The organism is Salinibacter sp., assembly GCF_036626415.1.
GTDB lineage: Bacteria > Bacteroidota > Rhodothermia > Rhodothermales > Salinibacteraceae > Salinibacter.
Genome location: NZ_JAZKRW010000011.1, coordinates 1 through 41,568, shown reverse-complemented (window position 1 = coordinate 41,568; position 41,568 = coordinate 1). Strand labels below are relative to the sequence as shown.

At 66.4% G+C, this 41,568-nt stretch carries 34 protein-coding genes, 1 tRNA gene and 2 pseudogenes; 10 read left to right on the top strand and 27 right to left on the bottom strand.

The genetic code is table 11. The annotated features are described in order from the left end of the window. From V5A20_RS02815 to V5A20_RS02800, 4 genes and pseudogenes are all read right to left on the bottom strand, one after another. A pseudogene (locus V5A20_RS02815) lies at positions 1-304 on the bottom strand (hypothetical protein); the annotation flags it as partial. Between the two features lie 259 nt (positions 305-563). After that, complete coding sequence (locus tag V5A20_RS02810) at positions 564-1,700, bottom strand: acetoin utilization protein AcuC (RefSeq protein ID WP_332314599.1); 1,137 nt, start codon at positions 1,698-1,700, stop codon at positions 564-566. A gap of 241 nt (positions 1,701-1,941) precedes the next feature. Continuing rightward, positions 1,942-2,355 carry an acyl-CoA thioesterase gene (locus V5A20_RS02805; protein WP_332314598.1) on the bottom strand — a complete coding sequence of 138 codons (414 nt, stop codon included), beginning with the start codon at positions 2,353-2,355 and terminating at the stop codon, positions 1,942-1,944. A 44-nt stretch (positions 2,356-2,399) separates the two neighbouring features. Continuing rightward, entirely contained in the window at positions 2,400-3,407 is a 1,008-nt protein-coding gene (locus V5A20_RS02800; RefSeq protein WP_332326666.1) for an acetyl-CoA carboxylase carboxyltransferase subunit alpha, read from the bottom strand. Positions 3,408-3,627: 220 nt separating this feature from the next. Between V5A20_RS02800 and V5A20_RS02795 the strand changes: the two genes are divergently transcribed. Next, complete coding sequence (locus tag V5A20_RS02795; RefSeq protein WP_332314596.1) at positions 3,628-4,470, top strand: TIGR02757 family protein; 843 nt, start codon at positions 3,628-3,630, stop codon at positions 4,468-4,470. Here the strand turns inward: V5A20_RS02795 and V5A20_RS02790 are convergent. The 4 genes from V5A20_RS02790 to hrcA form a co-directional block, all read right to left on the bottom strand. Then, positions 4,395-4,937 carry a flavin reductase family protein gene (locus V5A20_RS02790; RefSeq protein ID WP_332314595.1) on the bottom strand — a complete coding sequence of 181 codons (543 nt, stop codon included), beginning with the start codon at positions 4,935-4,937 and terminating at the stop codon, positions 4,395-4,397. The genes V5A20_RS02795 and V5A20_RS02790 overlap by 76 nt on opposite strands. Before the next feature lie 128 nt (positions 4,938-5,065). After that, positions 5,066-6,232, bottom strand: a complete 1,167-nt coding sequence (dnaJ, locus tag V5A20_RS02785; RefSeq protein WP_332314594.1) for a molecular chaperone DnaJ — start codon at positions 6,230-6,232, stop codon at positions 5,066-5,068. Positions 6,233-6,336: 104 nt separating this feature from the next. Next, on the bottom strand, positions 6,337-6,948 hold the full coding sequence (locus tag V5A20_RS02780) for a nucleotide exchange factor GrpE (protein WP_332326665.1): 612 nt from the start codon (positions 6,946-6,948) through the stop codon (positions 6,337-6,339). Positions 6,949-7,099: 151 nt separating this feature from the next. Continuing rightward, entirely contained in the window at positions 7,100-8,191 is a 1,092-nt protein-coding gene (gene hrcA / locus V5A20_RS02775; RefSeq protein WP_332326664.1) for a heat-inducible transcriptional repressor HrcA, read from the bottom strand. Between the two features lie 353 nt (positions 8,192-8,544). On the opposite strand from hrcA, the gene sppA reads away from it, so the two are divergent. Beyond that, the gene (gene sppA, locus V5A20_RS02770; protein WP_332326663.1) at positions 8,545-10,317 is read left to right on the top strand and encodes a signal peptide peptidase SppA; all 1,773 of its coding nucleotides are present in this window, start codon (positions 8,545-8,547) and stop codon (positions 10,315-10,317) included. Positions 10,318-10,363: 46 nt separating this feature from the next. On the opposite strand, the gene gpmI is transcribed toward sppA, so the two are convergent. Together gpmI and nth are read right to left on the bottom strand one after the other, a co-directional pair. Beyond that, a complete protein-coding gene (gpmI, locus tag V5A20_RS02765) occupies positions 10,364-11,935 on the bottom strand; it encodes a 2,3-bisphosphoglycerate-independent phosphoglycerate mutase (RefSeq protein ID WP_332326662.1) in 1,572 nt (523 codons plus the stop codon). Positions 11,936-12,044: 109 nt separating this feature from the next. Next, positions 12,045-12,893 carry an endonuclease III gene (gene nth, locus V5A20_RS02760; RefSeq protein ID WP_332326661.1) on the bottom strand — a complete coding sequence of 283 codons (849 nt, stop codon included), beginning with the start codon at positions 12,891-12,893 and terminating at the stop codon, positions 12,045-12,047. A gap of 105 nt (positions 12,894-12,998) precedes the next feature. On the opposite strand from nth, the gene V5A20_RS02755 reads away from it, so the two are divergent. Then, positions 12,999-14,222, top strand: coding sequence for an Lnb N-terminal periplasmic domain-containing protein (locus tag V5A20_RS02755; protein WP_332326660.1), 1,224 nt, complete (start codon positions 12,999-13,001; stop codon positions 14,220-14,222). A gap of 140 nt (positions 14,223-14,362) precedes the next feature. Here the strand turns inward: V5A20_RS02755 and V5A20_RS02750 are convergent, their stop codons facing one another. The 4 genes from V5A20_RS02750 to V5A20_RS02735 form a co-directional block, all read right to left on the bottom strand. Continuing rightward, positions 14,363-14,812 (bottom strand): hypothetical protein, encoded by a 450-nt coding sequence (locus V5A20_RS02750; RefSeq protein ID WP_332314587.1) that lies wholly within the window; start codon positions 14,810-14,812, stop codon positions 14,363-14,365. A gap of 238 nt (positions 14,813-15,050) precedes the next feature. Then, the gene (locus V5A20_RS02745) at positions 15,051-15,497 is read right to left on the bottom strand and encodes an Hsp20/alpha crystallin family protein (protein ID WP_332314586.1); all 447 of its coding nucleotides are present in this window, start codon (positions 15,495-15,497) and stop codon (positions 15,051-15,053) included. Between the two features lie 299 nt (positions 15,498-15,796). Next, positions 15,797-17,086, bottom strand: a complete 1,290-nt coding sequence (gene fahA, locus V5A20_RS02740) for a fumarylacetoacetase (RefSeq protein ID WP_332314585.1) — start codon at positions 17,084-17,086, stop codon at positions 15,797-15,799. Positions 17,087-17,161: 75 nt separating this feature from the next. Then, positions 17,162-18,166 carry a hypothetical protein gene (locus tag V5A20_RS02735; protein WP_332314584.1) on the bottom strand — a complete coding sequence of 335 codons (1,005 nt, stop codon included), beginning with the start codon at positions 18,164-18,166 and terminating at the stop codon, positions 17,162-17,164. Between the two features lie 361 nt (positions 18,167-18,527). Here V5A20_RS02735 and V5A20_RS02730 point away from each other — a divergent pair, with 361 nt between their 5' ends. Together V5A20_RS02730 and V5A20_RS02725 are read left to right on the top strand one after the other, a co-directional pair. After that, positions 18,528-20,084 (top strand): tetratricopeptide repeat protein, encoded by a 1,557-nt coding sequence (locus V5A20_RS02730; RefSeq protein ID WP_332326659.1) that lies wholly within the window; start codon positions 18,528-18,530, stop codon positions 20,082-20,084. Positions 20,085-20,247: 163 nt separating this feature from the next. Further along, entirely contained in the window at positions 20,248-21,435 is a 1,188-nt protein-coding gene (locus V5A20_RS02725; protein WP_332326658.1) for a cystathionine gamma-synthase, read from the top strand. A 13-nt stretch (positions 21,436-21,448) separates the two neighbouring features. On the opposite strand, the gene V5A20_RS02720 is transcribed toward V5A20_RS02725, so the two are convergent. From V5A20_RS02720 to glmM, 4 genes are all read right to left on the bottom strand, one after another. After that, positions 21,449-21,940, bottom strand: coding sequence for a DUF427 domain-containing protein (locus tag V5A20_RS02720; RefSeq protein ID WP_332314581.1), 492 nt, complete (start codon positions 21,938-21,940; stop codon positions 21,449-21,451). Between the two features lie 146 nt (positions 21,941-22,086). Then, positions 22,087-23,427: a class I adenylate-forming enzyme family protein gene (locus V5A20_RS02715; RefSeq protein ID WP_332326667.1), complete on the bottom strand. Its 1,341-nt coding sequence runs from the start codon at positions 23,425-23,427 to the stop codon at positions 22,087-22,089. 253 nt (positions 23,428-23,680) lie between these two features. After that, positions 23,681-23,974: a hypothetical protein gene (locus tag V5A20_RS02710; RefSeq protein WP_332314579.1), complete on the bottom strand. Its 294-nt coding sequence runs from the start codon at positions 23,972-23,974 to the stop codon at positions 23,681-23,683. Between the two features lie 177 nt (positions 23,975-24,151). After that, positions 24,152-25,561, bottom strand: coding sequence for a phosphoglucosamine mutase (glmM, locus tag V5A20_RS02705; protein ID WP_332314578.1), 1,410 nt, complete (start codon positions 25,559-25,561; stop codon positions 24,152-24,154). 228 nt (positions 25,562-25,789) lie between these two features. On the opposite strand from glmM, the gene V5A20_RS02700 reads away from it, so the two are divergent. The 4 genes from V5A20_RS02700 to V5A20_RS02685 all read left to right on the top strand — a co-directional run bounded on the left by V5A20_RS02700 (position 25,790) and on the right by V5A20_RS02685 (position 29,643). Continuing rightward, positions 25,790-26,782 (top strand): COX15/CtaA family protein, encoded by a 993-nt coding sequence (locus tag V5A20_RS02700; RefSeq protein ID WP_332314577.1) that lies wholly within the window; start codon positions 25,790-25,792, stop codon positions 26,780-26,782. A gap of 54 nt (positions 26,783-26,836) precedes the next feature. After that, a complete protein-coding gene (cyoE, locus tag V5A20_RS02695) occupies positions 26,837-27,787 on the top strand; it encodes a heme o synthase (RefSeq protein ID WP_332314576.1) in 951 nt (316 codons plus the stop codon). Between the two features lie 68 nt (positions 27,788-27,855). Continuing rightward, positions 27,856-28,821 (top strand): ABC transporter ATP-binding protein, encoded by a 966-nt coding sequence (locus tag V5A20_RS02690; protein WP_332314575.1) that lies wholly within the window; start codon positions 27,856-27,858, stop codon positions 28,819-28,821. Between the two features lie 39 nt (positions 28,822-28,860). Further along, positions 28,861-29,643, top strand: a complete 783-nt coding sequence (locus tag V5A20_RS02685) for an ABC transporter permease (protein WP_332314574.1) — start codon at positions 28,861-28,863, stop codon at positions 29,641-29,643. 37 nt (positions 29,644-29,680) lie between these two features. Here V5A20_RS02685 and V5A20_RS02680 read toward each other — a convergent pair whose 3' ends face one another. Then, positions 29,681-30,283: a ribonuclease HII gene (locus V5A20_RS02680; RefSeq protein WP_332314573.1), complete on the bottom strand. Its 603-nt coding sequence runs from the start codon at positions 30,281-30,283 to the stop codon at positions 29,681-29,683. 216 nt (positions 30,284-30,499) lie between these two features. Between V5A20_RS02680 and pckA the strand changes: the two genes are divergently transcribed. After that, on the top strand, positions 30,500-32,092 hold the full coding sequence (pckA, locus tag V5A20_RS02675) for a phosphoenolpyruvate carboxykinase (ATP) (protein ID WP_332326657.1): 1,593 nt from the start codon (positions 30,500-30,502) through the stop codon (positions 32,090-32,092). A gap of 469 nt (positions 32,093-32,561) precedes the next feature. On the opposite strand, the gene V5A20_RS02670 is transcribed toward pckA, so the two are convergent. The 8 genes and pseudogenes from V5A20_RS02670 to V5A20_RS02635 all read right to left on the bottom strand — a co-directional run. Then, positions 32,562-33,995, bottom strand: a complete 1,434-nt coding sequence (locus tag V5A20_RS02670; protein WP_332314571.1) for a phytoene desaturase family protein — start codon at positions 33,993-33,995, stop codon at positions 32,562-32,564. A 49-nt stretch (positions 33,996-34,044) separates the two neighbouring features. After that, positions 34,045-35,682 carry an adenine deaminase gene (ade, locus tag V5A20_RS02665; protein WP_332314570.1) on the bottom strand — a complete coding sequence of 546 codons (1,638 nt, stop codon included), beginning with the start codon at positions 35,680-35,682 and terminating at the stop codon, positions 34,045-34,047. 170 nt (positions 35,683-35,852) lie between these two features. Beyond that, entirely contained in the window at positions 35,853-36,566 is a 714-nt protein-coding gene (locus tag V5A20_RS02660; protein WP_332326656.1) for an MliC family protein, read from the bottom strand. A gap of 82 nt (positions 36,567-36,648) precedes the next feature. After that, on the bottom strand, positions 36,649-37,974 hold the full coding sequence (thrC, locus tag V5A20_RS02655) for a threonine synthase (RefSeq protein ID WP_332326655.1): 1,326 nt from the start codon (positions 37,972-37,974) through the stop codon (positions 36,649-36,651). Between the two features lie 350 nt (positions 37,975-38,324). Further along, on the bottom strand, positions 38,325-38,819 hold the full coding sequence (locus V5A20_RS02650) for a hypothetical protein (protein WP_332314567.1): 495 nt from the start codon (positions 38,817-38,819) through the stop codon (positions 38,325-38,327). 289 nt (positions 38,820-39,108) lie between these two features. After that, positions 39,109-39,182 (bottom strand) — tRNA-Pro (locus V5A20_RS02645). Positions 39,183-39,398: 216 nt separating this feature from the next. Beyond that, complete coding sequence (locus V5A20_RS02640; RefSeq protein ID WP_332326654.1) at positions 39,399-41,297, bottom strand: AMP-dependent synthetase/ligase; 1,899 nt, start codon at positions 41,295-41,297, stop codon at positions 39,399-39,401. Between the two features lie 86 nt (positions 41,298-41,383). Beyond that, a pseudogene (locus tag V5A20_RS02635) lies at positions 41,384-41,568 on the bottom strand (quinone-dependent dihydroorotate dehydrogenase); the annotation flags it as partial.

Here is a 41,568-nt window from a genome sequence, read left to right as displayed (position 1 = left end):
GCTCGTGGGGCAGCTTCGTCTCGGAGTAGATGGCCCGGGCCAGCCACAGGGTCGGTTCCTTGAGGTCGATGGGCGCAGCCACCCGGGCGGTGTCGGTCGACCCGACCTCTTGCGGCGCATACGCGGTGCTCAGGCGGTTGACGGAGGCCGCCGCACTGACAGGTCCTTGTTGCTCGACGCACGTGTTCACGTTGGACAGTTCTCTACTCGGCGATTCTGGTCCGGGGTCACGGTCTTCGACCGGAGCGGGCGCAAGCAGAAGAACACCGATGGAGGCGCCGAGAATGGACCTGCGGGCATTCATGCCGTGCGAGGTGCCTTGGCAACAAAACGGGCGGCCCCTGGGCGGGCACGGATGCCGTGTCTCTCCCAGTGCTTCATTTCTGTAGACACACAGAAAACGGGAGACGTAACGTCGCACCATGCTCTTTCACACCTCCTGGACGATATCTAGAGGCTCAGTCGCCGCAAGATTTTTCAGGCCTCCGGAGGGGTATGAGAGGTAATACCATCCATACTCCAGATTCTGCCCGCCGCATGCACAAACGCGATGCTCCAGCTCGCTACGCGCAGTGCCAGTGGGACGCCACCTGCTCCAGGGCCTGCTCGCTCGTGCGACGGTTTCGCGTTTCGATCGAGGACTGGCGGTCCACCTCGAAGTCCTGTTCGGGGTCGTGGAGCGTGGGCGTCAGCGGCTCGTCGAGGCGGTCCTGCCACCGGTCCCGATACGCTCCGGGCAGAGCATCCGGAATCTCGCAGTCCAGCATGACCAGCGCGAGGAGGGCCCAAACCCGCGACACCGCATCGAGCTGATACCCCCCGCCGAGGGTACAGAGCAACCGTCCCCCGGCGTGCTCATCGGCGAGGGCGAGGAGACGACGAAAGATCTTCTCGTAGGCCTGCGTCGTGAGGAGGAGGTCGGCCAGGGGATCGCTGAAGTGGGCATCGGCGCCACACTGCGCCACAATCACGTCCGGCTGAAAGTGCTGCAGGGCGTGGGGCACCACGTGCTCGAACGCATCGAGGTAACTGCCCGATTCGGTAAACGGGGCCAGTGGCACGTTTAGGGCAAAGCCCCTGCCGGGCCCTGCCCCAATGTCCTCGATGTGCCCGGTCCCCGGGAAGAGGGCCCGCCCCGTTTCGTGAAGACTGACCGTGAGCACCCCAGGATCCTCCTCGTGCAGGTGCTGCACGCCGTCCCCGTGGTGCACATCGACGTCCACGTAGGCGACGCGAAGGTCGTGCTCCCGCAGGGCATCGATGGCCACGGACAGGTCGTTGTAGACACAAAACCCAGAGGCCCGCTCTCGATGCGCGTGGTGGAGCCCGCCGCCAAACTGGAGCACGCGGGTCGCTTCCTCATCGGCGATCAAACGCGCCCCGTGAAGCGTGCCCCCCACGAGGCCACGGGTCGCCGCGTCCATGTCCTCAAAGACCGGCACGTCGCCGGTATTGAGCCCGAACGAGCGAGCCTCGGGCGGCGGGGTGCCATCCGACGCCGCCTCCACCGTCTCCACGAACGGCTCGCTGTGCACTCGGCGCACGTCGTTCCGGGTCGCTACCGGGGGCGCCTCAGGGTCGAGCGGGACGCCCAGGGCGTTGAGCAGATCCATCGCCATCTCCTGCCGGACGGGGCTGAAGGGGTGCTCCGGGCCGAAGTCGTACTCGAGGTAGCGGTCGTGGAAAAGAGTCGTAGCCATGCTCGCGAGGCGGACAGCAACAGGATGGTGGGACCGGGCCCGAAATCGGCCGTGGGACCTCAAAGGTAGTCACCACCGGGCCTGTTCGTCAATGAACCCCTCCCGAGCCTGGTCACCGTTCAGGGCTCACGGGTAGGACGAGTCCCATGTCCCTCCAGACATTGTTGGTTGCCGGCCTCCTGCCGCCGGAGCTCGGCTGCGGTTCGGCCGACCCGCCCGACTCGAAAGAGGCGCCAGACGGTCAGTCGAGAAGCGGGGCGAAGGCCTCGTGGACCGCCTGGGGCGGCGAGGTGGGACGCCGCGCCTCGGCGTCCGTGAAGCAGAGCGTGGTGTGCCCGGTGACGAGCGCCTCGTCCTCCCCCTCCCGACGCACCGTGTAGTCGATGGGAACCCGCACCGTGGGCATCTGCTCAAAGTGGGCATCCACGACGAGCTGGTCGTCGTAGCGGGCCGGGCCGTGGTAGTCCACCTCCACGTGCACGACCGGCATGATGATGCCGTCGGCCTCAAGGTCGCGGTACCGCACCCCGGCGTGGCGCAGCGCCTCGGTCCGGGCCACCTCGAAGTAGTCGAGGTAGTGCGTGTGATACACCACACCCATCGGGTCGCACTCCCGATACCGGACGCGATGGGGATGCGAGTATGTGTAGGCCATGGGTGGGCACGGATGCGCGAGGGGACACGAGACCGCGGGAGACGCTAGACCGACGCCGCCATCGGCTCGGCCGACTCGTAGGCCCCCAGGGCATCAAACTTGTCGAGCCGCCGGTCGAGAAGGGTCTGCGGGTCGAGGTCCTCGAGTTCGTTGAGCGCATCGGCCACGGACGCCCCCACGGCCCGGTAGGTCGCCTTCGGGTCGCGGTGAGCCCCCCCGACGGGCTCGGGAATGATTTCGTCGACAATGTCGACCTCCGTGAGGTCCGTGGCTGTGAGTTTGAGCGCCTGCGCCGCGTCCTCCTTATGGTCCCACGAGCGCCAGAGGATCTGCGAGCAGCTCTCCGGCGCGATCACCGAGTACCAGGCGTTTTCGAGCATCAGGGTGCGGTCGCCCAGCCCAACCCCGAGGGCCCCCCCGGACGCCCCCTCTCCAATCACGACGATCACGATCGGTGTCTCCAGGCGGGCCATCTCGAAGAGATTGTGCGCGATGGCCTCGGCCTGTCCCCGCTCCTCGGCCCCCATGCCCGGATACGCGCCCGGCGTGTCGAGAAGCACCACGACCGGCTTCCCAAACTTGGCCGCCATCTTCATGAGCCGCTCCGCCTTCCGGTAGCCCTCCGGGTTGGGCATGCCGAAGCGGCGGTACTTGCGCTCCTTCGTGTCGCGCCCCTTCTGGTGCCCCATAATCATCACGGTGCGGTCGCGATACCCGAAGCGGCTGCCCGTAAACTGCGCCAGCCCCCCGACGATGGACCGGTCGTCACCGAACTTGCGGTCCCCGCGCAGCTCTGTGAAGTCCTCCGTCAGCGCCTCGATGTGGTCCAGCGTGTAGGGCCGCTGCGGGTGGCGGGCAATCTGCACCCGCTGCCACCGCGTCAGGTTGCGGTAGATGGAGGTCCGCAGCTGTTCGACCCGCTCCTCCAACGCCTCGATCTCGTTGGACAGGTCGTCCTGCGTTTCCGCGTTGAGCTCTCGCATCTCGGCGAGCTTGTCCTCGAGCTCAACGAGGGGCTTCTCGAAATCGAGCAGGTGGTCATCGTCGGCCATAGCGGGACAGGTTGGTTTGGGACACGCACCGGTCAGTCCACACAAATAAGCAGTTCGGCGACGGGAATGGCAATAACGCGGGAGGCGACGGCCCCCGGACATACAAAGTTTTCCAGAAGGCCGAGGTCCGCGGATCTGCGCTGCGGCCCTCCGGAACGCGCCCTCGCGGCGACCGTCCGGGTACGTCGCGCTGCCTCCACATCAGTCTCGACGTCCCTTCGTGGCCACCCTCGACGCCCTCCACGAGTATCTTGATACGCTGGTCGACCGGCACGAACGCCCAGCCTTTATCGACGACGATCCCGTTTCCATCCCGCACGCCTTCGACGATCCGCGCGACCAGGAGGTCATCGGGCTCTACGCGGCGCTGCTGGCGTGGGGCCGGCGCGACGTGCTGCTGCGCAAGCTGGAGGAGCTGTGCGAGCGGATGGGACACGCCCCGTACCGCTTTGTTCGATCGTTTGACCCGGCGACCGACGCCGACGCCCTCGACGGGTTCGTGCACCGCACCTTCCAGCCCATCGACGCACGCTGGCTGACGGCCAACCTGAGCGCTGCGCTGGAGCGCCACGAGACCGTGGAGGGCCTCTTCGACGCCCACCGCCCCGACGACCCGGACGGGTCTCCCGTAGCGGCCATGCTGCAGGGCGTGAGCACCACCCTTCTCACGATCCACGACGAGACCCCGCAGCGCCTCCGCAAGCACCTGGCGCGCCCCGAGGCCGGCAGCGCCTGCAAGCGACTCAACATGTACCTCCGCTGGATGGTGCGACCGGGCCCCGTCGACCTCAACCTGTGGTCCATCCTGGACTCGTCCGAGCTGATGCTGCCGGTGGACGTGCACGTGGGCCGACAGGCCCGCGCCCTCGGACTGCTGGAGCGAAAGACGAACGACTGGACGGCGGTCCGCCGCCTCACGGCCATCTGCCGGCACTTTTGCGCGGCGGACCCTGCGCGCTACGACTTTGCGTTCTTCGGGGTGGGGACTCAGGACGAGTCGTTAGACGCCCGCTTTACCGGGGCCAACCGGGTCGATGGGAGCTCCTTGCCCACGCCCCGGTAGTCGCTCTTGTAGTACAGCACCGCGCCCTGGTCCGGTCGCTCCTCCACCTCTGCGACACGGCCGACGTAGAGGCAATGGTCGGCGGCCGGAAGTGAGTCATGCAGCCGGCAGTGGAGCACGGCCGAGCCGCCGTCCAGGATGGGCGTGCCGTGGGGATCGCGCTCGTGGGGCACCGCCTCAAACTGCTCGGGGCCGCTGAGGCCAGGCACGGCAAACTGCTTCGCAAGGTGGGCCTGGTTCTCTCCCAGCACGTGCACCGCAAACCATTCACATGCCTCCATCACCTCAAACATGCGTGAGTCACGGGCCACGTTGAAACTCACGAGCGGCGGGTCGAGCGCGACGCTCGAAAAGGAACCGATGGTGATGCCGCGTACTTCCTGCGGGCCGCGGGCCGTTACCACGACAACAGGCGAGGGCACCCGGCGCATCGAGGCCCGGAATGTGCTTGGGTCTTCGTCGGCCATGAGGAGGAGGGAAACCGGTGTGTGACGCAGGTGCCGCAAGAAGTGCGGGCACTTCAGAAGACGTACGTTGAATGACGCGGGGCGGGGGCCGTTCAGCGCCGACCGCATCCGTTACGAGACTGTACCTCTCACGAGAAGACATCGGACACACGACGGAAGAAGGACTTCTGAGTGTCTTCTTCGGGGGGCTGAGGCTGAAAGTGGTCGTGCTCCTGAAGTTGCTCGAGAAGCTCTTCTTCTTCCGCGGTAAGCTCCTGCGGGGTCCAGACGTGCACCCGGATCATCTGATCGCCCTGTCCGCTGCTCTCCAGGTCGGGAAGCCCGCGGTTCCGCATGCGGAGAATCTTGCCGGCCTGCACGCCGGGATCCACCTCCACGCGGGCCTGCCCCTCCAGCGTGGGGACGTCCACCTCGGTGCCCAGGGCCGCCTCCGGGAAAGACAGGTGGAGGTCGTAGTAGACGTCGAGTCCATCCCGCTCGAAGTGTTCGTGGGGCTCCTCCTCGATCTCGATGCGGAGGTCCCCGGACGGCCCGCCGCGGAGGCCCGCATTGCCGGCGTCGGCGAGGGTGAGATAGTTGCCCTCCATCACGCCCGGCGGCACGTTGATCGAAACCGACTCCTCCCCCTGCACGCGCCCCTCGCCCCCACACTCGTCGCACAGGTTGTCGATGATGCGCCCCTCGCCCTCGCACCGGGGACACGGCTGCACGTTTACCACTTGGCCGAACACGGAGCGCGACACCTGCCGAATCTCGCCGGTGCCGTCACACTTCGGGCACATCGAGAAATTCTGTCCGCCCATGCCGCCCTCGGCGCCGGTGCCGTCGCACGGTTCACACTCCAGGTACTTCTGAAGACGGAGATTCTTTTCGGTGCCCTCCGCAATCTCCTCGAGCGTCAGCGAGAGCGACACGCGAAGGTCGCTGCCCGGACGCCCGCGCCCTCGGTCCGACCGGCCTCGGCCGCGGCCTCCCCCTCGGGCACCGCCGAAGATGTCGCTGAAGGCATCGAAGATGTCCTCGATGTCCTGGAAGCCGCGCCCCCGGCCTCGTCGGCCGCCGCTCGCTCCACTATCGACGCCGTCGTGCCCAAACTGGTCGTAGCGCTGACGCTGCTCCGAGTCCGAAAGCACCTCGTACGCCTCGGACGCCTCCTTGAACTTCTGCTCGGCCTCCGGGTCGTCCGGATTGCGGTCCGGGTGGTACTCCATCGCCTTCTCGCGGTAGGCCTTCTTGATTTCTTTGTCGGAGGCATCTTCGTCGACCCCGAGAATGTCGTAGTAGTCGCGCGGCATGTGTGGGAGTAATTCGTTCGGAAGAGCACGGCCGTCGGCCGCTGCGTCAGCGTGCAAGAAATGCAGTAGAGCGCCCCCCTGTCCGGGGACACGGCGGCGAGTGGCTATGCAGACTCAGCCGCACTGTTTGAGGGCTCGGCGGCCACGACGACGCGACTGTGGCGAAGCACCCGGTCGCCCATCGTGTATCCCTTCTGGACCTCCTCCAGGACCGTGCCCGGCTCCACCTGGTCGGACGGCTGCCGCATCATCGCCTCGTGCAGCTGCTCGTCAAATGGCTTCCCCTCCGCCTCAATCGGCTCCACGCCAAGGGACTGAAGCTGGTCCTGGAACTTGCGGTACACCATCTCGACCCCGCCCTTGAGCGTCTCGTAGGCCGACTCCGGGTCTTCGGAGACGTCGAGGTCCTGCGCCGCGTCGAGGGAACGTTCAAAATCGTCCAGCACGTCGAGCATCGACTCCAGGACGGTCTCCTTTCCAGCCACATGGCGGCGCTTTTTCTCCCGTTTCATGCGGCGACGCACGTTCTCGAGCTCTGCCGCCTTGCGGAGCAGACGTTCGTTCAGGTCCTCCCGCTCCCCCTCCAAGGTCTTGACCTCTTCACGGAGGGCCTTCACCTCGTCCGTGAGGGCCTCCGTGTCCTCCGGCAGGTCGAGAGCCTCTTCGGCATCGGCGTCGGAGGAGTCATCGGCGTTTGGCGGCGGGTCGTTGGGCATGGAACGACCGTCGTTCGAATCTGCGCTCACAGTCAACAAGGGGGGGTTCGTGGGACAATGCACGGGACAAACAACACGAACGGTCGCCGGCGGATGCCGACGACCACTGGCGACGTTCGGGGCGCGGCCCCGAGAACCTGGGGGCCAACAGCTAAGAAGGAACAGACGAATCTTCCGCCTCGTCGTCGGCAGGTCGGTTTACGACGGCGGCCATGTTCTCAACGAGGGCCACGGCACGGCCGTAGTCCATGCGCTTTGGCCCAATGACGCCGAGCGACCCGACCGTGTCGCCGAGTTGATACGGGGACAGCACAATGGAGTAGTCGTCCATCTCGTCTTCGTCGGTCTCGCTGCCGATGCGGACAACGGCCTGTCCCACGGCATCGGGATTGGCCTCGAACAGATTTTCAAGCACCTGCACGACGCGATCCTCGTCTTCGATGGTCTCGATGAGGCGGCGCATGTCGTCCGGCTCCTGGAATTCAGGCTGGGACAGAATGTTCTGCGTGCCGTCAAACTGCAGCCGACCTTCATCTGGCTCGCTGAAAAGAAGCGGGGCCTCGTCGAGCACAAGTTCGATGAGGCCTGTATCGTCGGGCAGGTCGCCGAGGCGCTCGTCGTGCGTATCACGAATCTCGTGCAGGGTCAGGCCGGCGAGCCGCTCGTTGAGGGTGGACACGATGCGGTCGACCTTGGACCGCTGCAGGCCTGGCTCAAATTTGAGAACAACCGTCTTCACAAGTCCCCCTCGCACACTCAGCACGAACATGAGACGCGAGCTGGACAGCGGAACGATGTCAAGCCGCCCCAACACCGCTGTCGAGAGGCGTGGCGTGAGGGCAATGCCCAGCAGGTTGGTGAGCTTGCTCAGCAGACGGGTGCTTTCGCTCAGCAGTTCGTCGGTATCGCTGACGAGGCGAGCAAACTTCACCTTGAGCACCTCCCGCTCTACCTCCGAGAGCTCCGGCGTGTCCATGAGTTCGTCCACGAACGTGCGGTACCCCAGCCGGGTGGGCACCCGCCCCGCGGAGGTGTACGGGTGGTCAAGGTAGCCCATGTCCTCCAGGTCCGACATGGTGTTGCGGACGGAGGCCGGGCTCAAGTCCACGTTCGTGTCTTTGGCCAGCGACCGCGACCCCACGGGCCCCGCCGTGTCGACGAATTGCTCGATGACAAGGCGGAGGATGTTGCGCTCACGCTCGCTGAGGGAGGGCCGATCGTCGTTTTCTTCAACAGGGCTCACAGGGGGGAAGGAATTTCTCAAACGGGCGTCCAGGCCGCTGTGTGAATCGATCTGCCTCCCGACCCGGCTCGCCGGTGGGGAGCCTCCAGCGGGGCCCGCCCGTCGAAACCGGCGGGCCTGAAGGGGGGACAAAACCCCGGGCAGCAAGACAGAATCTATCATTTCGTGTACATGACGACCGGGGGCGAGTTTCCCTGACGCGCGGGTCACAGGCCTCACGCTGCCCTTCGAAACGGCGGACCCCGCCGCCGAATACACGTGTATCGGTTGTGCATTCGCGCCGTCCAGCCGTCACGGTCCTCCCCTTCACTTCGATTCCCTCCATGCGTTTCTTATCAACCCTCGCCGCCAGCGTGATTGGGACCCTGATTGCGTTGGGGCTCATTGTCTTCTTCTTTGTCTTCTTCTTTTTCGCCATCTCCCTGTCGGCCGACCAGACGCCGTCCGTGCAGCCCGGCTCGGTCCTCACGGTGCCCCTGTCCGGCGACATTCCAGAGCGCGTGACCGATGATCCCTTTCAGAAGGCCTTCGGAGGGGGGCCGAAGTACGACCTGCGGGCCCTCCAGACTTCGCTCCGGAAGGCGAGTAGCGATTCTCGCATCGAGGCCGTCTGGCTGCGGACGAAAGGGGTGAGCGCCGACTGGGCCACGCTCGAAGAGGTGCGGCAGGCCGTCGTGCAGGCGCGGGAGAGCGGGGTTCCCATCCTCGCCTCCAGTGACGAGTTCGGCATGTCGGAGAAGGACTACTTTGTGGCCAGCGCGGCGGACAGCGTCTTCACGGCCCCGCAGTCGTCGTTCGAGTACAACGGATTTGGCACGACCGTTACCTTCTTCGACGGCGCCCTCCAGCGCCTCGACGTGGAGCCGCAGCTTATCCGGGCCGGGGAATACAAAAGCGCCGGGGAGCCGTTCGTGCGCTCAGACCTGTCGGAGCCGAACCGCGAACAGCTCACGGCCCTCCTGGAAACGGTGAACGACCAATTCATGACGGCCCTTTCGGAGGCGCGCGATATCTCGCCGGAGGCCCTCAACCGCCTCGCGCAGGACGAGGCCCTCCTCACCTCTTCCGCGGCCCTGGACGCGAACCTCGTCGATGGGCTTCGCTACGAAGACGAGGTGCGGGACCGCCTCCGCAGCATTGTCGACGGGTCTGTGGGCAGCGACCTCGCGACCGTGTCCGTGGACGGGTACCAGCGGGTGCCGGCCGAAGAGGCCGGACAGTCGTACACCGGCTCCGGACAGGTCGACATCGTGTACGCGGAGGGCAGTATCGTCACCGGGGACCCGAGCCAGTCTCCCATCGGGGGCGCACAGACGCTGGGCTCGACGACCCTGACGGAGGCCCTCAAGACGGCACGCACCAGCTCTCAGACCCAGGCCGTCGTGCTCCGGGTAAACTCGCCGGGCGGCAGCGCGGCGGCGTCGGAGGCGATGTGGCGGGCCGTGAAGCGGACGGCCAACGAGAAGCCGGTCATCGTATCGATGGGCGACGTGGCCGCCTCGGGCGGCTACTACATCGCGGCCGGGGCGGACTCGATCATGGCGGCCCCCACGACCACGACCGGCTCGATCGGGGTGTTTGGCCTTTTGGTGAACGCCGAGGGCTTCTTCGAAGACCAGCTCGGCGTCACGTTTGACGGGGTGCGCACCAGCCCCTACGCAGATCTCTTCTCCTCGACCAAGCCCCTGAGCCCGGACGAGCGCCGGCTCATCGGCGGCTCCATCGACCAGACCTACGACACGTTCCTCCAGCGCGTGGCCGACGCCCGCGGCATGAGCGTGGAGGCGGTCGACGAGGTTGCCCAGGGCCGCGTGTGGTCGGGGCGAGACGCCCAAGAAGTCGGGCTCGTGGATACGACCGGCACGCTCGCCGACGCCGTGGCCGCGGCGGGCGACGCGGCGGACCTCGGGGAGGGTCCCTACCGAACGCGCGCCCTGCCCCAGCCAAAGACCCTCGTGGAACGATTCAGCGAACAGTTTGCGGCGCAGACCCGGCAGATGTGGCGGTCCGCCACGACCAATGCCCTTGAGCGCAAGTTCTGGCGCCAGAAGCAGATGCTCGACCGCGTGGTGGGCACGCACGGATCGGTCCAGGCCCGGCTTCCCTTCGAGCCGGCGATTGAGTAGCCCCCGGGGCGGCACACGCCTGCCCCCCCCGACGACAACCGTCGTGCTAAGAGGCGGTGGTTTGTCGGGAGGACACGAGGACCTTCCCGTCCATGGTGTCGGGCACGTCCTCGCCGAGCAACGCGAGAATGGTGGGCGCTACGTCGCCGAGCTTGCCGTCCTGCACCGGCCCCTCGAAGCCGTCTTTGAGAATAATGTGGGGCACGAGGGCCGTGGTGTGCGCCGTGTGGGGCGACCCATCCGGGTTCTTCAGCTTGTCGGCGTTGCCATGGTCTGCGATGATGCTGACGGAGTAGCCATTTTCGCGGGCGGCCTCCACCACCTGTCGGGCGCTCCGGTCCACCGCCTCACAGGCCGCCACCGCCGCGTCGAAATCGCCGGTGTGACCCACCATGTCAGGGTTGGCGAAATTGAGGACGGCGAGGTCGTACTCCTCGTCCCCAAGGGCGCGTGCGACCCGGTCGGCCAGCTCCGGCGCGCTCATCTCGGGCTGCAGGTCGTAGGTGTCTACCTTCGGCGACGGCACAAGGATGCGGTCCTCGCCCTCGAACGGCGCCTCGCGCCCCCCACTGAAGAAGTAGGTGACATGGGCGTACTTCTCGGTCTCGGCGGCCCGCAGCTGGTGCCCGCCCCGCTCACTGATGACCTCGCCGAGCGTGCCCTCCAGGTTGAGCTTCTCGAACGCCACCGGCAGGTCGAACGCGTCGTCGTAAGGCGACATCGTCACGAATTTCAGGTCGTTGAGCCGCTCCCGCTCGAAGCCATCGAAGTCGGCTTCGGTAAAGGCGCGCGTGAGCTGCCGGGCGCGGTCCGAGCGAAAGTTGTAGTAGATCACGGCGTCGCCGTCCTCAACGCGGGTGCCGTGGTCGCCAAACGCATCCTCGTCGTCCACGCGGATGCGCCGGGGCTCTACAAACTCGTCGGTCACCTCGTCGTCGTAGCTCGCCTCCAGGGCCGCCCCCGGGTCGTCAAAATCCTCGCCCCGTCCCTCCGTGAGGAGCCGGTAGGCCCGCTCGGTGCGCTCCCACCGCTCGTCCCGGTCCATCGCGTAGTAGCGCCCCACGATGGACACAAGGCGCCCCACCCCGATCTCGTCGGCCTCCTTCTGGAACTGCTCCACGTAGTCGACGCCGCCGTGGGGATCCGTGTCGCGCCCGTCGGTGAAGGCGTGCACGTTCACCTGCGCCGGATCCAGCCCTTCGCGCCGGGCCAGCTCCAGCAGGCCGTACAGGTGCTCGAGGTGGCTGTGCACCCCCCCGTCCGAGAAGCAGCCCATCAGGTGGAGCTTCTGGTCGTTGGCCTTCGCGTGCCGGGCGGCCCGGACCAGCGGTTCGTTCTCAAAGAAGGAGCCGTCCTCGATGGCGTTCGAGATGCGCAGGATCTCCTGGTAGACGACCCGGCCCGCCCCGAGGTTGGTGTGGCCCACTTCCGAGTTGCCCATCTGCCCCTCGGGCAGGCCCACCTCCCGCCCCGACGCCTTCAGGACGCCGTGGGGATGGTCGTCGTAGAGGTGATCGACGAAGGGCGTGTTCGCCTGTTCGACGGCACTGACGGAAGGGTCCTCGGCCAGGCCCCAGCCGTCGAGGATGAGGAGGAGGTGACGATTCGAGTGGTCCATCGGAGTGGGAGTGGCTGGTCGGGTCTCGTGAAGAAATGTCGAGGGAAGAGATGGAGGTTCGTTGGCGTTCGGGCTCGGAATTCAAGGAGGGCCGCCCCCTCGAAGGCCGTCACCCATTTACCCGATAGTCCTTGACCTGCTTGGTGGGCTCGCCGGTCGAGGTGCGGACGACCTGCATGGAGCCGCAGCGGGGACACGCCACCTGTTCGAGGTTGTGGCGGTCGACGTGCGTCTCGGGCTCGTCGAAGTAGTGGTCGCTGGTGGTGCAGTAGTAGGTTCCCGCCGACGGATCCAGCCCGTCAATGGGACCCGGCAGGCGCTGGAGACGACCGTAGTGCTTGCAGGCCTCGCGAATCGGACAATCGTGGCAGTCCGGCGAACGGGCCGTGCAGGTGTACCGGCCGTGCAGGATGAGCAGGTGATGCGCCTCGCCCCAGTCTTCTTTCGGAATGATGCGCTTGAGCTGCTGCTCCACCTTCTTCGGCGTAGTCGCGTCCTCCTTCACGAGCCCGATGCGGTTGGCCACGCGGAAGACGTGGGTGTCCACGGGGAGCGCGTCGGCGTCGTGGGCCACCTGCGCCACCACGCGGGCCGTCTTGCGCCCCACCCCCGTAAGGGTCTCCAGGTCGTCGATCGCCTCGGGCACCTGGCCGTCAAACTGATCGACGATCTGCCGGGCCATCTTGGCCAAGTAGCCCGACTTGTTATTGGGAAACGTGATGGACTGGATGTAGGGATAGATGTCGTCGGGCGTGGCGTCGGCAAGGGCCTCCACCGTCGGGTACGTGTCGAAGAGATCGGGGGTCGCCTTGTTGACCCGCTCGTCGGTGCACTGGGCCGACAGGATGACCGCGACGAGAAGCTGGTACGGGGTGTCGTACTGGAGCTCAGTCGTCGGGCGGTCGATGCGCTCACGGAGATTCTCGAGAACAGACTCGGCACGGTCGGATCGTCCCACGGAGGCAGGCACGCTGGTTCAAAAATGACATCTGCGCGTTGAACCCGCGGGGAGGACGAACGTTCGAGGCGAGACCAATTTGCTCTGTGCTTCACGTCGTGCTCTATGGCCCCTTCCCTCTCTGTCCGGCTCTCCTTGTGCGTGCTCGGGGCCACGCTGCTACTCGGAAGCGCCCCCCCATCGCTCTCGGCCCACCCCCCCCGGCTCTCGGCCGAATCGGAGGTGTCGATGGTGACCATCCTGCCCGGCACCCCGGTGTACTCGATGTTCGGGCACAGCGCCCTCCGCGTCCACGACCCGGCCCAGAACATCGACCGGCTCTACAACTACGGCACCTTCGACTTCAGTGACCCCCTCTTTATCCCTAAATTCGCGTACGGACATCTCCGCTACTTTCTGAGCGTGGTGCCCTTTCCCCGAGCCCTGCGGGCCTACGAGCAGCAGCAGCGGCCGGTCCTCGAGCAAACGCTCAATCTAACCCGTGCGCAGCGAACAGCGCTCTTTCGAGTGTTGCAGGTGAACGCCCGCCCGGAGAACCGCTACTACCAGTACGTCTTCTTTTTCGACAACTGCTCGACCCGCGTGCGGGATGCGCTGGAGCAGGCCCTGGGCGACGCGGTGCAGTTTGGGGATCGTCCGCGGCCGGACGCGACCTTCCGACAACTGCTCGACCCCTACGCGGCCAACCTGCCACTCGTCGACCTGAGCTTCGACCTCGCGCTGGGCACGCCGGCCGATCGTCGTGCAACGCCGCGGGAGGCCCACTTCCTGCCCGACTACCTGTTCGAGGCGTTCGCCCACGCCACCGTACAGTCGGGCGACACGACCCGCGCCCTGGTGGCCCACACGGACACGACGCGATGGATTGAGGGCTACGAGGCGACACCGTCGGCCTTCGACTGGCCCCTCGCGGCAGGATGGATGATTCTATTCCTCACGCTCGGCTGGACCGGCTGGCAGGCCACAACGGGGCGCCAGCCCGGCACGTACGGCGATGCCCTGCTGCTCGCCGCGGTGGGCGTCACGGGCGTGCTCGCGTGCTTCCTCTGGTTCGTGTCCACCTACGCGGTGACCACGTACAACTGGAACCTGCTCTGGGCGTGGCCCACCCACCTCCTTGCGGCCCCCCTGCTGCTGTGGCGCCCCTCGGCGGCAGGGCTCCGGATGTATTTGGCCGTGACGGCCGTGACGGCGGCGGTCGTGGCCCTCGGCTGGACATGGTGGCCACAGGACCTGCACGCGGCGGTCTTTCCCGTCGTGCTTACGGTGGGCATCCGGGGCGGATGGCGGGCGCTCGGGGCCGACTCGGAACGGCCCCGAATTCGGTAAACGAGCACGTGAGCGCAATGCGCACCGTTCGCCCTGCGCACCATTCGCCCTCAAGCCCCCTCGCCACGCACCATGACCGCATCTCTGGCCAACAGCCCTCCCCAACGGACATCCCCAACAACGGACGGCCCGAGGCGGACTCAGTTCTGTCGCGCCTGCACAAGTTCATAGCTCCGCGGCGGGGCGGGCGTGCCGTCTACGGCGTAGACGCGCAGTGAGCCGTCGTCGTCGGACATGATGACAACCGCCGATTCGTTCGGGTTGTACGACTGGAAGCGCGTGTCGAGCCACTCCGCGGGGAGCCGTTCCTCGTGGTGCTTCAGCCACCCGCCGCTCGCAGGGCTGTAGAGCAACTTGTGGGTGCCGATGCTCTCGTGGATGGGGCTTGAGGCGGGGTCCCGCTGCGTGACCACGACAGTGCCGATGCCGTGGCGCTTAAATCCCAGGTACGACGCCGCGGCCACGTCCATCCAGTGGTCCGTTAGGAAATCGTGGTGCGTGTCCTCCTTCGGGTCGTTGGTTGGCTGCTCGTCCGGTGCCTTCACCGTTACGAGATGCCCGTTCTCGTCGATGAGCGTGGTGCGTCGCATCGGGAGGAGGCGTCGGTGTAGAAGAGTTGGACCTTTCGGTTCGAAGATGTGGCTGCCGGCGCAGGTTTCTCCACAGCCTTCCGAAATCGTGAAACTCGTCGTAGATCCCTCGAGCCCCTCTCGGTTCCCCATCCCACGACAAAAAGCCCCTGTCCGGAGCACCGGACAGGGGCCTGACGACCTGCTCTATTTCTCATGGCCAGGGGAGGCCGGTCCCTGGGCCGTTCGGACCGAGGGCCTACTGGATCTCAATCTGGCGCGGCTTCACCGCCTCCGTCTTCGGCACGCGGATCGTCAGCACGCCGTTGTCGTAGGTCGCGTCGATGTTGTCGGCGTCCACGGTCTGGGGCAGGGTGAAGGCCCGGCGGAAGTGCCCGAAGGAGCGCTCGACGCGCACAAACTCTTCGTTCTCGTCGGTGCGACTGCTCTCACGCTCGCCGCTGACGACCAGCTCGTTGTCCTTGTAGCTGATCGTCAGGTCGTCTGTGCTCATGCCGGGCATGTCGAGGTGGAGGCGGTACGCGTCCTCCGTCTCGATGAGGTCCATGCGCGGGCGCCACACGGACTGCGGGGACGAACTGTCGTCGTTCTCGTCCCGGGAGGGGAAGAACCGGTCGAACACGCGGTCGATCTCATTCTGGAGACCGTTCAGGTTTCGGTTTCGGGTGCGGGTCAAGCGAGTCATGGTCAGGATAGGGATTCGATTGTGGGTTCTGTGAGGAAACGCGGACTCAATCCTGTGGACCAAGCCCTCGCGTCAGACTTCATTCTCTCACAGATGCAACTCGTGTACCACCCCAATTATCCTCCACACGACTCTGCCACTTCGGCGGGCAGCCCAGACGAGGTGGCACCCCAGGCGAAGGGGCCCGCAATTGTGACAACGGGCGGGCCTACGGTTCTGCCACGGCGGCACCCCCTGCCCCTCCCCCTGCCAATTCGTCTCTGTCTCGGCACGTCTCTGCTTCGGGCGGGCGTTCGAGGTTACGCGCAGGACGCCGGAAGCACCTGGCCCTCTGCCGTCCCGAACCCGACCCGGTAATCCTCTTCCTGCGCGTAGGCCCGCATGATCACCCGATCGCCATCCTCGAGAAACGAACGTGTCTCGTCTCCCGGCAGCGACACCGGCTCCTCCCCGCGCCACGACAGCTCCAGCATGCTGCCGTAGCTGTCCTCCGTGGGCCCACTGATGGTGCCCGACGCCAGAAGATCCCCCGGGCGGGCATTGCAGCCGTTGACGGTGTGGTGGGCAAGCTGCTGCCGCATCGACCAGTACAAGTGTTTGGTGTTGCTGCGGCACACGGTGTGGGGGGCCGCCATCGACGGCGTTTCGAGATCGACCTCCAGGGTCACGTCGTAGGCCGCGTCGCCGTCGGCCTGCAGGTAGTCGAGCGGCTCGGGGTCCTGCGCCGGGCCGGCCACCCGAAACGGCTCCAGGGCGGCCATGGGCACGACCCACGGCGAGATAGTGGTGGCAAAGCTTTTGCCCAAGAAGGGGCCGAGCGGCTCGTACTCCCACCCCTGGATGTCGCGCGCGCTCCAGTCGTTGACCAGCACCATGCCGAAGATCTGGTCGTCCGCCTCATCGATCGAGAGGGGCCTGCCGAGCTCGTTGCCCTCCCCCACGAAAAAGCCCGTTTCGAGCTCGAAGTCGAGCAGCTGGGTCGGGCCGTAGACCGGCGGCGCGTCCGCGTCGGGCCGGGTCTGGCCACAGGGCCGCTGCACGTCGCGGCCGCTCAGAATAACCGAGCTGGCCCGCCCGTGGTACCCCACCGGCAGGTGCACCCAGTTGTCCTTCAGTGCATTCTCGGCGCCCCGAAACATCGTCCCCACATTGGTCGCGTGCTGCTTCGAGGAGTAAAAGTCTGTATAGTCCCCGATGTCGACCGGCAGCCGAAGCGACACATCGGCCCGCGGGTGGAGGACCCGGGTTCGGAGGGACGTGTCGTCGCGCAGCTCCGACGTGTCGGCCCGGAGAAGTGTTTGCACCCGGTCTCGAACGGCCGACCACGCCGCGGGCCCGAGGGCCATGAAGTCGTTCAGCGTGGGCTGCGCAAAGGGGCGCGCGTTCTGCAGTTCGGGGACATCGAAGATGCCTTCGTTGTTGAGCGTGGCCAGGTCGAGCACCTGGTCCCCAATGGCGACGCCGACCCGGGGCACGGTCGTCTCGGGCGGCGAAAACACGCCGTACGGAAGATTCTGGATGGGAAACGGATGGTCGGCCGCCACCTCCAGGAAGGACGTGAGGGCCGAATCGGGAGGAGAATCGGTCATGCGGACGTGAGGGGTTGGGGGTCGGACAGAAGAGATTCGGGAGGGGGCGACCTCCCGCGGACGGAAACAGATGGATCAGAGCAATTCCAAGTCGCGCAGGTGGTCAACGGGCTCTTCGAAGCTACAGCTCCCAAAAGAGAGCGCCAAGGTGTCTCGGGCGTGCCGAATATCGTCGAGGGAGACGGTCAGGTCCCGCCAGGCAAACGCGTCTTTGAGGAACCGGAAGTTGTCCGCGTTTTCCTCAAAGAGAATAGTTTGCACCTCAGGCTGATTAAGGCTGTGCTCGAGGGCCAGCACCGAGGCAGCAAAGACGTTGAGAAACCCGTGCATGTCGGTGTCCAGCCCGTCGTCGTAGTGGCGCACCGGGTGGTGGAGTCCCGCAGTGGCCTTGAATGGGACCCCGGCGTCGCGGCAGGCCACGATGAGGGCCGCCACATCTGATGCGTCGGGCACGTCGGTCGGCTCCGCCCCTCCGCAGCGCACCTTGAGTCCCGCAACGGTCCGGGCCGGCACGGCCTGCTGACTGTTGTGCTCGGCCGCCGCGGCACAGAGGGCCGGGAGGCCTGCCACGGCCTCCCGCCGGAGGGGCACCTCGAAGAAAAGGTCGAGCTTGGCCGTGCCGGTGGTCACGAGGGTGCGGGTGATGGCCTCCAGAAAGTCGGTCCCTTCCGCCTGCGTGCCGCCCACCAACGTGTCGGGCAGGGGCACCTCCATGACGTCGACCTGCGCCCGCTCCTCGTGGGCCTCGTCGAAAGCCTCGATGGCCTCCAGGTCTCGTTCAAACGCCTTCAAGAAGGTGTCGACCGTGCCGCCCCCTGTCCCAAGGACTGACAGGTCGTACGGCGCGCCCTCCTTCAGCAGAGAGCGGTGCGTCCCCAGATCGGACAGGCGGCGCACCGGAAGCACGAACCGCGACAGCATCCATGCTTCCTGCTCGTGCCGGTACTCGGCGTAGTTTTGAAGCGCCCGACGAAGCGACAGGTCCGCCGGCGGAAACAGGCCGGCGTAGTCAAGCACCTCACTCACCAGGGCCTGGAGGCTCGGCGTGATCAGAGAGTTGGATGGGTCAGGGGTTTCCATAGGAACCAAACAGGCTGGCAAGAAGGACCAAGAAGAGCAGCATCGATGGCCCCCCGTCGTCACGCCCGCGTGCCTCCAACAGCCGCTCGGCGAAGAGCAGTCGCCACAAATGCACCTTCAAGAAAGGAAAGCGGACAAGCAGTTACAACGATCTATCGCCCGTCGATGAATTGGAAGTTCATGGGTCCGGTGCCGAAACGTATTGAATGGGCCCCGCATTTCTGCTATCATAGAAAAGCATATGGATTCCGCCACTTGGCACTTCATCCGCTCGGCACGGGGCTATTGGAACGCCGCGCCCGGCAGTCGGAATTCGAATGTTGCACCCTCACCTGAGTCCCACTGATTACGACTTGCCACCATGACGACCCGACAGTCAGCGCTCTTTGCACTTGTTTTGGGGAGCCTCGGGCTCGTGGCTCTTTCGGGATGCTCGGCCGGAAATCCCAACATGAGCGCCGCCGAGGACGCCATGGAGCAGGAGAGCTACGAGCGGGCCCTCGCCAACGTCGACTCGGCAATTGCCCAGGACTCGGCCAACGCCGAGGCCTATACGATGAAGGCCCGCATCCTGCGCCAGATGGCCGACAGCACGATGTCCCCGGACGAGTACAAGCAACGCTACCAGCAGGCCCGGGCGGCGGAGGAGAAGGCCGTCGAGTTCGATCCGAGCCGACGGAGTGACGTTGAAAACCAGCGGGAGCTCGCGTTCATCCAGGAGTACCAGCGGGGTGCCGATGCCTTCAACCAGGCCCAGCGGTCGAGCCAGAAGTCAGAATACATGCGCGCAGCGGCGTATTTCGGCGCCGCGAGTGCGATCCAGCCGGACTCGACGGGCCCGATTTTGAATGAGGCATTTGCTCGCCTTCAGGCTGCCCGTCTCGAGGGGGGCGACCAGGGCATGCAGGAGATGTCCAGCGTAATCCCCATTCTGGAGCGCTACCTCGATAGGGCAGAGGAGCCATCGAAGAACGCGTACACCATCCTGGCCCAGCTGCACCGGCAGGACGACCGGCCCGAAAAGGCCCTCGAGGTGACCGAGCGGGCCCTCGACGATCTGTCGAGCCGCCCCACTCACTTTCGGGTGCAGGGCACCCGCGGGGTGAGCTACACCGCAACCATCGAGTCTGGAGGCTCGTCCCGGCAGGTCGAAGGCACCACCCCGGACCGCATCCCGCTGTCGACCAGCGACGGCACGGTCTCCGGCACCTTCCGGAAGCAGGACGGCGGGAAGAAACAGACGAAGGGCCGCCTGCAGGTCTCCCTCTTCACGCAGGGCACCGAAGTGGCAAACGACCAGACCACGGCCCTGGAAGAGATCACAGTTTCGGAAGACCTCTCCAGCGCCACGCCCCTCGCGGAGCTTCAGAACCAGCGCCTGAATGCCCTCAATAGCACCGGCAACACAGAAGAGGCCATGCAGGCCTACCGGCAGCAGATTGAGAACGACCCGGAGAATGCACGCTACCGGTACAACTACGGCTCCCTCCTGCTGAACACCGACCGGTACGACGAGGCCGCCGAGCAGCTTTCGGAGGCCGTTGACCTTGACCCCGACGACCCGAAGAAGCAGTACAACCTCGGCGCGGCGTACCTGAACAAAGGCGTGGTACTGCAAGACAGCCTCGTGTCGGCCCGCGACTCCGTGATGGCCGAAAACCGGGAGCCCACCGAAGAGGAGGCGCAGATGATCAAGAACCTGGACGATCAGCGCCGTCAGCTCTTCCAAAATGCCATTCCGCCCTTGGAGCGAGCCCGGCAACTAAGCGGCCCAAACGGGGAGTACCGGCAGAACGCCTGCTCGGCCCTCCTTCAAGCATACGTGCAGACCGAACAGACAGAAAAGGCCGAAGAGGTCAAGCAGTGCGCCAGCGGGGGTACAGGAGATAGCACAGGCGGTGCAAGCAGCGGGAACTAACCGCCCTCTCTGCACAAACTCCTCCCGGTTCAGCGCCTGCCCCGGGTCTCCTACAGGAGGCTCGGGGCATGGTATTTTGCGGGACCTCTCCGAATTCACGTGCGGGATGCCGCTTCAGCCCCGCGCCGTGCGTCTTTTTCTTTCCCCAATGCATGCGCCCCCGATGCCTGACGCTTCCTCACACGACGATGTCTCTCCCAAAGTCGACGGATTTGGGACCCGGGCCGTGCACGCCGGGCAGCAGCCCGACCCGTCCACCGGCGCGGTCATGACGCCCATCTACCAGACCTCCACGTACGCCCAGGCCGCCCCTGGCGAGCACAAGGGGCACGAGTACTCGCGGGTGTCGAACCCGACCCGCACGGCCTTGGAGGGCAACCTGGCGTCGCTGGAGGGGGCCGAGCACGGCATCGCGTTCAGCTCCGGCGTGGCCGGCATCGACGCCATCGTCAAGAGCCTCCGCCCCGGCGACCACGTCGTGGCGACGGACGACCTGTACGGCGGCACCTATCGGCTCCTGGAAGAGGTCTTTGCCCCCCTCAACATCCACACCTCGTTCGTGGACATGAGCGACCCGGACGCGGTGGCGGACGCGTTCACCGACGCTACGCAACTGCTCTGGGTCGAGACGCCCACGAACCCGCTCATGCGCATGGTCGACATCGAGGCGCTCGCCGAGCGGGCCCACGCCCACGACATCACGGTGGCCGTGGACAATACCTTTGCAACCCCCTATCTGCAGCAGCCCCTCGCCCACGGCGCCGACCTCGTGCTCCACTCCGCCACGAAGTACCTGGGCGGCCACTCCGACCTCATCCTCGGGGCCGTCTGCACGAACTCGGACGAATGGGCGGAGAAGCTGCGCTTTCAGATCAAGAGCACCGGCGCCGCCCCCGGGCCCATGGACTGCTTCCTCACGCTGCGCGGCACCAAGACGCTTCACCTGCGCATGGAGCAGCACTGCTCCAGCGCCCGGCGCCTGGCCCAGATGCTCGACGCCCACGACACGGTGGGCCGCGTGCGGTACCCTGGCCTTCCCTCCCACCCCGGGCACGCCCTGGCGCAGAAGCAAATGTCGGACTACGGCGGCATGATCTCGTTCGAGCTGGCCGACGACGAGATGGAGAAGGCGCTCGCCATTCTGGACGCCGTCGAGGTCTTTACCCTCGCCGAGAGCCTCGGGGGCGTGGAAAGCCTCATCGAACACCCCGCCTCCATGACCCACGCGTCCATCCCCGCCGAGGAGCGCAAAAAGATTGGCCTCACCGACTCGCTGATCCGCCTGAGTGTGGGCGTGGAGTCATTCGACGACCTGCACGACGACCTTGATCGTGCACTGTCTCGGGTTTGACCTCTCCCCCCGGCTACCACCCCATCGTGCCGGGCCCGCCCTTGAAGGGACCCACGACATCGTCGGTGATCCACCCGCCGTAGAAGTCGCCCTCCTGAGCACGGGCCTCCTCATCGCCAACGTAGCACTCGTCGACCTTGCTGGCGTAGAACGTGATGTAGTCCTGCAGCTCGGCAAATCGGTCCGTCGGGTTGGGGTAGCCCCAGGCTGCACTCCGCGACGAGCGGTCCCCCACCGTGACGGTGTAGTACACGGCACGCCCCTTGAACTCGCACCTCGTGGTCTGCTGCTGACGCTCCAGGTGCTCGGTGGCGATGTCGTCGGGGGGGAGGTAGTACACCGGGGGGTGGCTCGTCTCGAGCACCCGCAGCGCGTCGGTCGTGTCCGCGATGACCGCCTCGTTGAAGACCACCCGGATGCGCCGCTCCTCGGATTCGAGGGCCGGCGGGCGCGGGTAGTCCCAGACGGATTCTTGATTGGGGCCGGGCGTGGTGGGGGTCGGCATGGCACAGGGGGGATGATGGAGAAGGTCGCGATGGGAACGCTGGGGCCGTGGGAGGCAATCGTCCGGAAAGTGGGTCTGTTCACCGTGCCCCGGTTCGTGAGGATGGGCCCCAACGCACGAATAAGAGCGGGCGCAAGAGCAGGCGTTCAGTCCGCAGCCTCCGAGGCCCGAAGTCGACGGGTCATCTCTGCCCGATCGACCGTGCCCTTGGCCCGTTGCACCCAGTTCTCGGGGGCAACCCGGACGCAGTCGACGAGCCGTTCGGCCAAGGAGCCAAGCACCTCTCTGATTGCCCTCTCGGAGGGGCCCTTCGCACCACACGGATCGATGCAGAGGGCGACCGAAATGCCATCTCCTGCCGGCGTAAAGAGCAAGGCATCGTGGAGGCTCGGAAACTGGCTTTTGAGCCGTCCTTCCCACGCCCCCGCCCGGACGAGGCGCCCATTGGACAGCTTAAAAGCGGTGTCTTTCCGGCCTTCGAAGAAGAGGCCGTCTCCGTCTCGACGGACGAGGTCACCGGTAGGCACCGTTCGGGTCGGATCCTGCCGGTTGAGCCCTTCGTGTCGCCGCCAGGTTCCGATGCAGGCGTTGGGGCCCTCGAACAGCAGCTCGCCGTCGTCCGCCACCGTTGCCTCACAACCCAGGGGCCGCCCCAGGTAATGAGCCGCCCACTGGCCCGGCGGGCCGAGCGTAATGCCGGGGGCCGCCTCTGTCTGCCCGTATCCGGCCCGGAGCCGCGTCTCCGCCAGGCGATCGGCGAGGGGCCCCGCAACCGGCGCCCCCCCGACAATTCCTCCATGCAGGCGGCGCAGCAACGCGGGGCCGCGCTCGGTTTCCAGCAGGCGCTGGATCGTGAGTGGGACCGCCGACAGGTGGGTGGCGCTCCAGGCCTCTCCCAGGGCGGTGAGAGACGCCGGATCGCGCCCGCCGTCCGGGTCCCGAATCATCTCAGCCCCGGCCAGGAGTGCGGGCAACAGGTCTAGCACCAGCCCGAAGGCGTGCGTCCAGGGGAGGACGGACAGGACGCGGGCCCGTCGGAGGGTCAGGTGCGGGAGATGGCTCGCCAGCACCGACAGCACGTTGCGGTCCGAGAGCGCGATCCACCGGGCCATCTGCGTGGTGCCCGAGGTGCGCACCAGAATGCGAACGTCGGGCGTGGGCGACGTCTTTGTCGGCCGGAGCGCATCTGGCGTGGAGGCCGGCCCCGCGTACGGATCCGCAGTCCAGCGGGAGGCGCCGGAGCTCGGTGCAACCGCGGCTCGTGCGTCCAGGGCTGAACAGAGCTGTTCGATGTTTTCGTCCGGCGACGCAAGCGCAATGGTGAGCCCCTCCCACAGCGCGGCGACAAGCACCTGCACGAAGGCCGTCGACGGCGGAAGGGCAACGACGAGCCGATCCCCCTTCCGGAGCGACGCCCCCCGAAACGACTCCGTCCACCGCCGGGCCCCCGTCCATAGCGATCCCGCCGGCGTGACGACGCCGTCCATGATCACGGCGGGCAGCCCCTCGTCTCGGAGATGCTCGTAGAAAAGCCCTCGCCAGGGATTGGGGTCGGGGGCCGCTCCCGGTGTGGAAGGCCGCGGACGTGCGTCCTGCAGGTCCGCAACGACGTCGGTGGGAGCCGCTGGTGAGGGCCGCGTCGCACCGCCCGATCGGGATGAGGGAGCCGCTGCTCGCATGGAAGGGCAAGCGCACTAGACCAGAAGGTACCGACGGACCCGCAAGATGCTGGACGCGCCCCTAACCCGAGGCATCATCGGCCTTTCCTTTCGGCGTGACCGGCAGATCGGAATGACTCCGCTCGGCGTACAGTTCTTCGAGTTGATCCGCCATGTTGTCGATCATGCGGAGCGCCTTCTCGGGATTTTCCACCCCCGCCTCCGCAAGAGCCTCGTGCTGGTCCGATAGCATCTCCACCTGCTTGCGCAAGCGCCGCACCTCGGGCACCACGGCGTCGGGGTCCTCGACCGAAAGTGCATCGACCAGTTCGCTCCACTGGGATTGGTACCAGGCAAGGTCGTGGTCGTCGTTCATCGGACCAGTCATTTTGGACACATAGCTGCATGGCTGCGACGAGCCCCTTCCCACGGGCCGTCCGACACGAACATCCTCAACCGGTGAGGACTGTGTCTCTTCTCTGATGGAGTTGAATTTTACGCTCCAAGGAGCGGTTCCTTCGTGCAGGACAACGATCCCGAAAAGATCTGTGCCCTACCCTGCGCCGAGGGTCTCGGCTCGCTCTTGGAGTTTGCTCCGGAAACGGTCCGCGAGGGCCTGGGCATCTTCCTGGGTTGGGGCTTCCGTGTAGACTCGCAGGATGGGTTCGGTGTTGGACGGGCGCATGTGCACCCAGGAGTCGTCAAAATTAATCTTGAGCCCATCGAGGGTGGATTGATCCTCCCCGTCATGCTCTTCGGCCAGCGCGGCGAGAAGCCGGTCGGGGGCCACGTCGGGCAGCGGCAGGTTTTCTTTTGCCATGGCGTAGCGGGGCAGGTCGTCGTGAAGCGCTCCCAAGGACTGCCCCGAGTCGGCTAGGTGCTGGAGGATGAGGGCCGTCCCGACGAGGGCATCCCGGCCATGGTGCAGGTCCGGCAGAATGACGCCGCCGTTGCCCTCTCCCCCCAGCACGGCATCAACCGCCTTCATGCGCTGCACCACGTGAATCTCACCGACGGCGGAGCGGTGGACCGTCTGCCCGTGCCGGGCCGCCACGTCGTCGATGGCGCGAGACGAGGAGAGATTGGTGACGAACGGCCCCTCGCGGTGCCGCCACAGGAAGTCCGCCGCCAGGACCTGCGTGAGCTCTTCCAGCACAAATCGGCCCTGCTCGTCGACGAGGGCGAGGCGATCGGCATCGGGGTCCACCGCCAGTCCGAGATCGGCTCCGTGCTTGGGCACAGCCCTCGTCAGCTCGGTGAGGTGATCGGGGCGCGGCTCGGCGGGATGGGCGAACGTGCCGGTGGGCTCGCAGTGGAGGCAGTGAACGTTTTCCTCCGCCACCCCCAGGCGGTGCAGGAGGCGCGGCAGGGCGATGCCTCCTACGGAGTTGATGCCGTCGACGACCACGCTCAGGTTCTGCGCGGCGATCCGTTCCGGGTCGATGAGGTCCAGGGCCAGGATCTCATCGATGTGGTCGGGCAGAGCGTTGCGCGAGCGATACCCACCGAGGTCGGTGTGGGGCACCGGGGTGGCCGCGCCGGCCTCCGCGCGGTCAATGATCGCCTCCCCCTGATCCGGCGTCAGAAACTCGCCCGTCTCGTTAAGCAGCTTGAGGGCGTTCCACGTCTCCGGGTTGTGGGAGGCGCTCATCACGATCCCCCCGGCGGCCCCTTCCTGCAGCACGGCCATCTCGACGGTGGGGGTGGCGGCCAGTCCGAGATCCACGACCTCACACCCCATCCCGCGCAGCGTCCCGATGACGACTTGGGCGTAGGCGTCCCCCGACGGGCGGGCGTCGCGTCCCACGACCACACGAGCCGGATGCCCGGTGGCCTCGGCCCGCTCGCGGCACCACGTTCCGAACGCGCCGGTGTAGCGCACCAGCACCGACGGATCAAGCCCCTGCCCTACGATGCCGCGAATGCCGGAAATGGACGCAATCAGGGTGTCGCTCGAAGCCATGGGCACGGGGCGGGGAAACTATGGACCAGAACAGAATGGACCGAAGGGAACGGACGCACGGGGACAGAGATGGGAAAAGGGCGAAAAGGCGTAGAGAAGACCCCGCCAATGGTTCCATTTGCGGTCTCTTTACGGAACCGAAATGCCCTCTCTCTGGTGGGACTGTTCGGCTCAAAAGTCTGAAAAAGACGGTTGCTTCATCTCAGTGTAAACGGCGACTCCACGGCCATGCCTCCTTCGCGCTCTCGCACTTCCGACTGGACCTGGCGCCGCCGGTTCTCGGCGTGCACAGTGATCCTGACCGTCTTCCTCATATCGTGGGGCGGGGTGGTCACCAGCATCGGCGCCGGCATGGCATTCCCAGACTGGCCCACGTCGCTCGGCTCCTACAACCTCATCAACCCTGTTGAGGAGTGGTGGCTGGTCCCGGCCTACCTCGCGGAGCACGGCCACCGCCTCATTGCGAGCCTGGTGGGCATGTTCACGGTGGTGCTGGCGGCCTGGACCTGGTGGGAAGACCCGCGGGCCTGGATGCGAAAGCTGGGGGGCGCGGCCGTTGCCCTGGTCGTCCTTCAGGGCATCCTCGGGGGGCTGCGCGTCCTTTGGGTCTCGCTAGACCTCGCCATGGTGCACGCCTGCGTCGCGCAGCTCTTCTTTGCCACCCTCGTGGCCATGACGCTGTTCGTCACCGACACGTGGCGCCGCCGGGACGACATACTGCCGCAGATCGATTCGGCCAACCATCTGCGAAGATGGTCGTACGCCGCCGTCGTCGTCATCTACCTACAGATTGTCCTCGGGGCTCTGCTGCGGCACCCCGGGGCGGGCATGTCGGGCGGCTACACGACGCTGCATGTGACCGGGGCCTTTGCGGTGGTCGGGGTCGTCCTCGGCGCCTTCGTAGTCGCGGAGAAACACTTTGACACGGTCCCCGCCGTGCGGCGGACGGCCTGGGGGCTGTTAGGCGCCATGGGGCTTCAGTTTGCCCTTGGGCTCGCGTCCCTGCTCCTCACCCTCTACGAACCGGCGGGGCAGGGCGGGGTGGTCGCGTACGTGGCGCTCACCGTGGCCCACTTGGTGGTTGGCGCCGTGCTGTTCGGGGCGTCGGTCGTGATGAGCCTGCTGGCTGCACGCCGCCCTCAGGATATGCCCGCTCCCAAACCGGGAGACGGTGCAGCCCGGGGTGTCCCCGAACGGTCACTCGCCGGGGCAGAGCCCTGAGTCTCGAAATGCCTGCCCTGCGTCGCCGCTCTCCCCGCCTGATCGTTCTCGTTCATGGAGTCCCCGCCCGATGGGTCGTCGGAACCGCCCGTGGCCATTACGGCCGCTCCCTCCACGTCCGAGGCGCAAACCTCCGCGCGCTCCCTTGGGGCCGTGCTCTGGGACTACCTCATACTGGCCAAGCCGGAAATCTCATCGGTGGTCACCCTGTCGGCCTTTGCGGGCTTCCTGATCGGCTCTCCAGCCGGCCTGGATGGCGGCCTGTTGTTCTGGGCCATGCTCGGAACGGCCCTTTGCGCCGGAGGGGTGGGCATGCTCAACCACGTGCTGGAACGCCAGTACGACGCGCAGATGAAGCGGACGGCGCAGCGTCCCCTTCCCGCAGGGCGCGTCAACCCCAATACGGCGCGGCGCGTGGGCATTCTTCTAATTTGTCTCGCCGTGGGTCTCTTGTGCCCGCTCGTCAACGTCCTCACTGCTGTCCTGGCGGCGCTGACGGCTGTGCTGTACCTGTTCGTCTACACGCCCCTGAAACGGACGACGAAGTGGAATACCCTGGTCGGGACCGTGCCGGGGGCGCTTCCGGCCCTGGGCGGCTATACGGCCGCAACCGGACACCTCGGAGCAGGCGGATGGGCCACCTTCGGCATCCTCGCGACGTGGCAGATGCCCCACTTTTTGTCCCTTGCCTGGATGTACCGAAAGGACTATGCGCGCGGAGACTACGCCATGCTGCCGGTCGTGGAGCCGAACGGCGACTCCACCGCGGCCCAGATGATTGGCTTTGCCGCGCTCCTCGTGCCCATGAGCGTCCTGCCCGTTCTCACCGAGACGGCCGGGTGGGTCTACGGGATCGGCGTGGTGCCGCTCGGCCTGTGGTTCCTGTGGACGACGATCGTCTTTCACGGAGAGCGGACCGGGCAGAAGGCCAGACGCGTCCTGAAAGCGTCGGTGCTCTACGTTCCGGTCCTCGTGGTCCTCCTGCTCGTGGACTGGTTTCTCTGATCCCCGACGGACGGCCCGCCGTCGCCCTTTAGCGCTTCCCTGTTCGATCGCCCACACGCAACGCATCCATGCCCGCCCCTGCCGTCGACATTCAGAAGGTGACTCATCGCTACGGGTCCCACCCGGCCCTGCGGGACGTCACCCTTCAGGTGGATGCGGGTGCGCTCTACGGCCTGCTCGGCCCCAATGGCAGCGGCAAGACGACACTCTTTCGAATCCTCTCTACGCTGATGCCCCCGTCGGAGGGGCACGCACAGGTCTTTGGGCTCGATACGGCCCAAGAGTCCGGCGCTGTGCGGCGACGGATCGGGACGGTCTTCCAGGAGGAGGCCCTCGACGAGGCGCTGACCGTCCGCGAGAACCTGCGGTTTCAGGGCGCCCTTTATGGCCTGCACGGCGCAGAGCGTCGCGAGCGCACCGAGGTGCTGCTGCGGCGCCTCGACGTGGCCGACCGGGCCACCGACCCGGTCGCCGACCTGTCGGGAGGGCTCCGACGCCGCGTGGACCTGGCCCGCGGGCTCCTGCACCGCCCGGACCTGCTGCTGCTCGACGAGCCAACCTCGGGCCTTGACCCCGCTGCCCGGCGCACGTTCTGGGCGGCCGTACAGCAACTGCGGGCGGAAGAAGGAACCACCCTGCTGCTGGCCACGCACCTCATGGACGAGGCGGAGCGCTGCGACCGTGTCGGCATTCTCTCAGACGGCGTCCTGGTGGCCGACGGCATGCCGGACACACTCAAGGCCGACCTGGGGGATGAAACCATCTGGCTGGAGGCCGAAGCCCCCACCTCGTTGCGGGATCGAATCGAGGCCCAGTTCGGCGTGCCCACCCGCATCGTGGGGGCGACCGTACAGGTGGCCCCGGCCGACCCCCCGACGTTCCTCTCGTCGCTCTACGAGGCTCTCGGCGACCACATTCGGAGCGCCACGATCCGGACGCCGACCCTAGAGGACGTGTTCATGGTCCACGCCGGGGTCTCTCCCACGGACTCTCGCGAGCGCGTCCTTACCCGTGGGGACATGTCGGACGAGTAAACGTCCTCCACCGTCTTCTGTCTTTTTCCCTCTCGCAGAATGAGCGCACTGCGCACCATTGGGGCCCTCACCGCCCGCGAAATGCTCAAGTTTGTCCGCGACCGGAGCCGCGTGCTGGGCGCCCTCGCCCAGCCGCTGGCCCTGTGGGTGCTTCTGGGGCTTGGGTTTCAGAACACCTTCCAGCCCCCGCAGGGCAGCATGGGGGGCAGCTACGTGGCGTTCCTGCTTCCGGGCATTCTCGCACTGGTGCTCCTCTTCACCGCCATCTTCTCCACCATCTCGATCGTTGAGGAGCGCACCTCGGGCTTTCTGCAGGCGGTCCTGGTTGCCCCCACACCGCGTACGGCGCTCGTCTTTGGCACCGCCTTGGGCGGCACCCTCCTGGCCACCGTGCAGGCCCTCCTGTTTCTGGGCGCCCTTCCGCTCGTCGACCTTGCCCCTGGGGTCGCCGGCGTCGGCATGATCGTGGCCGTGTGCTTCCTCACGGGCCTGGCCTTCACCGCCCTTGGGTTCGCCATCGCGTGGCGCATGGACACCACGCGTGGCTTCCACGCCATCATGAACCTGTTTCTGCTCCCGCTCTGGTTCCTGTCCGGCGCCATGTTTCCGATCGACGGGGCAGCGCCGGTGCTGCGCGTCGTGATGTGGGCGAACCCGGTCTCCTACGCCGTCAGCGGCCTGCGGCACGGGTTTCACGGATTTACGAACACGCCCGGCGCCCTGGCAGGGCCGGGCGTCTGCCTCGCCGTGACCGGCGCCTTCGCGGTGCTCATGACCGGGCTCGCGGTGTGGCAGGTGCGTCGGCCCTTCTTCCAGACGTGACTCGGGGCCGGGAGTCTTTCCATCTCCTCCGTGCCTCTCAGTCCCGAAAGAGCGTAAACGACTGCCGGTGGTGGGGCGTCACGCCGTGCTCGCGGAGCGCGGCGTAGTGCTGCTGGGTCGGATAGCCGACGTTCGACGCCCAGTCATATTCGGGATGCTCCTCGTGCAGATCGCGCATGAGCGCGTCTCGTTCGGTCTTCGCGAGGATAGAGGCAGCGGCGATGGACTGGCTCTTTGCATCCCCCTTCACGACCGTCTCGTGGGGCCACGGCGCATCGACGAGGTTTCGGTCCCACTGGTTGCCATCTACGAGCACGAAGTCGGGGGGCGGCTGGCACTCGGCCGCGGCCCGTCGCATGGCCTTGAGGGCGGCCTGAAGGATGTTGCGCTCGTCAATCTCTGCCGGAGAACAGCCGGCAATGGCCGCAGCCACGGCCTGCTCCTTGATCGTCGCCCGGGCGTCGAGGCGCTGCGCCTCCGAGAGCGCCTTGCTGTCCTGGATGGTCGTGATCTCGACCTGCGGCGGCATGATGACGGCGGCGGCGACGACCGGCCCGGCTAGGCACCCTCGCCCCGCCTCGTCGAGCCCGGCCACACGCTCGTAGCCGTCGGCCCAAAGCCGACGTTCATGGGATAGCATGCGAGGGTCCTCCAAAAGAATGAGCGGCGACGGGACAAGGGAGCCTCGGCCCCACCCAACAGACGAGCAGTTTTTCTGTGGGGCCACGCCCGGCATCAGATACAGGACGACGCCCCACATCGATCCGGCCGGCCGACTATACATTCAGGGACGTCTTTTTGTATACTGCGGAATGTCCTGCTCGTCTCATTTTTTGTACACACCTCCCCAACCGCCATGTCCGATCTCGACCTGTCTCAGTACGGCATTCGCCCCGACAGCACCCTCCGCAACGCGGATCCCGCCCGCCTCTATGAGGAGGCCATCCACTACGATCCCACGGCCGCCATCGCCCACAGCGGCGCCCTCACCATTCGCTCGGGCGAAAAAACCGGACGCAGCCCTGCCGACAAGCGCATCGTGCGACACCCCGACAGCGAAGACGACATCTGGTGGGGGCCCATCAACATGGAGATTGACACCCACACCTTCGACATCAACAAGGAACGGGCCCAGGACTACCTCAACACCCGCCAGCGCATCTACGTGATGGACGGGTTCGCCGGATGGGACCCGGACCACCGCCTGAAGGTGCGCATCATCTGCTCGCGGCCGTACCACGCCCTGTTCATGCACAACATGCTGATTCGGCCCTCCAAAGAGGAGTTGGCGGACTTTGGGACGCCGGACTTTGTGGTTTACAACGCGGGCGAGTTTCCCGCGAACCGGCAGACCAAGCACATGAGTTCGAAGACGAGCGTGGATCTGTCGTTTGAGCATCAGGAGATGGTCATCCTCGGAACCGAGTACGCCGGAGAGATGAAGAAGGGCGTCTTTACGGTCATGCACTACCTGATGCCCAAGCGGAACGTGCTCTCGATGCACTGTTCGGCCAACGAGGGCGACGACGGCGACGTGTCGCTTTTCTTCGGCCTCAGCGGGACCGGCAAGACGACCCTCTCGGCCGACCCGAACCGCAAACTCATCGGCGACGATGAACACTGCTGGAGCGACGAGGGCGTCTTCAACATCGAGGGCGGCTGCTACGCCAAGGCCATCGGGCTTTCCGAAGAAGACGAGCCGGAAATCTACGACGCCATCCGGTACGGCACCGTGCTCGAAAATATGGTCTACGACGACGACACCCGAGAGGTGGACTACGAGGATACCTCCATTACCCAGAACACCCGGGCGTCCTATCCGCTCGGCTACATCGACAACGCCAAGATCCCGGGCATGGGCGGCCATCCGGACAACATCATCTTCCTCACGTACGACGCGTTCGGCGTGATGCCACCGGTGAGCAAGATGACGCCCGAGCAGGCGATGTACCACTTCATCAGCGGGTACACGGCAAAGGTGGCCGGGACCGAGGTTGGCGTCGACGAGCCACAGGCCACCTTCAGTGCCTGCTTTGGCGCTGCCTTCCTCGTGTGGCCGCCAGACAAGTACGCCGAGATGCTCGCCGAGAAGATCCGCAGACACGACGCCGAAGCGTGGCTCGTGAACACCGGCATTACGGGCGGCCCGTACGGCGTGGGGCATCGTGTGCCGCTCCAGCATACGCGGTCCATGGTCGATGCCATCCACGACGGCTCGTTGCTCGACGCCCCGAAGGAGACGGAGCCGGTCTTTGGGCTGGACGTGCCTACCGAGTGTCCAAACGTGCCCGATGAGATCCTGATGCCACGGGAGACGTGGGACGACCCGCAGGCCTACGACGAGAAGGCCGAGCACCTCGTCGGGCTCTTCAATGAGCACTTCGAGCAGTACGAAGACATGGCGGCCCCCGAAATCGTAAAGGCGGGTCCACGGCTTCAGGCAGCGTAGCCTGCGCTCCTCCTCAGGGCTTCTCGCTCGCATGCCCACACGCCGGGCCGGCCAGCAGGCCGCCCGGCGTTTTGTGTGTGAGTCATGTCGCGTCGGGGGCGCCCCCAAACGGGTCGGAGCGGTTTTCCACAGCGAATTTACTGCCCTTCTACTTTTCTCTCACGGCTCTCTTTCCACACGTGGCCCGCCCGGACGCCGTTCTCGAAGCCGGACACCACTACATCGTGGCCGCCGAGCCCTCGGTCGCCGACGAGGTGATGCGGCTCCTGCACGGCTGAGCTGCCGCGGCTCGGCCTGAGTCGGACCGGCCCGAGTCGAGCCGGCGGATTGGGACGTGTGCAAGAATCGGTGCCGTGCGGAAATTGGGACGCGGCTCTTGAGACCCTGGTCCCTTTTTCCTGAGAGGGCCAATGTCGGCCCATCGCGTACGCCCTCTCCTTTTTTGTCGGGGCCGTCTCCCCCGAGTGGTTCAGTCGTCCGCCAGGACCGCCTGCGCGGCGTGCCGTCCCGCCATCCCGTGCACGCCCCCTCCCGGTGGGGTGGAGGCAGACGCCATGTACAACTGCGCCCCGGTGGCCGTGCGGGCCGGAATGCGGTAGGGATTCCACCGGAGGGCCGGCCGTGCGACGAGCTGCCCCAAATCCAGGGCGCCCCCGTTGATGTCGCCGCCTACAAGGTTCGGATTCCACGTCTCCAGCGCCTGCGGGCCCATGACGTGTCGCTCCAGGATCGTGTCCCGGAAGCCGGGCGCAAACCGCTCAATCTGCCGTTCAATCTGCGCCGTGGCGTCCTCGCTCGCCCCATTGGGAACGTGGCAGTAGGCCCAGGCGGTGTGCTGATCGCCGGGAGCACGGGACTGGTCGAAGCGGCTGTGCTGGGCGAGCAGCACGTACGGCCGCTCCGGCACGCGCCCGTCCGCCACGGCCCGCTCCGACGCGGCAATCTCGCGCAGCGTGCCCCCTACGTGGACCGTCCCCGCCCGCCCGCACGCCTCCGCGGCCCACGGAATGGGATCGCTCAGGGCGTAGTCGACCTTGAACGCCGCCGCGCCGTAGCGGTACTGCTCCAGCTGCTTAGCGTAGCGGGCCGGCAGCCGGGGCCGGGCGACCCGCAGCACCTGCCGGGGCGTCAGGTTGAGCACGACGGCCCGGGCATTCGGCAGCGCATCCACGTCGCGCACGCGGCGCCCGGTCTCGATCGTGCCGCCCAGGTCGCGCAGGTAGTCCGCCAGCGCCTGTGTAATGGCGCCCGCCCCGCCCTTCGGGAAGGGCCAGCCCACCGCGTGCCCCGCCATTCCAAGGACGAGCCCAAAGGCCGTCGACCCGAGCGCCGACAGTGGCAGGGTGGAGTGTGCGGCCAGCCCCGCGAGCAGGGCCCGCGCCTCCTCCGTTCGGAAGAGCCCGTTCCCCAGAAGCTGTGCGGGCCAGATCGCCCGCAGCCCGAAGCGGGCCAGGACCCCCGGCGCGCGCGGCACGTGGAGCACGGGCTGGAGCACCTCGTCGAGGACCGCCCGCCACCGATCCGCGAGCGGCCCATTGAGCCACCGGTAGCGCCCCGCGTCGCGTCCAAGAGCCCGGGCGGTCTCGTCCAGGGACTGATGCATCGCCACGGCCCGCCCCCCGTCCAGCGGATGGGCGAGCGGCAGGTCCGGCTGCACCCATGAGAGGCCATGCTCCTCTAGGGGCAACCGCCGAAAGAGCGGCGAGGCCACGGCGAGCGGGTGGATGGCGGACCCGAGGTCGTGGACGAAGCCCGGACGCGTCACCTCTGCCGACCGCGCCGCGCCCCCCACCGTGTCGGCCTGTTCAATCACGTGCACGTCCCGCCCCGCCCGGGCGAGCGCGACGGCGGCCCCGAGCCCATTCGGTCCGGAGCCTACAACAATGGCGTCAGCGTTGGACATACGAAACGATGATTATGAAAAACAGCACGGCGCCCACCTCCACCTGCCTTCAATCGACAAACAGATCCACAAACGCGAACGCGTCTCCGTCGAAGAGGCCCTGGTCGCTGAGCTTGAGGGTCGGAATGACGAGCAGGGCCGTGAACGAGAGCGTCATGAACGGCGCATTCATCGGGCTGCCCAGCTCGTTCTGCGCGTGGTTGCTGAGGCGCGTGTAGCGCCGGGCCACCGCCTCGTATGGTTCGTCGCTCATGAGCCCGGCGATGGGAAGAGACAGGACGTTCGTTCCGTTCCCCACCGCGCTAATCCCCCCGTTCTCCCGCACCACCGCGTTGACGGCGCGGGCCAACGCCTCGTCGCTGGTGCCCACCGCCACAACATTGTGCGAGTCGTGGGCGACACTGGAGGCGAGGGCCCCACGGTCGAGTCCAAAGCCACGAACGAAGGCGACGGAAGGCGTGCTCTTTTCCGTGTACCGGTTGACCACCGCGAGCTTGAGCACGTCGCGGTCCGGGTCCGCCACGGCCCGCCCGTCCTCGACCGGCGTCGCCACGACCTCTTCCCCGGTCACTAGCTGGTTGTCGGCGGCCGTGATCACGCGGAGCTGGTCGCCCGCTGCGGCCACCCGGAAATCCGCCGGCGCCACCGGGGCCGCGTCGAAGCGATTGACGACATCGGACGCGACACGCTCAATGTGCGTCTCCCCCGCCTCGGCGACGAGCGTTCCCTCGACGTACGTCCGCTGCACGGTCAGCGCGTCCAGGTCGTCCACCACGATGAAGTCCGCCGGGTCCCCCTCTCGCAGCAGCCCCACGTCGAGCCCGTAATGCTCCACCGGATGGACGCAGGCAGCGCGAAGGACGTCGAAGCGATCGTAGCCACGAGCAAAAGCCCGACGCACAAGACCGTCGATGTGTCCGTCCGCGAGGGCGTCCGGGTGCCGGTCGTCGCTACAGAACATGAGGCGGTCCGGCGCCTCGTCCATGAGCGGAATCAGTTCGTCGAAGTTCCGGGCGGCCGAGCCCTCCCGGATGGCGATTTTCATGCCCGCCTCCAATTTCTTACGGGCCTCCTCGATCGAGATACTCTCGTGGTCCGTCTCGATGCCCGCAGCCGCGTACCGTTCTACATCCGTCCCCCGCACCCCAGGCGCGTGACCGTCCACCGGCTTGTCGCGCACCTGCGCGGCTCGAATTTTCGCCATCACATCCGGGGTCCCGTTGATGGCGCCCGGATAGTCCATCATCTCGCTGAGGTAGAGCACGTCGTCGCGGTCCAGCAACTCCGACACCGCGTCCGGCCCTAGGGCCGCCCCGCTCGTTTCGAAGGACGTGGCCGGCACGCACGACGGGGCCCCGAAGGCAAAGTGGAAGGGCACCGGCCGACCGTCTTCGATCATGTACTCGACCCCGTCTACGCCAAGTACATTGGCAATCTCGTGGGGGTCGCTCACCGTGCCCACGGTGCCGTGCGTCACCGCCGCCCGGGCAAACTCCGACGGCGGCAGCATCGCGCTCTCGACGTGGACGTGCGCGTCGATAAACCCCGGCAGCAGGTACTGATCGGGCACCTCTTCGGTCGGCTCGATGCGGTCGATCACGTCCCCCTGGACGTGCACGGTGGCCGGCTGGACCTCGTGGGCGTGCAGGTCGACGAGGCGACCGGCGACAGAAAAAGACTCAGGCATAAGCACGAGGGAATCCGCCGAAGGGCTATGGAAGCAGGATCAACATACGGAGCGGCCGGCAGAGCATCGAGGAACTTTGCCTCAACGAGAGCGCCCTACGCCGATTCATTGCGGGACGAGAGGTCCCCTACCCGAAACGGAGCCGCGAGGCCCGGCGACAGCGGGTCCGGCTACGGCCTTGGATGCCCACAGCCAGTGTGGGTGTCGCCGGCGAGCGTGACCGTGACCGTGTGGCTGAACAGCCGCCCATTCATGGGGTCCGTGCAATAGCGGGGCTGGGCCACGACACGCACCGAGCCGCGGTCTGTGGCGCCCCTGTAGACGATGCGCCCGTCGTCCGTCTCCACAGCGAACTGCGACGTCGTGACCTCGCGCTGCGCGTAGGCCCAGGCAAACCGGAGGCTGTCGTCGGTCGCCTCCACGATCCATCCCGGCTCTTGTCCAACTGCCCGGAATTGGAGCCCCGGACGCCGTTTGTCCTCCGGCCGCTCGCTCTGGGGAGCAAGGGTGCAGTCTTGAAAGCGCCGCCCGTCGATTTCGACGGTGGCGCTGCTTCCTTTGCTCCACACCACGGCACCACCGCCTTCATACTTGGCCCCACTGGCCGCCCGCACGGACCTGAGGTGGCGCGTATCGCCCCCAAACGACGCGGGCACCCGCAGCGCGAGCGAATCGGGACGCACGAGCGTCCGAAACGTCACCACGTTTCCCTCCGACCGCTTGCACTGCACGGCCAGCCGCCGCGCTATGGAGTCCTCCTCGTTCGCCAGGAACCTCTCTAGGGCGTCGTGAGGAGACCGGTCGCCCCCACACCCGCCCCCGAGCAGAATTGCCCCCAGCAGCACACTCCCCACGACACGCCGAAGGCCACATCTAGCGCTCATTTTCTTCCCTCGAGGTATGCAGCAGAGACTGTGCGTTGGTGCGTGCCCGAGGGCCCGCGCCGACGAAGCCGGGAGCATCGCTCTACGCATGCTCTTTCGAACCGGACCCGCGGCCCTCAAACACCACGTCCGCCACCGCCTGGAGCGAGGGGGCCACCTCGGGCACGGAATGCGACCGTGCCATCACCTCCGCCAGCGGCGCCGGCACGTCGACCTCGTGCCCCACGAGCGGCTCCACCACCTCCGGGAATTTGGCCGGGTGCGCCGTGGCCACCAGGATCCACTCGTGCTCGTCTTCGGGATCGAGGTGCTCGCGGACTTCGACCGCCGTCGCCGTGTGGGGGTCCCAGACCGTGTCCCAGGCCTCAGGGCCGCGGCGGAGTTGCCGTTCGATCTGGTCGTCGGTCGCGCGCTCGGCGCCAATCATGTCGTGCAGGGCCCCGTCCCGATCGCCGCCGGGGTAGTGGTGGCGCAGGCGCTCCATGTTGCTGGGATCGCCCACGTCCATCGCCGTCGCGAGGGTTTCCTGCGTCTCAAACGCCTCGTACTCGCCGGTCTTTAGGTAGTGCGTCACGGGGCGATTCTCGTTTGTGGCAAAGACCACCTCCCCAATCGGCAGCCCGCACTCGCGAGCATAGAGGCAGGCGAGGCCGTTGCCCAGGTTGCCGGACGGCACGATCACGTTGGGGCGCGTGCCGTGGGCCCGCCAGTGCCGGAGGCTGGCGTACGCGTAGTACGTCATCTGCGGCAGCAGGCGCCCGATGTTGATGCTGTTGGCGGAGGAGAGGCGCAGGCGCTCCTGCCACGCCTCGTCCTGGAACGCCTCCTTCACGAGCGTCTGGCAGTCGTCGAACACCCCCCGGACGGCCACGGTCTGCACGTTGTCGCTCCAGCCGGTGAGCTGTTTCTCCTGCCGGTCGGACACCTTGCCCTTGGGGTAGAGGACGACGACCTCGACGTTGGGTTTTTTCCAGAAGGCCGCCGCCACGGCGGCTCCGGTGTCGCCGGAGGTGGCCACGAGGATGGTGAGCGGCTGGTCGGTGTCCTGGTTGAGGCGGGCTAGACTGTCGGCCAGGAAGCGCGCGCCCACATCCTTGAACGCCGCCGTGGGGCCGTGGAAGAGTTCAAGGACGCTCGTCTTCCGGCCGATCTCGCGCAGCGGCACTGGAAAGCCGAACATTGCCTCACAGATTCCGGGCAGGGCTTCCGCCAGCACATCCCCCTCCACGAACGGGCGGAGAAGCCGCTCCGCCACCGCCTCAATCGTCTCGCACCCGTCGAAGGCCTCCGGGCGGAGGTCCGGAAAGCGTTCCGGCACGTAGAGGCCTCCGTCCGGCGCCAGTCCCTCCTGCAGCGCCGTGGAGAGGGAAACGCGATGGTCGGGCGTGCGGGTGCTCAGGTACTGCACGGCAGGAAGGCGTAAAGGAGATGTGTGTGCGGAAAGTCGACGTGCTGCGTCCTCAGCAGATGTTCTGCGGCCTCAATATAGGAAAGGCGGTCCCCAACAACAGGCAGCGGCCTGTGAGGTCCGCCAGTCCCCCCTCTCGAGGTGGACGAGGCCCCAGCGTCTGATCTTCAACTTTGATGCGATCTCTCTCGGGTTCGTCGCCAGGGGGCGGGGCGGCACGCCCAGGCGCTTCGGAAGCACACACAGGGTCCAAGAAGAAAGCGGCCATTGCCACAGGGCAAGGGCCGCTCTCCATTCAACCACAATGTGCAGGAGCCCTCGCCGGTCTCGACGAGGCGCCCCGAACGCCGCTACTCGTTCTGGGAGTTCGGGTTTTGCTGCATCTGCGACTGCTGCTCCTTCATTTGCGCCTTCATGGCCTGCTGGATCTGCTTCTTCAACGTGGAGTCTGACTGGGCCGAGCGCATGATGCGACGGAACATCTGAGGGTCCATGTTCTCCTTCTGTGATTCCTGCTGCATCATCTTCATCTGCTGCTTTCGCATCTGCATCTGCTGGCGCTTCATCTCGCGCCGCGCATTGGCCTTCTGCGTGGAGTCCATCTCCTGCGGGTTGCCGTACTTCTCCTTCATCTGCTTCCGCATCTTCATCTGCTGCGCCCGCATGGAGGACTGCACGGCCGCGGCGATCCGGGCCGCCTTGTCAATCTGCTCCTGGCTTACCTCGGAGGCGGAAAGGGTAGTCGTGTCCGGCTGCTGGGGCATCTGGCCGAACGCGGGGGCGGTGACGGCAAAGGCGAGGGCAAGCAGGCCGACGCACGACGACTGAAACAAGCGTTTTAGCATAAGAATGGGTCGTAGTGAAAAGAGCGTAGAGAACGAAGGCCGAACCGGGGCCTCGACGAATGAAAGCGTGTGTACGACTTCGAAAAGACCAAGGCCGATCAGTGTGTTTCGTGACCCGGAGGGGTCCCTCGACCTTTGCACAATTGGATTGCTGGATTGTCCAGTGCAAACGGACCTCCAGGCGGGATTATTCTTGAAGCCCCCGGAAAGTCTCCCTCAAGGGGGAAAGACCGAGGCCCTTCGCAAAGCAAAGACGGCCTCCACCAACGGTGAAGGCCGCCTTGGAGGGTCGGGGCAGCCGGATTTGAACCGGCGACCTCGTCGTCCCGAACGACGCGCGCTACCGGACTGCGCCATGCCCCGTGGAAAATGTCCAAAGGTCTTGTAGGGCCGATGCGGAGTCGAGATCCAAAATGCCCCCCCAACCATGGGGGCTGAGCCTCTCCTGAAGAGGAGTTCAACGGTTATCCACACGGGAATCCTGCATCGCAGCTCCGGGTCGCGGATGCCCGGCCGTGAACGTGGAGCGGGGCCTCAACGCCTGTTTCCAAGAACTCGACGCGGGCCGATCGGGGCTTGTCACAGCCCAAACTCCTCATACATCTCGTCGATGAGGTCGGCGTTTCGCTCTCTGATGACGCTGCGACGGAGCTTGAGGGTGGGAGTGAGCGTGCCCTCCTCGACGGTGAACGGCTCGCCGAGAAGGCGGAAGTTGCGAATTTTCTCATGGGCCGCCGCGTCCCGGTTGTACGCCGTGAAGATGTCTTCGAACAGGGCCTGCACCTCGTCACGAGCCAGCAACGCCGTGTCGTCGTGGGTTGTCTCATCGATCCCTTCGTCCCGTGCTCGCATCCGAAGCGACTCGAAGTCGGGCACCACCAGGGCCGCGAGGAACGGGCGCCCCTCCCCCACCACGACGATCTGGTTGATCCACCCTTTGGTCTTGAATGTCTCTTCGATCGGGCCGGGGTACACGTTCTTCCCCCCCTCCGTGACAATCATGTGCTTGATCCGATCCGTAATCTTGAGGTAGCCCTCTTCGAAGCGGCCCACATCGCCGGTGTGGTACCAGCCGTCCGGGTCGAAGGCCGCCCGCGTCTCTTCGGGCTGGTTCCAGTACTCCTTCATCACGTTGGGGCCCTTCACCAGGATCTCCCCCTCCGGCGTGGAGAGGGACGTGGGGTAGTCGCTGCCACTGATCGTGCCGACCGGCGCGTCCGCCCCCAGCGGTTGAATGGCGACCGTCACGCCGGGCATGATGTGCCCTACAGTGCCGTAGCGGGGGGCGTCCATGGGATTGATCGTGAGGACAGGCGCCGTCTCCGTGAGGCCGTACCCCTCGATGATGGTCACGCCCGCGGCCTGGAAGAAGGTGCCAATCTCTTCGGGCAACGCCGCCCCTCCCGAGACGGCAAACCGGAGATTCCCACCGAGCTTCTCGTGCAGCTTCGAAAAGACGAGCCGATGGGCCACTGCCCGCTGCCCCCGCAGCAGCAGGCCCGGCCCCGTGCCATTCGAGCGCTGGGCCTCCGCGTACCGCTCGCCCGCCCGCACGGCCCAGTCAAAGAGTTTCTGCCTGAGAGCTCCGCCCTCGCTGGCCTGCTTTGTCACGCGCGTGTACACCTTCTCGAACATGCGCGGCACCGAAATCATGAGGGTCGGCTGCACCTCCTGCAGGTTCTGGCTGACCGCCTCGATGCTCTCCGCGTAGCTGATGGTGGCCCCGGCAGCAAGCACGGCCGTATGGCCGGCCGTCCGCTCGAAGGCGTGCGAGAGGGGCAGGAACGAGAGGTGATGATCGTCTTCGCCGAAGGGGACGCGTTGCAGGGCGCCCTTCACGTTCGAGCAGAAGTTGCGATTGGTGAGCACGACGCCCTTCGGCTGGCCGGTGGTGCCGCTCGTGTAGATGAGGGCGCTCGTGTCCTCGGGCGCGATCGCCTCCGCCGTCTCTGTGAGTTCGTCCTCATGCTCGGCCCAGTAGTCGCGGCCCGCCGCCAGGGCATCGTCCCAGTGCGTCATGGGCACGGGCGGGTCGTCTGCGGTCTCGCTCATCACGATCACCTCGTCGAGCTCGGGGCACGTGTCCGCGATCTCCTCAATCTTCTTGCGCTGGACGGGCACGGACACGATGCACACTTTTGCCCCGGCGTCGCGGAGGATGTAGGCCACCTTCGACGGCGGCAGGGACGTGTAGATCGACACGTTGGCCGCCCCAATGAGCTGCGTGCCCAAATCACTAATCGCCCACTCCGGACGATTTTCGGAAAGCAGTGCCACCCGGTCCCCCTTGCGTACGCCCTGCTGATGCAGATGGCCGGCCAGCGCCTGCACCCGATCCTGGAAGCCCTCCCAGGTGATCTCGTGCCAACCATCGCCCCGCACCTTGTGCCGCAGCACCGGCCGTTCCCGCCCCCGATACCGATCACAGAGGCGGAGAAACATCTGGGGAATGGTGTCGAACTCGACCTGCGCGGGCATGAACCTGAAACGACCAGTGCGAAAGGGACAAGCACGCAGCCCCTACCTGCGAGCCCAGGGGCTGTTTCTAAGCGACGTGTCGTCCGTCACGCATCCACCCCCACGACGTTCGTGATGGACGCGTACCCCTCGTCGCGGAGGCGCGCCACGAGGCCTTCTTTGATCTCCTGCACGAGCCCGGGGCCGTCATAGACGAGCGCCGTGTAGAGCTGCACGAGTGAGGCCCCCGCCCGGATCTTGGCGTAGGCCGACGCCGCGTCGTGCACCCCTC

Coding starts and splice junctions, on each gene's coding strand:
- V5A20_RS02650 (WP_332314567.1), bottom strand. CDS start 38,819: ATGCTAAAACGCTTGTTTCAGTCGTCGTGCGTCGGCCTGCTTGCCCTC.
- V5A20_RS02660 (WP_332326656.1), bottom strand. CDS start 36,566: ATGAGCGCTAGATGTGGCCTTCGGCGTGTCGTGGGGAGTGTGCTGCTG.
- V5A20_RS02735 (WP_332314584.1), bottom strand. CDS start 18,166: ATGGAAACCCCTGACCCATCCAACTCTCTGATCACGCCGAGCCTCCAG.
- glmM (WP_332314578.1), bottom strand. CDS start 25,561: ATGGCTTCGAGCGACACCCTGATTGCGTCCATTTCCGGCATTCGCGGC.
- V5A20_RS02780 (WP_332326665.1), bottom strand. CDS start 6,948: ATGCCCAACGACCCGCCGCCAAACGCCGATGACTCCTCCGACGCCGAT.
- V5A20_RS02730 (WP_332326659.1), top strand. CDS start 18,528: ATGACGACCCGACAGTCAGCGCTCTTTGCACTTGTTTTGGGGAGCCTC.
- V5A20_RS02745 (WP_332314586.1), bottom strand. CDS start 15,497: ATGACTCGCTTGACCCGCACCCGAAACCGAAACCTGAACGGTCTCCAG.
- V5A20_RS02690 (WP_332314575.1), top strand. CDS start 27,856: ATGCCCGCCCCTGCCGTCGACATTCAGAAGGTGACTCATCGCTACGGG.
- V5A20_RS02685 (WP_332314574.1), top strand. CDS start 28,861: ATGAGCGCACTGCGCACCATTGGGGCCCTCACCGCCCGCGAAATGCTC.
- pckA (WP_332326657.1), top strand. CDS start 30,500: ATGTCCGATCTCGACCTGTCTCAGTACGGCATTCGCCCCGACAGCACC.
- V5A20_RS02805 (WP_332314598.1), bottom strand. CDS start 2,355: ATGGCCTACACATACTCGCATCCCCATCGCGTCCGGTATCGGGAGTGC.
- V5A20_RS02680 (WP_332314573.1), bottom strand. CDS start 30,283: ATGCTATCCCATGAACGTCGGCTTTGGGCCGACGGCTACGAGCGTGTG.
- cyoE (WP_332314576.1), top strand. CDS start 26,837: ATGGAGTCCCCGCCCGATGGGTCGTCGGAACCGCCCGTGGCCATTACG.
- V5A20_RS02750 (WP_332314587.1), bottom strand. CDS start 14,812: ATGCGACGCACCACGCTCATCGACGAGAACGGGCATCTCGTAACGGTG.
- V5A20_RS02800 (WP_332326666.1), bottom strand. CDS start 3,407: ATGGCCGACGATGACCACCTGCTCGATTTCGAGAAGCCCCTCGTTGAG.
- V5A20_RS02700 (WP_332314577.1), top strand. CDS start 25,790: ATGCCTCCTTCGCGCTCTCGCACTTCCGACTGGACCTGGCGCCGCCGG.
- V5A20_RS02755 (WP_332326660.1), top strand. CDS start 12,999: ATGGCCCCTTCCCTCTCTGTCCGGCTCTCCTTGTGCGTGCTCGGGGCC.
- V5A20_RS02725 (WP_332326658.1), top strand. CDS start 20,248: ATGCCTGACGCTTCCTCACACGACGATGTCTCTCCCAAAGTCGACGGA.
- V5A20_RS02670 (WP_332314571.1), bottom strand. CDS start 33,995: ATGTCCAACGCTGACGCCATTGTTGTAGGCTCCGGACCGAATGGGCTC.
- fahA (WP_332314585.1), bottom strand. CDS start 17,086: ATGACCGATTCTCCTCCCGATTCGGCCCTCACGTCCTTCCTGGAGGTG.
- ade (WP_332314570.1), bottom strand. CDS start 35,682: ATGCCTGAGTCTTTTTCTGTCGCCGGTCGCCTCGTCGACCTGCACGCC.
- V5A20_RS02710 (WP_332314579.1), bottom strand. CDS start 23,974: ATGAACGACGACCACGACCTTGCCTGGTACCAATCCCAGTGGAGCGAA.
- V5A20_RS02720 (WP_332314581.1), bottom strand. CDS start 21,940: ATGCCGACCCCCACCACGCCCGGCCCCAATCAAGAATCCGTCTGGGAC.
- V5A20_RS02810 (WP_332314599.1), bottom strand. CDS start 1,700: ATGGCTACGACTCTTTTCCACGACCGCTACCTCGAGTACGACTTCGGC.
- V5A20_RS02640 (WP_332326654.1), bottom strand. CDS start 41,297: ATGCCCGCGCAGGTCGAGTTCGACACCATTCCCCAGATGTTTCTCCGC.
- dnaJ (WP_332314594.1), bottom strand. CDS start 6,232: ATGCCGCGCGACTACTACGACATTCTCGGGGTCGACGAAGATGCCTCC.
- V5A20_RS02715 (WP_332326667.1), bottom strand. CDS start 23,427: ATGGACGGCGTCGTCACGCCGGCGGGATCGCTATGGACGGGGGCCCGG.
- V5A20_RS02790 (WP_332314595.1), bottom strand. CDS start 4,937: ATGGCCGACGAAGACCCAAGCACATTCCGGGCCTCGATGCGCCGGGTG.
- gpmI (WP_332326662.1), bottom strand. CDS start 11,935: ATGGACCACTCGAATCGTCACCTCCTCCTCATCCTCGACGGCTGGGGC.